Raw genomic sequence first — 56227 nt, forward strand, 5'->3', positions numbered from 1 at the left:
CTTGATAAGCGTGAGGTCGGAGGTTCAAATCCTCCCTGGCCCACCAAGTTGCCCAATCAAGCGAGGCACCCGGCTCGTTGCGAGGACAGCCGGCAAGAGCCGGCGACGAAGCGAGATCGCGATGACCGATTTTCTCAAACGGGGGCATAGCTCAGTTGGGAGAGCGCCTGCTTTGCAAGCAGGAGGTCGTCGGTTCGATCCCGTCTGCCTCCACCATCACACGCACAGAACGCAGCGCCAAGACGTGGCGCGGCATTGTTCTTTGACATCGTTTATCGGAATGTATTGAGGTCTTTAAAGTCTAGATTACTCCGCGCCCTGCATCTCTCAAAGGCAGGGTGGTAGGAGTGGGTACAAGGCCGTTTACGTAGTGGGGGTCGTCCCCTGCACGGAACGAGCCGATAGGGCGATCGCAAGATCGTTCCATCGCTGACAAAACGTGAAGTTAAGCACAATAAGGGCGTTTGGCGGATGCCTTGGCACTGAGAGGCGATGAAGGACGTGGCAGGCTGCGATAAGCTTCGGGGAGTTGCCAGCACACTTTGATCCGAAGATTTCCGAATGGGGAAACCCCATCCATCAGGATGATCGTTGACTGAATCCATAGGTCAACGAGGCAAACCCAGGGAACTGAAACATCTCAGTACCTGGAGGAAAGGACATCAACAGAGACTCCGCTAGTAGTGGCGAGCGAACGCGGACTAGGCCAGTGCTTCGATTGTAAGAACCGGAACACTCTGGAAAGAGTGGCCATAGCGGGTGATAGCCCCGTACGGGTAGAAAGCAGTCGGAGACTTGAGTAGGGCGGGACACGTGAAATCCTGTCTGAACACGGGGGGATCACCCTCCAAGCCTAAGTACTCCTCAGTGACCGATAGTGAACAAGTACCGTGAGGGAAAGGTGAAAAGCACCCCGACAAGGGGAGTGAAATAGACCTGAAACCGAACGCCTACAAACAGTCGGAGGCCGCAAGGCTAACGGCGTACCTTTTGTATAATGGGTCAGCGACTTACTCTGTGCAGCAAGCTTAAGCCGATAGGTGTAGGCGCAGCGAAAGCGAGTCTGAATAGGGCGCTTAGTTGCACGGAGTAGACCCGAAACCGGGTGATCTAGTCATGGGCAGGTTGAAGGTGCGGTAACACGCACTGGAGGACCGAACCGGTTACCGTTGCAAAGGTATCGGATGACCTGTGATTAGGGGTGAAAGGCCAACCAAACTCGGAAATAGCTGGTTCTCCGCGAAAACTATTTAGGTAGTGCGTCGTGTGATTACCGCCGGGGGTAGAGCACTGGATGGGCTAGGGGGATCCAAAGTCTTACCAAACCTAACCAAACTCCGAATACCGGCGAGTACAGCGCGGCAGACAGACGGCGGGTGCTAAGGTCCGTCGTCGAGAGGGAAACAGCCCAGACCGCCAGCTAAGGTCCCTAAGTCATGGCTAAGTGGGAAAGGATGTGGGAATTCCATAACAACCAGGAGGTTGGCTTAGAAGCAGCCATCCTTTAAAGAAAGCGTAATAGCTCACTGGTCTAATTAAGAAATCCTGCGCCGAAGATGTACCGGGGCTCAAGCCATGCACCGAAGCTGCGGACTCGAAAGAGTGGTAGCGGAGCGTTCCGTAAGCCTGCGAAGGGAGACCCGTGAGGGCTCCTGGAGGTATCGGAAGTGAGAATGCTGACATAAGTAGCGATAAAAAGCGTGAGAGACGCTTTCGCCGTAAGTCCAAGGGTTCCTGCGCAAGGTCAATCCGCGCAGGGTTAGCCGGCCCCTAAGTCGAGGGCGACAGCCGTAGACGATGGGAACCACGTCAATATTCGTGGGCCTGCTGGTGGTGACGGATCCGAAAAGTGGCCCGAGCTCGTTGGCGAATGCTCGGGCGGCCCAAGGGTTCCAGGAAATAGCCCCAGCGTATAGACCGTACCCTAAACCGACACAGGTGGACTGGTAGAGTATACCAAGGCGCTTGAGGGAACCATGTTGAAGGAACTAGGCAATTTACCCCCGTAACTTCGGGATAAGGGGGCCTCTGACGGTCTCGTCAGAGGGGCACAGACTAGGGGGTGGCGACTGTTTACCAAAAACACAGGGCTCTGCTAAGCCGTGAGGCGAAGTATAGGGTCTGACGCCTGCCCGGTGCCGGAAGGTTAAGAGGAGAGGTGCAAGCCTTGAATTGAAGCCCCGGTAAACGGCGGCCGTAACTATAACGGTCCTAAGGTAGCGAAATTCCTTGTCGGGTAAGTTCCGACCTGCACGAATGGCGTAACGACTTCCCCGCTGTCTCCAACATGGGCTCGGCGAAATTGAATTCCCCGTGAAGATGCGGGGTACCCGCAGTTAGACGGAAAGACCCCGTGCACCTTTACTACAACTTTGCAGTGGCATTAGAGAATGGATGTGTAGGATAGGCGGGAGCCTTTGAAACCGGGGCGCTAGCTCTGGTGGAGGCAACCTTGAAATACCGCCCTTTTGTTCTTTGATGTCTAACCGCGGTCTGTCATCCAGATCCGGGACCCTGCATGGTGGGTAGTTTGACTGGGGCGGTCGCCTCCCAAAGAGTAACGGAGGCGCGCGATGGTGGGCTCAGGCCGGTCGGAAATCGGCTGCTGAGTGCAATGGCACAAGCCCGCCTGACTGCGAGACTGACAAGTCGAGCAGGGACGAAAGTCGGCCATAGTGATCCGGTGGTTCCGCGTGAGTGGGCCATCGCTCAACGGATAAAAGGTACGCCGGGGATAACAGGCTGATACCACCCAAGCGTCCACAGCGACGGTGGTGTTTGGCACCTCGATGTCGACTCATCACATCCTGGGGCTGGAGCAGGTCCCAAGGGTTCGGCTGTTCGCCGATTAAAGTGGTACGTGAGTTGGGTTCAAAACGTCGTGAGACAGTTTGGTCCCTATCTGCTGTGGGTGTTCGAGACTTGAGAGGAGCCGTCCTTAGTACGAGAGGACCGGGATGGACTTACCTCTGGTGTACCGGTTATGGCGCCAGCCGTAGCGCCGGGTAGCTATGTAGTGAAGGGATAAACGCTGAAAGCATCTAAGCGTGAAACCCGCCTCAAAACTAGGTCTCGCTGAGAGTCGTGGTAGACCACCACGTTGATAGGCCGCATGTGCAAGTGCAGTGATGCATTCAGCTTAGCGGTACTAATAGCTCGATCGGCTTGACTTCATTCGTTCCGTGCAGCGGTCGACATCCGCTGCATGGCCTTGTGCACGACTTTAAGACCTCAATCCTTTGCGTTCGGACGATCCGGTGGCTCTAGCGAGAGGTGTACACCCGATCCCATTCCGAACTCGGACGTGAAAACTCTCAGCGCCAATGGTACTGTGTCTCAAGGCACGGGAGAGTAGGTCGCTGCCGGATCTTCCGAACGCTAAGGAAATACGTTCCGAGCAAACGATACATCACGCTCATATCAACGCCGTCCTCGAGAGAGGGCGGCGTTTTTGCGTCTGGGTCTCGAATATCCTGCAGCGCAGCTTTCCGTTTGGTCCGCGCGGACGCCCGTGCCAACTTCGTCCGATACGAGACCGGGGGAGGGGGCTTGTTTCGCGCGGTTTTTTTGGTCGTCCTGGCGGCCGTTGTCTTGACCGTGCCGACGATGGCCCGTGAGGCCGCCAAAAGTGGCGGAATACTGCGCGCAGCGTGGGTGCCGACGGCAACCGGACTGATCGACGGAGCCGGCGGGTCCAAGGACGGGGCTACCCCGCTCGATCTTCAGATTCTCGGGGAAGCGGCCCGTCGCGCTCACCTCGGTATCGTCATCCTTCCCATGGGACGCGCCGCCGCCGAAGCGGATCTCGCGCAGGGGCGGGTCGAGCTGCTTCTTCCCGCCGCGATCGCTCCCGGAACCGGCTCCGTCCCTTACCGGGTGGAACGCGAAGTCCTTTTGTGCGCGCGCCGCTTGCTGACGGTCGGCCACCAGGGAGCCGCCACGCTCGAGGAGGCCTACGGCCGCGGCTGGCGGATTGGCGTGGTCCGTGATGCCCCGTATCGTCAGGACATCGCAACACTGACGGCGAGCGACCGCGTTGCGGACCGCACCGTCTCCTTCAGCAATGCAAGCCTGGGGATGGCCGCCATCGTCGACGGTGCCGTGGAATGCCTGGTGGCGCGGCGTCTGTCCATGCTTGCGGCCGTCGCTGCGGCGCCGGAGAGCGAATCGTACTTTGCCCGACGGGCCGTCGACCTGGGAGGGACCGAGCTTCGCCTCCGCTTCGGTGGCAACGTGGCAGCCTCGACCGTCGACGCGCTGAACGGCGCGCTCACCTCGCTCTCCAAGGACGGGACCATCGCGCGGCTGGAAGAACGTGCCGCGCGGCCCGTGATGCTTCGGTTTGCGACGGCGACCTGGTGGTTCTCCCTGCTCGATGTCGTGGGCACCGTGGCCTTCGCATTGTCTGGCGTTCTGATTGCCCGTGCCGAGCGCTTTTCCCTCCTCGGCGCGTTCGTGCTCGCCGGCCTGCCGGCCGTTGGTGGCGGTGTCGTGCGGGATCTACTGCTCGGCCGCGAGCCGATCGGTATCGTGGGAAGCCCGCAGCCGCTCTTCCTCGTCATTGGTACCGTCGTCGTCGCATACGCGGTCATGACCTTGGGGGAGAAGATCGGAAGGGTGCCCACGGGACGTCTCCTCACGTTGACCGGCTTCCTTTCGCCGCGGATGGTTCTCGAAGTCACCGACGCGGCAGGCCTTGCGGCCTTTACGGTCATCGGTGTCGCCGTCGCGGTTGGCGCCGGCGCCGAGCCGCTGTGGTTGTGGGGACCGCTGGCCGCGGGCCTCGGCGGTGCCGGGGGAGGGATCCTTCGCGACCTCCTGCGAAGCGGGTACGAAAGTCCCGCCCTTCGCAGCTCGTTCTACGCCGAGGTCTGCGTTCTGTGGGGCGCGTTCCTCACGCTGGCGATCATTCACTTCCTGCGAGACGACCAGCCGGCGCTGGTCCGCATGACAATAGCCGTCGCCGTAATCGGCGGATTCGCGACACGGATGGCCGTTGTCATCTACGGGACCCGAAGTCCGCGCTTTTGAGGCAAGCCTGCTGAAAAATGACGCGGCAACCTGGGGGCGCCAGGGACGAGTTGCGCCGCCGGTGGCCGTTTGATCGGGGTCAAGTGATTCTGACACCTGAATGCGGTATCCTCCAGCGTGCTTGGCAAGTTCTCCAATTAGGAGAATCCGGGGAGAGGGGCTGTTGATGGTGAACGATCTCGTGGTGGACTTGTCGCGGGCGCAGTTCGCCGCGACCGCCCTCTATCACTTCCTGTTCGTGCCGCTGACCCTGGGCCTCACCGTTATGCTGGCGGTGATGGAGACCATCTATGTCACCACAGGCCGCGAGATCTACAAGCAGATGGCCCAGTTCTGGACCCGCCTGCTGCTGATCAACTTTGCGCTGGGCGTGGCCACCGGCCTCACCATGGAGTTCCAGTTCGGCACCAACTGGTCCTTCTATTCGAGCTTCGTCGGCGACACGTTCGGCGCCCCGCTGGCGATCGAAGGCCTGATGGCCTTCTTCCTGGAATCCACCTTCATCGGCCTGATGGTGTTCGGCTGGGACAGAATGTCCAAGGCCCAGCATCTCATCGTGACCTACGCCGTGGCGCTGGGATCGAATTTCTCGGCGCTGTGGATCCTGGTGGCCAACAGCTTCATGCAGCACCCGCAGGGCGCCGAGTTCAATCCCATCACCATGCGCATGGAGTTGCAGAACTTCGGGGCGCTGTTCTTCAACTCCGATGCCCAGTCCAAGTTCGTCCATACCGTGCTGGCGGGCTACGTGACGGCGGCCATCTTCGTGTGCGGGATCAGCGCCTGGTACATGCTGAAGGGGCGCCATCTCGATCTCGCGCGGCGCTCGTTCCGTGTCGCGGCGGTCTTCGGCATGCTGGGCGGCGGCGGCGTCATCACGCTGGGCGATGCGCTGGGCTATGTCGGCGCCAAGGTCCAGCCGACCAAGCTCGCCGCGATGGAGGCCTTGTGGACGGCCGAGAAGGCGCCGATGGCGTTCAACGCCATCGCCTTCCCGAACCAGGCCGAGCAGAAGAACTATTTCACGATCCAGATTCCGGCGATGCTGTCGATCCTGGTCACGCATTCTCTCGACGGTGTCGTGCCGGCGATCGACCAGCTCGAGGTCCAGGCGCAGGAGCGCATCCGCAACGGCATCCCGGCCGTGCAGGCGATGGAGAAGCTGAGCGCCAATCCGCGCGACGAGGCCGCGCTCGCCCAGTTCAAGGCGCATGCCAAGGATGTCGGATACGGCTTCCTGGCGCTGCGCTACGCGCCCCAGGGCGACCTGACGAAGATCACCGATGCCGAGATCGTCCGCGCGGCGCGCGACACCATTCCGGACGTGTCGATCGTCTTCTGGTCCTTCCGCATCATGGTGGCCTTCGGCCTCCTGATGCTGGCCTACCTCGTGCTGGCGACGCTGATGACCCTCGCCAACCAGGTCGAACGACAGCGCTGGTTCCAATGGGCCGCCCTGCTGATGGTGCCGGTGCCGTTCCTCGCCTGCGAGTTCGGCTGGCTGGTCGCCGAGGTGGGCCGCCAGCCCTGGACCGTCAACGAGATGCTGCCGACCTGGCTTTCGGCGTCGACCCACAGCGTCGGCTACATGGTCTTCTCGCTCTCGGGCTTCATCCTGCTCTACACCGCCTTCGCGATCGTCGAGATCTACCTGATGCTGCTGTTCATCCGGAAGGGACCGGATGAGCATGACACCAGCTCCCATGCTGCGGCCTTCGGCGTGCCCGCCGGCCACAAACTCGCGACGCGTTGAAGGAGACACATCATGGAAACCTACATGATTCTCCTGGTCGTCTGGTGGGTCCTGCTCGGCGTGCTGCTGACGGGCATCGGCGCCATGGTCGGCATGGACATGGGCGTGGGTACCCTCCTGCGCTATGTCGGGCGCACCGACTCCGAACGGCGGGTCGCGCTGAACGTCATCGGCCCGCACTGGGACGGCAACCAGGTGTGGTTCATCCTGGGTGGCGGCGCGATCTTCGCGGCCTGGCCGCTGGTCTACGCAACCGCCTTCTCCGGCTTCTACATCGTCATGCTGGTCTTGCTGTGGAGCATGATCCTGCGGCCGCTGGGCTTCGAGTATCGCAGCAAGCTGCCGTCGCCCGTCTGGCGCGGCGTATGGGATCTCGCGCTGTTCCTGAGCGGCCTGGTGCCGATGGTGGTGTTCGGCGCGGCGATCGGCAATGTCCTGCAGGGCGTGCCGTTCCACTTCGACTGGCGCCTGACGTCCTTCTACACCGGCAGCTTCCTGTGGCTGTTCAATCCCTTCGCCGTCCTGTGCGGGCTGATGTCGGTCGCGCTTGCGGTCTACATGGGCGGTTCCTGCCTCGCCAGCGGTGCCGAGGATCCAATCGGCGCGCGCGCCCGGCGGGCCGCGATCGTGGGCGGCCTGGCTGCGCTCGTGATCTTTACCGTCGCGGGCTTCTGGGTCTCCACGATGGAGGGCTTCAAGCTGGTGGCGGGCCCCGATCCCGGCGTGCCGCAGACGCCGCTGCACCAGCAGGTGACGCGGGTGCCGGGCGGGCTGTTGGCGAACTACGCCGCGCACCCCGCGCTTTGGCTGCTGCCGGCGCTGGTCTATGTCGGGCTGCTGCTCGGCGCGCTGGCGCATGCGATCCGGCGGCCGATCTTCGCCTGGTGGCTGGGGGCTCTGGCCTGGATCGGCGTGATCGGCACGGTCGGTGCCGCCATGTTCCCCTTCATCATGCCGTCGTCCAGCAATCCCTCGCACAGCCTCACGGTCTGGAACTCCGGTTCGAGCCTCGTGACGCTGACCTGGATGGTGGGTTTCGTCGTGATCTTCATGCCACTCATCATCTGGTACACGAGCTGGGCCTTCTGGGTGATGCGCGGCAAGGTTGGCGTGAAGCACGTCGAAACCTCGGATCACGCGTACTAAGGGGGATCGGACATGTTCGTGCGATACATCATCGCCATGACGCTCGCGGCACTGGCCATCCTGTTCGCCATCATCCTTGGCGACTACGGCCCCTGGTACCTCTCCTGGTTCCTCGGCACCGGCTTCATGGTGCTGGTCGCCGTCTCGGCCGGCGTGCTGTTCGAGGCACAGGAAGACGCGGCCAAGGCGGCCGGTGGTCCCGGCGAATCGCTGGACGTCTCCAGCGCCGTCGATGCGCCCGCGACTGCGCCTGCGCAACGGCCCTCGCGCTGACCTGACGATCGCTTTCTCATGACAGGGACCCCGGCGGACGCGCCTGGCCGTCGTCGCGCCGGCGTCGAGCGCTGGTTGCGCGCCGAGATCGCGCAAGCAGCGAGGAGCGGCGTGCGGCGCGCGATCGTGCTGGGTGCCCTGGCGGCAGCCCTCGCCGTGCCGCAGGCCTGGCTGCTGGCCCATGCCATCGCCCCGGTCGTCATGGAGAAAGCACCCATCTCGTCGGCGCTTCTCTGGCTGTTGCCGGTGCTGCCGCTGCTGGTGTTGCGCTTTGTCCTCGCCAACGCGTCCGGTCGCGCGGCGCTCGCGGCGGCCGGCAGGGTGAAGGCCCGCATTCGCTCGGCGCTGCTGCGCCATCTGGCGTCGCTGGGACCTGCAACCAACGCAGGCCGCAGCACGGGCGAGGCCGCGACCGTCGTGCTCGAAGGCGTCGACGCGCTCGACGCCTATGCGTCGCGCTTCCTCGCCCATCTCGGCGTGCTCGTCGTCCTGCCGCCGCTCGTGCTGGTCGTCGTCCTGCCGCGCGACTGGATCTCCGGGCTCGTGCTGCTGGTGACGGCGCCGGTCATTCCGGTATTCATGATTCTGCTGGGGCTCGGTGCCGAGCAGCTGAACCGCCGGCAGTGGCTGCGCCTGCTGCGTCTGTCCGGCCGGCTGCTCGACGGTCTGCAACGCCTGACGACCTTGCGCCTGCTGAACGCCGGGGACCGGGAGGCCGAGCGCCTCGCGGAAGCGGCCGAGGATTATCGCCGCAGCACCATGGCGGTCCTGCGCGTCGCCTTCCTGTCGGCGCTCGCGCTCGAATTCTTCGCGACCGTCGGCATCGCCCTGGTTGCCGTGCTGATCGGCTTCCGACTGCTCGACGGTGCGCTGGGCTTCGAGGCCGCTTTCTTCGTCCTGCTGCTCGCGCCCGAGTTCTATGCCCCGCTGCGCCAGCTCGGGCTCGACTATCACGCGCGTATGGAAGCCCTGGCGGCGGCCGAGCGCATCCTCGACCTGCAAGCCGAGACGCCGATGCCGGCCGGCGAGGCGCGGCCGCCCCTCGATGCGGACGTCACGATCGAATGCGAAGGCGTGAGCTTCGCCTGGGAGCCGGACCGGCCCGCCCTCCGGGACTTCTCGCTGCGCCTCGTGCCGGGCGAGATCGTGGCCCTGGTCGGGCCGAGCGGCGCCGGCAAGAGCACTCTGCTGTCGCTGCTGCTGGGCTTTCTGCGTCCGCAGACAGGCCGGGTGCTCGTCAACGGTCACGACCTCGCCAGCCTCGATCCCGCTCACTGGCTCGAGCATGTCGCCGTCGTGCCGCAGCGGCCTCACATGTTCGAGGGCAGCGTGCTCGACAACATCCGGCTGGGAGACCCCGACGCCAGTCTCGACCGCGTGCGCGTCGCGGCCCGGCTGGCTGCGGCCGACGCGTTCATCGCGGCCCTGCCGCAAGCCTATGACACGCCGCTCGGCGAGCATGGCGAGACGCTGTCGGGCGGCCAGGTTCAGCGCCTCGCGCTGGCGCGGGCCTTTCTCAAGGACAAGGCCCGCGTGCTGGTTCTCGACGAGGGCACGGCCGGCCTCGACCGCGGCACGGAAGCTTCGGTGGCCGACGCGATCCGTCGGCTCGCCGCGGGGCGCACCACGCTGATCGTCACCCATCGCCTCGCCACCGTACATCTCGCCGACCGCGTCGTGTTCCTCGAGGAGGGGCGTATCGTGGAGCAGGGGCTGCGCGCCGCGCTGCAGGCAGACGATGGTCGCTTCGCCCGCCTTCTGCGCGACGCAGGGCTCGCATCGTGAGCGGCCTGGCCCTTGTTCGCCGCCTGCTCGCGCTCGCTCGGCCGTGGCGCGGCTGGATGTTGCTCGCGGTCTTCGTCGCCTGTGCCACGGTGCTGGCGAGCGTGGCGCTGATGGGTGTTGCCGGCTGGTTCATCGCCGCCATGGGAATTGCCGGCGTCACCACCGGCATGATGAACTACTTCCTGCCGGCGGCGGGCATTCGTTTCTTTGCCATCGTGCGGACCGGCGGCCGCTATGGCGAGCGGCTGCTGAGCCACGAGGCTACCTTTCGACTCCTGGCGGGGCTGCGCCTCTGGTTGTTCCGGAGACTGATTCTCCTGTCGCCGGGGCAGCTCCAGTCTCGGCGCGGCGGCGACCTGGCGGGCAGCCTGCAGGCCGACGTCGAGACGTTGCAGCACGCTTACCTGCGCCTGGCCTCGCCAGTGGCCGTGGCACTGGTGTGCAGTGTCGCGATCGTGTTGGTCGTGGCCGCCCTGCATCCGCCGACGGCTCTGGCCCTCGCCGTGCTGCTGATCGTGGCCGGTGGCGTCGTGCCGCTGCTGGCTCGGCGTGCAGCCGCAGCGCCCGGTGCGGAAGCCGTCGCGTCACGGGCCGCCCTGCGCGTGGCGACGATTGACCTTCTTCAGGGCCTGACGGACCTCCGGGTCGCGGGCGCCGTCGAGCGACACCTGGGCATCTGCGATGGTCTGGGCGAGCGACTGGTCGACAGTCAGAGCCGTGCCTCCAAAGCCGGAGTCGTGGCGGAAGCGGCCATCGGTCTTTCTGCCGGTCTGGCCCTGTGGTGCGCCGCCCTGCTGGCCTCGGCGAGCGTCGCCGCCGCTGGGCTTCTCCCCGAGGTTGCGCCCGCGCTCGTTCCGGCGCTCGCGCTCGCGGCCCTGGCGGCCTTCGAGGCGGTGGCGCCGCTGCCGGCGGCCATGGAGCGCTGGGGCGAGGTGAGGGCGGCGGCCCACCGCCTCTTCGATCTCGCCGATCGCACGCCCTCCATCGTTGCCGGGCCCGACCCGTCGCCGGTACCGCGCGACTCGAGTGTCGTCTTCTCGTCGGTGCGATTGCGCTACGCGCCCGATTCGCCGCCCGCGCTGGACGGGCTCGATCTCGAGGTTCCCGATGGCCGGCATGTCGCCATCCTGGGACCGAGCGGCGCGGGCAAGAGTTCGCTCGGCCGGCTGCTGGTGCGCTTCTGGGACTACGAAGGCGAAATCCGGCTGGGCGGGCACGATCTGCGGAGCTATCGGCCGGACGACCTGCGCCGGATCGTCGGCATCGCAACGCAGGATGCTCAGCTCTTCAATGGCTCGGTCCGCGAGAATCTTCTCATGGCAACTCCGGAGGCGGACGCGAACGCGCTGGAGCAAGTGCTCGCGGTCGTGCAGCTCGCCGAATTCGTGCGCGGCCTGCCGGACGGCGTCGACACCTGGATCGGAGAGGCCGGCGCCCGCCTGTCCGCCGGCCAGGCCCGCCGGCTCGTGCTAGCCCGTGCGCTCCTTCGCGATCCCCGGATCCTGATCCTCGACGAACCGACCGAGAATCTCGACGCCGGCACCGCGCGCCGGCTCATCGCCTCCCTGCGCGCCGCAACGCAAGGCCGCACCGTCATCCTGATCACGCACGATCCGCGGGCGGCGGCGCAATTCACGAACGAGATCGTCCACATGGAAAGCGGGCGTATTTCCTAGCGGCAGATCAGGGGGATCATCGAGCGGGTGAAGGCTCGCAATTCCGACGCGGGGACGCCGAGCCGCGCGCGGATGCCGGTGGCATACAGGATAGCGCCCGCCATGCTGGCGCGCTCGGCGGGCGAGGGGATCGGTTTCAGGTCGCTGTTGACGAAGCCGCGTTCGAAGGCCTTCTCGAAGCTGGCCAGGATCTGGTTGGCGGCGGCGCCAATCTCGGGATGGCTGGGCGATTCGACGGTCGCGGTGCCGACGATGATGCAGCCCGGCGGTTTGGGCGGTTTGGTGTAGATGTCGATCGCCCCCTTGTAGAGGCGTCCGAGACGCTGCTCGATCGGGTCGGATGCCGACAGGATCGCGTCCATCGCCTCGACGCTCTTCTGCCCGATGTGCCGCAGCATGCCGATGTAGAGCTGCTCCTTGTCGCCGAAGGCCGCGTAGAGGCTGGGCCGGTTGAGGCCAGCGGCGGCGCAGAGCTCGTCGAGCGATGCGGCAGCGAATCCCTTGGCGAGGAACACGTCGCGCACCCGCTCCAATACCTCGCTGGTAATAAATCCGCGCGGCCGGCCACGTGGACGCGGTTCCTTCACTATTTTTGTACTGTTTCGCATAATTATCCTTGACGCCGACCGCTCCGCGTATTTTTGTACCATCCGGTACATAAATACGAAAGCCGCTCCACCATGAGCCATTTACGCCCCGACCTCTTTCCGGTCGATCCCTTCACGCCAGACCCGGCCGTCCAGTCCGTGCGGGCGCCGCGCCTGCCCCTGCACCGCCGGCTCCTCGCCGTTTTCCGGCTATGGCGTGACCGTGCGCGAACGCGGCACGCCCTCGGCGAGATCGATGCCCGCAGCCTGCGCGACGCAGGCATCGCACCCGCCCAAGCCGCCTTCGAAGCCAGCCAGCCGTTCTGGCGCCGGCCCGGATCGCTTCGCTGATCGTTCAACCAAAGGAGACTGAAGATGGAATTGTTCGCTTCGCCGATGGCCTGCTCGCTGGCCTCGCATATCGCCGTGATCGAGGCCGGCCTGCCGGTCAAAGTCCGCTTCGTCGAGAACAAGAAGACCGACGATGGCGGCGACTTCTTCGCCGTGTCGCCGTACGGCTACGTGCCGGCCCTGAAGCTCGACGACGGTAGAATCCTGAACGAGGGCGCCTCGGTGCTGCAGTATCTGGCCGACCGCAAACCCGAGGCAGGGCTCGCCCCGGCGTGGGGCAGTGACGAGCGCTACCAGCTCATCGACACGCTGCACTATCTCGGCACCGAAGTGCACAAGCGCATCTTCTACAACATCTTCTCGACCACGGTGCCCGCCGAGGCAAAGAAAGCCGCGATGGCCGAACTCGATCCGACGCTGGCGGCGATCGCAAGGCGCCTGGGCGACCGTGAGACTCTGGTGGGTGACGGCTTCACCGTGGCGGACGCCTATCTCGTGACCTTGCTCAACTGGGCGGTCTTCCTGAAGGCCGACCTGGCGAAGTGGCCGGCCCTGCAGGCCTATCATCGCAAACACCTGCAGCGCCCGTCCGTCGTCCGCGCGATGAGTGTCGAGATGGAAGAGCGCAAGCGGCGCGCGGCCTGATCGAGGAGGAGGCGGGCGGCCCCGGCCGCCCGTTTCACCCGTCGCGATTTGAATTGCGACTGGTAATTAATTGCGATCATGCTAGATGTTGGCCCTCGGAGGACATCGACCCATGCGTATCGTCATCGCCGCCCTTCTGTGGCTCTCGTTCACCGGCGCCGCCTCGGCCCATGCGCTCTGGCTCGAGCCGGACGCGGGCGGCTACCAGCTCTATTTCGGCGAGTTCGGCGACAATCTGCGTGAGGGTTCACCCGGCCTGCTCGATCGCTTCGAGCCGATGCCGGCCGCGAAGGCGTTCGGTGCTGCCGGAGACGTTGCCCTGAAGGTCGAGAAGAAGCCGACCGCGTTCCAGTTCACCGGCGCGCCCGAGGGCGCCGGCAGCGTCGTGGCGGAGCAGGCGCGGGTCACCGAGCGCAAGCAGAACGACAAGGTCACGCGCACGCTGGGCCGGCTCTCGGCGCGCTACGTCGCCGACCTGAGCGAGCGCAAGCCGCTGATCACACTCGACATCGTGCCGACCGGCAAGCCCGGCAGCTTCAAAGTGTTCTACGACGGCAAGCCGCTGCCCAAGGCAAAGGCCGAAGTCGCGACCGAGTTCGGCTGGACGAAGGAGTTCAAGACCGACGAGGCCGGCGCCTTCGAGGTGGGGCTCCCGTGGAAGGGGACCTACGCCGTCGAAGTGTCGTTGGTCGACAACACGCCGGGCACTCACGGTGACGCGCCCTATGACGGGATGCGCCTCGTCACGACGCTCACCTTCAAGGTGCCGGACGGACTCGCGGCGCCGGCGCGTCCGCCGGTCTTTACGCCGAAGCGCTGATCAGACCGCTTTCTTGTTGAGAACGCCGAAGCGATCCTTCGGCGCCTTCTCGCGGGCGGCAGCGCCGTAGGTTCCCATCTCGATGCGATGCGGGATGGTGAGCATGTAGTTCTTGAAGGCATTCTCCATCGCCTGCCGCCAGCCCTGCGCGTCCTGGGTCTCGTTGACCGAAGCCTTGGCCAGCTTCAGCGCATAGGGATCGCGCTCGGCGATCCGCTGGGCCAGCGCCATCGTCTCCGCCTCGAGCTTTTCGCGCGACACGACGCGGTTCACCAGGCCCGCCTTCTCGGCATCGGCGGCGCTGATGAAGTCGCCGGTGAAGAGATACTCCTTGGTCTTGCGAGGACCGAAGTCCCACGGCATCGAGAAATACTGCACGTGGCTGCCGCCCCACTTCACGGCGCGATCGGCGAACTGCGCATCTTCGCTGGCGATGATGATGTCGCAGGCCGAGGCGATCATCATGCCGCCCATGATGCAGTAGCCCTGGACCTGCGCGATGGTGGGCTTCGGCAGGTCGCGCCAGCGCATCGTGTTCTCGAAGAAGCGCTCCCACAGGCGGCGATACTCGCCCTTGAAGCCGGGCTCCAGCGGAGTCTTCTTCTGGTCCTCCATCTCCTGCGGGCTGCCGAGATCGTGCCCGGCCGAGAAGTGCTTGCCGGCGCCGGCCAGGATGATGACCCGCACGTCGTTGTCGTCGACCGCCGCCGCGAAGGCATGGTCGAGTTCCTCGAGCAGGATCCGGCTCTGCGCGTTCAACACCTCGGGCCGGTTGGTCGTGATCTTGAGCACCGGTCCGGTGCGTTCGGTGAGAAGCGTCGAATAGGTCATGCGGCTGCCTGTACAGGGTGACGGAGTTCGGACGCGAGACCCGCGCCCATCAGGTCGATGAAGTTGTCGCAATAGAAGCGCTGCTTCTGCGCCTCGTCGATGCCGGCCTTCTCCATCGACGCCTCGAAGCGCTTGAGAGGATGGCGACCGCCTTCGACATGCGGATAGTCGGAGGAGAAGAGGCAGACATCGTCGCCGGTGTTGGCGATGATCCAGCCCGTATCCTCGTGCGGATAGGGGGTGACCCTGACCTGGCGCTGCACGAACTCGCTGGGCTTCAGCGACATCTTCTGCAGTCGCTCCTCGTTGCGATAGAAGGCGTTGTGGGCGCTGTCCATGTTGCGCATCCAGCCCGGCACCCACGACGCGCCCTGCTCGATGACGCCGAACTTCAGTGCCGGGAAGCGGTCGAGCACGCGGTCGACCACCAACGCCGTCAGCGCCTTCATCGGTGGATAGGCGATCGCCATGTAGTCGATCGACTTGAAATTGTCGTCGCCGCCATGGAAGTCCGGCACCGGCGGCAGGCCGTTGTTGAACCAGGCCTCTTCCAGCAGTTTGCCGCCACCTCCGACATGGAAGACGATCGGCAGGCTGGCTTCCTGCGCGATGGCCCAGAGTGGATCGAAGCCGATATGGCTGGGCGAATGGCCATCGGGGCAGCGCGACGGGATCATCAGCGCCTTGGCGCCGAGCTCGATCGCCTCGCGCGCCGCCCGAGCGGTGCGCTCGAAATCAACCAGCGGCACATAGCCGGTCGGCAGCAGGCGCCGGTCGACTGAGCAGAATTCGACCATGTGGCGCGTATGGGCGCGCGCCACGGCATAGGTCAGCTCGACGTCGGATCCGCCTTCCAGCACCGACGAGTAGTTGAGCAGAGCCGTGGTGAACATGAGCTGGCTGGCGAAGCCCAGCAGGTCGATCGAGCGCGGACGGTCCTGGCGGTTCGAGGAACCCAGCGCCTCCCAGTTCTTGCGCAGCATGATCTGGGCCTCGTCGAAATCCTGCGCCGGCCCAGCCCTGTCAGTGTCTGCCTTGAAGCGCGTGCTGTGGAAGCCTTCGTGGCGCGGAAACAAAACCTGGTCGGTGACCGCGGCGCGATGCCGGGCCTCCAAATGTTCCTCGAGGAAGCCGGGCACTTCCATGATGTGCGCATCGGCGTCGTGAATGACGCGGCCGCTGGCGTAGGGCATCGTCTCCTCCAATTCCTTGTCGTTTTGCGAGAGCTTACCATGAGCCAGGACATTTCCCATGCGGTGCAGACCCTCCTCGACGCGCGCCGCACGGGCCGCCAGGCGACGCCGCCTTTCGCCTTGAAGGATCGCGCCGCGGTCTATGCGGTCCAGGACGGCGTCGCCGCAGCCACCGGCCCGGTGGCGGGCTGGAAGGTCGGCGCGCGCACGCCGACCGCCGAGCCCAATCCCGCGCCGCTGCTGGCCGGCGCGCTGGTACTGTCGCCGGCGCGCTTCGACGGCAAGGCGATGCACATGATCGGCGTCGAGGTGGAGATCTCCTTCCACATCGTGCGCGACATCGCGGCCCGCGCCGCGCCGGTCGAGCGCGAGGAGGCGCTTGCGGCAGTTGGCGACGCCTTCGTCGGCATGGAGATCGTCGACACGCGCCTCGCCGACTTCCAAAGCGCCGATCCGGACTGGCTGCTGGCCGACAACCAGATGAACCACGCGCTGGTCGTGGGCGATCCGATCGGCAACTGGAAGTCGCTCGACTGGCCGAAGCTGCAGGTGAAGCTGGTGGTCGACGGCAAGACGATCGTCGACCAGAAGGGCGGCCTCGGCGCCATCGATCCCGTGCGTCCGCTCGCCTGGATGATCGATCACGCGGTCCGCCATCGCGGCGGCCTTCGGGCGGGGCAGGCGATCACCACGGGATCGTGGACCGGGCTTCTCTACTTCCCGCCGGATTCGCACGCGCGCGGTGAATTCGTAGGCCTCGGTGCCGTCGAGGCGAGTTTTTAAAGACACGCGAACGTCGTCACGCCTCCATTGTCATCCTGAGCGCAGCGAAGGATCTCTCGCTCGCCAGGAAGTGCACTGGTCGATCCGCAAGGTCCTTCGCGCGCGCTCAGGACGACAGGTCATGATGCTTCGGCCGACGCCGTAACAACGGCGCGCCTACCGGCGGCAGTGTCCGCCGCATGACAAGTCTCGCTTCTCCCGCGCCCTTCTTCGGCCGCCGCGTCGTCGCGGCCGCTTTCGTGCTCGCCATGTTCGGCTGGGGGCTCGGCTTCTACGGCCCGCCCGTCTATCTCCAGTCGGTGCGCGAGGCGCGGGACTGGTCGGTCGTGCTGGTCTCGTCCGCCGTCACCCTGCACTTCCTGGTGGGCGCCGTCGTGGTCGCCAACCTGCCGGCGCTCTATCGCCGCTTCGGATTACCGGCGGTCACCAAGGCCGGCGCCGCCCTGCTGGCGCTGGGCATCGTCGGGTGGGCGGTGGCGCAAGAGCCGTGGCAGCTCCTGCTCGCGACCTTCCTGAGCGGGGCCGGCTGGGTGGCGATGGGCGCTGCTGCCGTCAACGCCATCGTGGCGCCGTGGTACGTCGTGCGGCGACCGGCGGCCCTGTCGATGGCCTATAACGGCGCCAGCATCGGCGGTGTCGTCTTTTCCCCGTTGTGGGTTGCGGCCATCGCCGCCTTCGGCTTTCCGCTCGCGGCGGCGGTCATCGGCGCGATCATGATGGTCACTGTCTGGTTCCTCGCCGATCGCGTCTTCGCCCATACGCCGCAGTCGCTGGGCCAGGTCCAGGACGGCGAGATCCTGACGCCCGTTGCCGGCACGACCGCAGCGGTGGAGCGCACTCTGTTGGGCGCGCTGCTGTGGCGTGACCGGCGCTTCCTCACCCTGGCCGCGGCGATGGCACTGGGCCTGTTCGCGCAGATCGGCCTGATCGCCCATCTCTTCTCGCTGCTCGTGCCGGTGTTCGGCGGACCGGCGGCCGGCATCCTCATGGGATTGGCGACGGCGGCGGCCATCGCCGGAAGGACGCTGGTCGGGTGGCTGATGCCGCAAGGCAGCGACCGGCGGCTGGTCGCCTGCTTGAGCCATGTCGTGCAGATCGCGGGATCGCTGGCGTTGCTCTGCGCGGGCGGAACGGATGTGGTGTTGCTGGTACTGGGCGTGCTGCTGTTCGGCGCGGGGATCGGCAACACGACGTCACTGCCGCCGCTGATCGCGCAGGTCGAATTCAGCAAGGCCGACGTTCAGCGCGTCGTGCCGTTGATCGTGGCGATCGGTCAGGGAACCTATGCATTCGCGCCGGCCGCGTTCGGCTGGCTGCGGACGCTGTCACCAGCGGAAGGGATGCTGGTGTTCGTCGCGGCCGCCCTGATCCAGGCGGCCGCGATCGCACTCTTCCTCTTGGGAAGAAAGACTTAGTAGTACCAGCCGGGATACGGGTAGCCGCCCCAGGGGCCCCAATCCCAGTCGTTCATCGCGTTCTCGTCGGCCGTCATCTGCTGCTCGTCCGCCAGGTTCTTCTGGAACATGTTATTACGATAGGTGCCGTAGGCCGACGCGTTGCCGACATAGATGCACACGCAGACCGTCGGGTCCGGATAGACGTAGAACACCTGGCCGTTCTTGATCTCGCGCGAGAACTTGTGCGGCGGGAGGTTCTTGAACGCGGCCTGACGCTGCGGTGTGTTCGCGGGCACGAACTTGAAGCCCGCCGCCACCATCATGTCTTCCTTGTTCGCGATCACCTGCTGCGGGTTCTGGCAGGCAGCGACGGCAGCGCCCATTCCAAGAACCAAAGAGAGAGTGGCAATCAGCTTCATTCACGTCCTCCGTATCATCGCTCTGTCAGGCGCCTGACCATTTGGGTGCCCGCTTTCCCAGGAAGGCCGCCATGCCCTCGCGGAAGTCGGCGCTACCGTAAGCCAGTCTGACGAGATCGTCGATGTTCTCGTCGCCCAGGCGCGCCTGCAGGCGGCGCAGCGCCTCCTTGGTGACCTGCATCGTAAGGGGGGCGTGGCCGGCAACGGTGTTCGCCAGCTCCTCGGCCCGGGCGAGCAGGGCCGCCTGGTCGGGCAGCAGCTCGCTGATCAGCCCGCAGGCCAGCGCCGACGGCGCGTCCATCAGCTTGGCCAGCAGGACCATTTCCTTGACCCTCTGGGGGCCGATGAGGGCCGCCAGGCGGGCATAGTTGGCCATCGACAGGCAGTTGCCGAGGGTGCGCGCGATGGGGAAGCCGAACTGGGCGCTGGCCGACCCGATCCGCAGGTCGCAGACCGCCGCGATCGCCGCGCCGCCACCCGTGCAGAAGCCGTGGATAGCCGCGATGGTCGGCACGGGGCAGCGCTCGATTTCACCCAGGATGCGATCCATCTTGCGCTCGTAGGCGATCCCGTCCTCGCCACTTTCGAAGCTCTGGAACTGGGCGATGTCGGTGCCGGCCGCAAAAGCCTTGTCGCCGCCGCCGGTGACCACCAGGGCGCGGACTTCGCCGGTCTTGCCCACGCGGGCGCAGATCTCGGCCAGACCCTCGTACATCGCGAAGGTGAGCGCGTTGCGCGCCTTGGGCCGGTTGAACGTCACCCAGCCGATTTCGCCGCGCTTCTCGAAAAGCAGTTCTTCGGTCATGTCATCCAATTTTGCTGGTTTGTGCGCCGCGACATCATCGTCTATGTCGCCTTGGGCCGCAAACGGGCATAGGCAGGTCATGGCATTCGAACGGCTTCTCAAGGGCTTCGCGGATTTCAGGGTTGGCTACTATCAGGAGCATCTCGACCTGTTCGAGAAGCTGGCGACGGAAGGACAGTCGCCCAAGATTCTGATCATCGGCTGTTCCGATGCGCGGATCGATCCGGGCATCCTGACCCAGACCAAGCCGGGCGACATCTTCACCGTGCGCAACGTCGCGGCAATGGTGCCGCCGGCCCAGATCCCTCCCGACGAGCGCCATCACGGGACCTCGGCCGCCATCGAGTTCGCCGTCCGCGGCCTCGGGGTCGAGCACATCGTGGTGCTGGGTCACGCGCTGTGCGGCGGCATCGGCGCGCTGGTCGACGGCAGCCGCGGCGCCTATGCGCACTATGACTATCTCTCGACCTGGACCAGCATCGCGCAGGACACGCGCGACCTCGTCGTCGAGGAGCTGAAGGACCGGCCGCGCGACGAGGTCGTGCGTGCGGTCGAGCAGGCCGCCGTCGTGAACAGCGTGAGCAACCTGATGGGCTATCGCTGGATCGAGGAGCGGGTGAAGGCCGGGACGCTGACCCTCCACGCCTGGTGGTTCAACCTGACGGTCGGCCAGCTCTATGCCTTCGATCCCGAAACGCTGAAGTTCGCGGCCGTGGTCGGCATCAAGCTCGATGCCGCCGTGACCGGAAGCACGCCGCTCTCGGCTCTGAAGCCCGAAGCCTTCGCCGCGGCCCTCGCCGGCAAGAAGCCGGCGTTCTGAGCTTCATGCTACCGCCCCGTCATACGGGGGAGGTGGCCCGAAGGGCCGGAGGGGGAAGGCCACGAGTCTGAACTCTTCCCGATTTCCAATCTTCGCGTTGCTTTCCCCCTCCCGGCCTCCCCCGTTCGACGGGGGAGGTGGAAGAGATACTTAAGCCGACAGCGACATGATCGCCGCGTCGACGCCGCCCGGGACGAACGGCACGCCCGAGGCCTTCATGGCGAGTTCGGTCGTGGCCAGGCAGCCCAGCAGCATCGGCTCGTTGAGGTCGCCCATGTGGCCGATGCGGAACATCTTGCCCATCATCTTGCCCAGCCCGCCGCCCAGCGACAGGTTGAAGCGATCGACGGCGGCCTTGCGCATCGGGTCGGAGCTGACGCCCTCGGGCATCACGACCGCGGTCACCGAGTTCGAAAGCCGGTCTTCGTTCTGGCAGAAGAGCTGCGGGCCCTTGCCGTCGGATCCCCACACGCGCACCGCGGCGCGCGTTGCATCGGCTAGGCGCGCATGACGCGCGAACACCGCATCCAGGCCTTCTTCCTCGAGCATCTTCAGCGATTCCTGCAGGCCGAAGAACATGTGAACGGGCGCGGTGCCGACGAACTTCTGCGGTGCGCGGCCGGTCATCATCTCCCAGCTCCAGTAGTGGCGCGGCGTCTTGGACTTGCGCGACACTTCCAGCGCCTTGTTGCTGACGCCGGTCATCGACATGCCGGTGGGTAGCATCAGGCCCTTCTGGCTGCCGCCGACCGTGAGGTCGATGCCCCAGGCGTCCATCTTGTATTCCATGCTGGCGAGCGACGAGATCGTGTCGCTGAGGAGCAGGGCCGGATGCTTGGCCTCGTCGATCGCCCGGCGCACCTCGGCCAGCGGCAGGACCATGCCGGTCGCGGTTTCGTTGTGGACGGTCAGGACAGCCTTGATCTTGTGTTCCTTGTCGGCGGCGAGTCGCTCGGCGATCCGCGAAATGTCGGCGCCCTGGCGTTGGTCGGCGGGGATCGTCTCAACCTTGATGTCGAGATGGTTCGCCATCTCGGTCCAGCTCTCGGAGAAATAGCCGGTCTCGACCATCAGCACGGTTTCCCCGGGCGAGAACAGGTTGGCGAGGGCGGCTTCCCACGCGCCATGACCGGTCGAGGTATACATAAACAGATTCTGGTCGGTCTTGAGCACGCGCTTCACGCCGTTGTGGCAGGCGTGATGGATGGCCAAGAACTCATCCGACATGAAATCGATTACGGGCCGGTCCATGGCGCGAAGCACACGGTCGGGAATGTTGGTCGGGCCGGGATTGTTGAAGAATTGACGGCCACGGGGCTTGGCGTTCACGGCGTTCCTCCACCTTTTAGACGGCGGACTGTGGCGCGAGGCCCTTGGCGAAACAAGCGAGACAAGCGATGCTCAGCCATTAGCTGGGTTGAGGGCAAGTATGACCGTACAAGAGAAAGATTCATCGCAGACGAACTCGGCCGTCGTCGCCGACTACAAGGCCAGGACGGGCAAATCGGCGGCTCTGTTCGAGCGCGCCCACAAGGTGCTGCCGAGCGGCATCACCCACGATGCGCGCTACCTCGACCCTTATTCGATCCACGTGTCGCGCGCCGCGGGCCCGCGCAAGTGGGACGTCGATGGCAACGAGTATGTCGATTATTTCGGCGGCCACGGCGCCATGCTGCTCGGCCATTCGCATCCCGCGGTCGTCGAGGCGGTGAAGCGACAGATCGAACTCGGCACGCATTATGGCTCCAGCCATGAACTCGAAGTGCGCTGGGCCGAGCTGGTGTGTGAGCTGACGCCCTGCGCCGAGCGTGTGCGCTTCACCGCGTCGGGCACCGAGGCCTCGCACATGGCGATCCGTCTCGCCCGCGCCCACACGGGCAAGGACAAGATCCTCCGTTTCCTCGGCCACTTCCACGGCTGGCACGATCATGTGACGGCCGGTGCCGGCGCGACCTACGACGGCGGCACGACTCCCGGCGTGCCGCAGGAGGTGAGTTCGCTGTCGATCGTCATGCCGAGCAGCGACGTCGCCGCCGTCGTGAAGGTGATCGAGGAGCGCGACGATATCGCCGCCGTCATGTTCGAACCGTCGGGCGCGTCGTGGGGGCAGGTGCCGCTGCCGCCGGGCTTCATCCAGGCGGTGCGCGATGCGACGACGAAGAAGGGCGTCGTCATGCTGATGGACGAGGTCATCACCGGCTACCGCTGGTCCTCGGGCGGCGCGCAGAAGGCGTTCGGTATCACGCCGGACCTCTGCATCCAGGCCAAGATCGTGGCCGGCGGCCTGCCGGGCGGCGCGGTTTCGGGCAAGCGCGAGATCATGGACCGCATCGATCATGTCGCGACCGCGGCCCGCAAGATCGAGCGCATTCTCCATCCCGGCACCTTCAACGCCAATCCCCTGTCGGCCGCCGCGGCGGTCACCGCGCTGTCGCTGGTGCGCGACGAGGACCTCGCCGAGAAGGCCAACAAGACGGCGGCCGAACTGCGCGCGGCGCTGACCGAGGTGCTGGTCCAGGAAGGCGTGCCGTGGGGCATCTACGGCCAGAGCTCGACCTTCCTGATCTATCCCAATCCGTTCGGCGATCCGATCGATCCGGCGACCTTCGATCCGCTGAAGGTGCCGATCGAAAAGCTCAAGGGCGCGCGCGCCGCGGGGCCGCTCACCGGCAAGATCCGCATGGGCCTGATGACCCATGGCGTCGACGTCATGGGCTCGCCCGGCGGCTTCGTCTCGGCCATGCACGGCGGCGCCGAGATCGAGAAGACGGTTCACGCGCTCCGCCAGACCGTTCGCGCCCTCAAGGCCGAACGCGAAGTGAAGGCGGCTTAGGCGGCTGGGGGCGCGCCACTCCAGTCGCGCGTCTTCGCTGCTGAAACAATGATCGCGCCACTTAAGAGCGGAGGTTACTCCGCTCGCAGTGGCGCGCCCCCTGCGGGAGATTTGACGATGTACGGAATGACCAAGCCCGTTCACGCGACCGAGTTCACGCGGCTGCCGGACAGGTTCCGCAAGCCTGGGCGCACGTCGTGGGGCGATGCCAATGCGGTCGGGCAGTTGCTCGATTCCTTCCTGGAAGGGCCGAGCTTCGACCGCGCGGGCAATCTCTACGTCACCGACATTCCGTTCGGGCGCATCTTCCGAATCTCCCCGGCGGGCGAGTGGACGCTGGTGACGCAGTATGACGGCTGGCCGAACGGGCTGAAGATCCACAAGGATGGCCGCATCTTCATCACCGATTACAAGCGCGGCATCGTCCTGCTCGATCCCGACACCGGCACGGTGACGCCGCTGCTCGAGACGCGCGGATCGGAGAGCTTCAAGGGCGTGAACGACCTGTTCTTTGCCCAGAACGGCGATCTCTATTTCACAGACCAGGGTCAGACCGGCCTGCACGATCCGACGGGGCGCGTCTATCGCTACGATACGGCAGGCAAGCTCACGATGCTGGTGAACACCGTGCCCAGCCCCAACGGGCTGGTGATGAACAAGGCCGAGACCGTCCTCTATGTCGGCGTCACGCGCGGCAATGCGGTGTGGCGGCTACCGCTGATGGGCGACGGCACGGCGAGCAAGGTCGGCCTGTTCATCCAGATGAGCGGCGGCCATGCCGGTCCCGACGGCATGGCGCTGGATGAGGAGGGCGGGCTGGTGATCGCCCATCCGAGCACCACGGCCTGGCGCTTCGATGCGCTCGGCCGGCCGACGCACCATGTCGAATGCGGCGACGACATCTACTGCACGAACGTCGCCTTCTCCGGCCAAGATCTCTATGTCGTGGTGTCGCGCCGCAGCGAGAAGGTGGAGGCCGGCACCATCCTCAAGGCGACCATGCCCGTGCCCGGCAAGGCGATGTTCTCGCACGCCTAGAATATATCTACTATTTGGCGATCGGGTCGTAGCCGTAGTCGAAGGTCAGCTCTTCGCCCTTGGAAACGCGGCGTATGGACCACGCCTCGACCATCCAGCGATCGTGGATCTGGAGCATCCGCCATTCACAGTTTGGCTCCGGATCGTGGTTGATCAGGGAGATATGACCGATCGCGACAAGGCCGCGTCGGGAGTTGAGAGGATGGTCGAAGTAGTTCCCGTTCAGGACAGTCTCGGTGACATGCCTGATGTCCCGCCCGGGCAGCTCCCAGGTGAAGCAGTCATCGATTTTTGTGCGCGGAGCGATGTCTGAGCACGCGGTGAGCCCAAGGCCACGACCGGGGATCGCCGTGACCCGATACGGTCGGACGGTGAGAGGGGTTTTAAGGCGCTTCACGTGCTGGCGGCTTCCGGAACTCTAGGGACTCGCAAAGGGCTCACTTCTTCCCGAACAGCCGCGTGCGGATAATGAGGTGGCAATACTCGATCACCCTGTGGCCGATCAAGTGTTCGAAGCACCCCAGACGCTGAATCCCCGCAGACACAGCCATCGGTGGCTCCGGAGTAGCAATGGCCGTGCCGGTCGCCGGCAAGAGCCTGTATAGTCGGGCGCGATGATCACCATCGGAAAGCTTGAACCGTCCGATCGCGCACAGTGGGAAGTGCTGTTCCGCGGCTACATGGATTTCTACGAGCGCACGCTGCCGCAGGCGATGTACGACCGCGCCTGGAGCGAATTCGCGAAAGACACGCGCATGCACGCGCTGGGCGCCCGGCTCGACGGACGCCTGGTCGGCATCACGCACTTCCTGATCCACGCCAACACCTCGTCCGACGATGTCTGCTACTTGCAGGACCTGTTCACCTCGGCCGAGGTGCGCGGCAAGGGCGTGGCGCGGGCGCTCATCCAGGCGGTCGCCGATTGGGCCAAAGCGCAAGGCTGCCCGCGGCTCTATTGGCAGACGCAGGCCAGCAACACGACCGCACGGCTGCTCTACGACAAGATGGCCGTAAACCGCGGGTTCATTCGTTACGACATCGAACTGACTTAGCGCTTCACCAATCAGCCTCATCCTGAGGAGGCGCGAAGCGCCGTCTCGAAGGATGGACAACGAATGTTGTGTGCGTGCCCACCCTTCGAGACGCGGCCACTGGGCCGCTCTCAGGGTGAGGTCTGTTTGGAATCTAGCGCCGGCCCTTGCCGATGTAGGCGATGGCCTCGATTTCGACGAGGATTTCGGGCGCGGCGAGGGCGCTCACCTCGACCAGGGTGGAAGCCGGGAAATCGCCGGTGAAGAATTCGCGCCTTGCTTCCCAGACCTTGGTGTTGTTGGCGATCCGGGTGAGAAAGACCGTGATCTTCACCACGTCGGACATGGCGCCGCCGGCGGCTTCGACCAGCGACTTGATCTTGCCGAAGATAACCTTGGTCTGGGCGTATTCGTCCATCTTGCCCAGCGCCTCGGGATCGGCGCCGCGCGCGGTCATGCCGGAAACATAGGCGACGCCGTCGACCACGAGGCAGTTCGACCAGCGCTCGGGCGGAGGCTCGGCGACGTCGGGTGAGATCACGCGGCGGATGGTCATGGCGTCTCCTTGCGGTTACCCGGGTTTCGCCCCCGAAGACTTCACGACCGGCGTCCATTTGTCGATCTCGGCCTGGATGAAGCGCGTCACCTCGGCCGGCGTCATGGTGCTGCCCTCGGCGCCGATCTCTTCCCAGCGTTTGATAACGGCAGGCTCCTTCAGCACGGCCTGCATCTCGGTCGCCAGGCGATCGACGATCGGCTGCGGTGTCTTCGCCGGCACGGAGATGCCGAACCAGGAATAGGAAATCAGGTCGGGATAGCCCAGTTCCTTCATCGTCGGGACGTCGGGAAAGGCGGGGCTGCGTGTCTCGCTGCTCACCGCCAGGGCGTTCACCTTGCCGGCCTTGATGTGCGGCGCGGCCGAGGGCAGCGAATCGAACATCACGGGCACGGTGCCGGCGATCGTGTCGATCATGGCAGGCCCGGCGCCGCGATAGGGCACGTGGACCATCTCCGCGCCGATCACCTGGGCAAGCCGCGCGCCCAGCAGATGGTTGCTCGAACCGGCACCCGAGGTCGCGTAGGAGAGCTTGCCCGGATTGGCCTTGGCGTAGTCGACGAACTCCTTGAAGGTCTTGGCTTGGAAATTCGGATTGGCGACCAGCACGCTGGGATTGGTCGAGGCGATGGAGACATGGATGAAGTCGCCCATCGGATCGAAGTCGCCGCCGCCGTAGAGCGTGGGCGAGATCGACAGGCCCGAGATCACCGACATCAGCAGCGTGTAGCCGTCGGGGGCTGCCTTGGCGACGAGGGCCGTGCCGACCATCGCGCCCTTGCCGGGCTTGTTGTCGACGATGATGTTCTGGCCGAGTTTCTGGCCGAGATACTCGGCCACCATGCGGGCCACCACGTCGGTGGTGCCGCCGGGCGCGTAGGGCACGACGAGCTTGATGGGCTTGCTGGGCCACGGCGCGGTCTGCGCGGCGGCAGGAGTGGCGGCAACGGCGAGCGTCGCGACGACGAAGGAGCGGCGGTTGAGCATGCACGGAGTATACTCGGGCGATGAGTGATCCCAAGGTTCTGTTCTCCGCCCTTTTCGAACCGCGACGTGTCGCGCTGATCGGTGCCTCGTCGGATGTCACCAAAACGACATCTCGGCCCCAGCGCTTCCTGCGCAAGCACGGCTTCACCGGCGAGATTTTGCCCGTCAATCCGTCGCGCAGCGAAATACTGGGCGAGCCGGCCTACAAGGATCTCGACGCGATCCCGGGCGACATCGACCACGCCTACATCCTGCTGAACGGCGCGGCCGCGGTACGCGCGCTGGCCGATTGCGGCCGGCGCGGCGTCAAGGTCGCGTCGATCCTGGCCGGCGGCTTTGCCGATGCGGGTGCGGCCGGTGCCTCGCTGCAGGACGAGCTGGCGAAGGTCGTGCGCGAGACCGGCATCCGCCTCGTCGGTCCCAACAGCATCGGCACGGTCAGCACCGATCCCGCCATGGCGCTGACCGCCAATGCCGCCTTTGCCGTGGAGAACTTGCGCAGCGGCGACTGGGCCGTCGTCAGCCAGAGCGGCAGCCTGATCGGCGCGCTGCTGTCCCGCGCCGATGCGCGCGGCATCGGCTTCTCGCGGCTGATCTCCGTGGGCAACGAGGTCGACCTCGCCGTCGGCGAGATCGCGGATCTGCTGGTCGACGATCCGAAGACCAAAGCCATCCTGCTGTTCATGGAAACCTTGCGCGACGGCGAGCGTCTGGCGCGCGCGGCGCGCCGGGCGCACGAAGCGGGCAAGCCGGTGATCGCCTACAAGCTCGGCCGTTCCGACATCGGCCAGGAGCTCGCGAAGTCGCATACCGGCGCCATTGCCGGTTCCGATGCGACCTTCGATGCCTTCTGCCGCCGACACGGCATCGCCCGCGTCTCGATGTTCGAATCGCTGATCGACGTGCCGTCGCTCCTGGTCGGCCACGCAAAGTCGAGGAGCGGCGGCCGACGCGTGGCGGTGGCGACCACCACCGGCGGCGGCGCGGCCATGGTGGTCGACAGCATGGCGATGGCCGGTCTCGACATTGTGGGCCCGCCGAAGAACCTCGTGGAATGGTTGCAGCCGCTTGGCATCGCCGCCGGCGACGGCAAGCTGGTCGATCTCACCTTGGCCGGTGCCAAGCCCGAGATCGTGGCGGGCACGATCGAGCGGCTGCTGGCCGACGAGGGCAACGACGCGGCGATCTTCGTGGTCGGCTCCTCCGCGCAGTTCAATCCCGAGCTCGCCGTCGAGCCGTTGCTGCGCTTTGCCGGATCGGCGAAACCGTTCGCCGTGGCGCTGACGCCGTCGGCCGAGACGTCGCTGGCCCTGCTGACGGCGGCCGGCGTGCCGGCCTTTCGCCATCCCGAATCCTGCGCCGAGGCGATGGCGCTCTGTCTTCTGCGTACGCCGCCGCAGCCCGTCCCGCGTGTTGCCGAACCGTCGATCGACGCGCTTGCCGCGCTGGAAGCCGGTCGTGCGTCCGGCTTCGACGAGCGCCGTGCCGCCGACTTCTTCGCGGCCCTCGGCGTGCCGATGGCCAGGTCGACGACCGTCCCCGATGCAAGGCGCGTCGCGGCGGCGGTGAACGAAGTCGGCACGCCGGTCGTGCTGAAAATCCTCTCCGTCGACATCCCGCACAAGACCGAAGCGGGCGGCGTGGCACTCGGCATTCCGGACGGCCAGACAGCCGCCGTCGCGGCGCGCGAGATCGAGAAGCGCGTGAAGGCCCACGCGCCCGGCGCGCGGCTGCAGGGCTTCCTGGTGCAGAAGATGGAGCGCGGGCTCATCGAAGTGATCCTCGGCTACCGCCGCGATCCGCTCGTGGGTCCGACCATCACTGTCGGCCTCGGCGGCGTGCTGGCCGAGATCTACAAGGATGCCACGACGCGTCTCGCGCCCGTCGACGAAGCCGAGGCGATGCAGATGATTGCTGAAGTGAAGGGGCTGGCGACCATCCGCGGCTATCGCAACCTGCCGAGGGGTGACGTCGCCGCCCTCGCGAAGACCATCGCCGCGTTCTCTGCATTGGCCCACAGGCTGTTCGCCGATGTGGCGGAGGCGGAGATCAACCCGCTGCTGGTGAAGCGCGAAGGTGAGGGTGTCGTCGCCGTCGATGGGCTGGTCGTGTTGGGCTCACCCTAGAAATCCCGTCGTCTCGACCGCAGCACCTAAGGTGCGGAGCGGAGAGATGACGGATTGTTCAGTTAACAGAGGGCCGGTCCATGAGCTGGCGGAAATCGTCGAGCACGAAATAGGTGCTCTGCAGCCGGTCGATCTCGTAGGGGCGGTTCATCGCCACGGTCGCATCGAAGGGGACCCGTTCGACGCCGTCGCCCTCGATCGCGTGCTTCACTTCGGCGGCCGAAGACAGGATGCCGGCGCCATAGGCCTTCATCCCCTGAGGCGTGCGGATCAGGCCGAACTCGACGGTGAACCAGTAGAGGCGTGCCAGCAGATGGACGTTGGGCCCGGCCTCGACACCGCGACGGCCGTACTCCTGCATGTAGTCGGCGAACACCGGGTTGGTGAGCAGCGGCACGTGGCCGAAGAAGTCGTGGAACAGGTCGGGCTCAACCAGATAGTCGATCTCCTCGCGCTTGCGAATCCACACCGTCACCGGGAAGCGGCGATGGGCGAGATGGTCGTAGAACGCCGCATCGGGGATCAGTCCGGGCACGCCAACGATGCGCCAGCCCGTGAGCGGCTCCAGCCGCGCATTGACCGCCGCGAAATCAGGAATGGTGTCGCCCAGGCCGATCGCCTCGAGCCCCTCCAGGAACTCCGTGGAGGCATATCGTTCGGCCAGGGCGCGCTGGCGTTTGACCAGCAGGCGCCACACCGCCTGGTCCTCGTCGGAATGCAGGTCGGGATGCTGCGGCACCGTCCAGTCCGGCGCCATGCCGGCATAGTCGCCACGCAGGTTTTCAAGGGGTGAGGTGTTCATGCCTTGAATATGGGGCCGCCCGGCTGGTGAATCCCTGCGAAGTTGGGCTTCGAAGCAGTCGAATTCAGGGATATCATCTCAGATGCGCGACGATATGAGAGATTATCACCATGATAGAGCTGGATGACATCGATAGACGCATCGTCGCCACCCTGCAGGCCGAAGGCCGGATGCCGATGGTGGATCTCGCGGATCGGGTGGGCCTGTCCCCGACCCCCTGCCAGCGCCGCGTGAAGCGGCTGGAGGAAGAGGGGGTGATCGAACGCTATGCCGCTCTGGTCTCGCCGCCGGCCCTAGGGCTCGCCCTGCAGGCGATGGTGCAGGTGACGCTCGACGATCATTCGGAGAAGACCGTCGAGGCCTTCGAGGCGGCGATCCGTGCGCGCCCCGAGGTGGTCGCCTGCTATGCCGTGACCGGCGACATGGACTTCCTGCTCCATATCTTGGCGCCAGACCTCGCGAGCTTCAGCGAGTTCGCCATGAAGGCGCTGCTGCGCATGCCCGGCGTCCGGGGCACGCGCTCCTCCTTCATCATGCAGGCGGTGAAGAGCGACCTCGTGTGGGCGCCTCAGCCGCCGGCGAGGGTGCGCAAATAGACCGGCCGGTCGATGTTGCCGCCGCTCAGGATCAGGCCGACGCGCTTGCCCGCCATGCGTTCGCGCTCCTGAAGGAGCGCCGCGAGTGCGGCGGCGCCGGCGCCTTCGGCGAGCTGGTGCGTGTCCTCGTAGTAGGCCCGCATCGCCGCGCCGATCTCGGCGTCGCTGACCTGCACGATGCGGTCCGCCCCTTTCAGGATGACCTCGAGCGCTTCCGCGTCAGGGCCGCGCACCGCCATGCCGTCGGCCATCGTGTCGGCGCTGTTGGTCGGCACGACCCTGCCGGCGGCGAAGGACAGGGCGTAGGCCGGCGCCTCGGTCGAGACGACCCCGACCACCTTGGTCCCGAGCCCGAGCGCGTCGCGCACCGCGATGGTGCCGCAGATGCCGGAGCCCAGCCCGATCGGCACGTAGACCGTGTCGAGCGGCGGAGCCGTGCGGAAAAGTTCAAGTGCATAGGAGGCGACGCCCGCCACCAGGTCCCGATGGAAGGACGGCACCATCGTTAGGCCGCGCTCGCCGGCCAGCTTGATCGCCACTTCCCTTGCGGCGTCGAAATCGCTCCCGGCCTCGACGAGTTCCGCCCCGAAGGCACGCATGGCGGCGTTCTTCTCGACCGAATTGCCGTGAGGCACGACGATCGTGGCGGCGATGCCGTTGCGCGCCGCCGCCAGCGCGATGCTCTGGCCATGGTTGCCGCGGGTCGCGCTGACGACGCCGCTGGTGTGGGGCGACCTGCGCTTCAGGCGGTCCATGTAGACCAGCCCGCCGCGCACCTTGAAGGCGCCGGTCGGCGTGTGGTTCTCGTGCTTGATCCAGGTCTCGCAGCCCGTCCGCCGGGCGAGCAGGGGCCACGCATATTGCGCGGTGGGCGGCATGGCGTCCTGCACGATGGCGGCAGCCCGCTCGATCTCGTCGAGAGACAACATGGTCCTACTCTGGTCTAAGATGGTTGAGGTTCCAACCGGAGTACCCCATGCCTGTCCTGCCGCGTACACTTGAAATCCAGGGCGAGATCTCGGCGATCCGTCGCGACATCCATGCCCATCCCGAACTCGCCTTCGAGGAAAACCGCACCTCCGACGTGGTGGCGGCCAAGCTGGAGGAATGGGGCCTTGAAGTGACGCGCGGCCTGGGCAAGACCGGCCTGGTCGGTACCCTCCGCAAGGGCAATTCGCTGAAGTCGATCGGGTTGCGCGCCGACATGGACTGCCTGCCGATGGACGAAGTCAACGATTTCGCGCACCGGTCGACCAATCCCGGCCGCATGCATGCCTGCGGCCATGACGGCCACACCGCCATGCTGCTGGGCGCCGCCAAGGTGCTCAGCGAGACGCGGAACTTCGAGGGCGCCGTCCACTTCATCTTCCAGCCGGCCGAAGAGGGCGGCGGCGGCGCCAAGGTGATGATCGAGGATGGGCTGTTCGAGAAGTTCCCCTGCGACGCCGTATTCGCGATCCACAACAAGCCCGGTGTCCCGGTCGGCCATATCGTCACCAAGGGCGGTCCGCTGCTGGCGGCCGCCGATCGCTGGGACATCCGCATCACCGGCAAGGGCGGTCATGCCGCCCATCCGCATTCGACGCTCGATCCCATGGTCGTCGGCGCGAACATCGTGATGGCGCTCCAGACCATCGTCTCGCGCAACATCGATCCGATCGATTCGGGCGTCGTGACCGTCGGCTTTTTCCATGCCGGCTCGGCCTACAACGTCATTCCGGGCGATGCGCATATCGGCGGCACCACCCGCACGACGACGCCCGAGAACCGCGCGCTGGTGAAGCGGCGCATCGACGAGATCTGCGAGGGTGCCGCCCGGATGCACGGCGTCAAGATCGAGGTCGAGCACAAGCCGGGCTATCCGCCGACGGTGAACGACGTCGAGCAGGCCCGCTTTGCCGCCGATGTGGCCGCCGGGGTCTGCGGCGAACATGCAGTCCAGGACAATACACGCCCGAGCATGGGCGCCGAGGACTTCTCCTACATGCTGGAGAAGGTGCCGGGCGCCATGGTGTGGCTGGGCAACGGCGGCGGTCCCGGGACGGTCAGCCTGCATAATTCCCGCTATGACTTCAATGACATGGCCATCCCGTTCGGCGTGAGCTTCTTCGTGCGCACCGTCGAGCGCTTCCTCGATCCCAAGGCGGCCTAGAGAGACGGGCGCGGACGAATCAAATGGAATTCTTCCGCGTCTATGGCCGTGTGATCGGCCTGCTCCGTGCCGAGAAGGGCCTCGCGATCACGCTGGCCATCGCGAACATCGCGGTGGCCGGCCTGCAATTTTATGAGCCGGTGCTGTTCGGCAAGGTGATCGACCTGCTGAGCACCGCGCGAGACCGGCCGGTCGACCTCCTGTGGCGCGATGCGCGCGAGATCCTGGGCCTGTGGGCGCTGGTCGGCATCGGCGGCATCGTGGCCAACATGGTGGTCTCGCTGCAGGCCGACCGGATGGCCCATCGCCGCCGGCTGGGCGCGATGGCGACCTATTTCCAGCATCTGCTGATGCTGCCGTTCTCGTTCCACAATGCCCAGCATTCCGGCCGGCTGATCAAGATCATGCTGACGGGCGTCGACAACCTGTTCGGCATCTGGCTGTCGTTCTTCCGCGAGAACCTGGCGACCCTCGTGGCGCTGTTCGTCATGCTGCCGCTCAGCCTTTTCATGAACTGGCGGCTGGGCCTGCTACTGCTGGTCCTGATCCTGTTCTTCGCCGTGACCAATGTCTGGGTCGTGAGTCGCACCGACCGGCTGCAGAAGGAGGTCGAGGACCTGCACAGCGAACTGGCGGGCCGTGCGGGCGACGCGCTGGGCAACATCAGCCTCATCCAGAGCTTCGTACGGCTGGGCGCCGAGACCAGCGAAATGCACCGCATCATCGGCCAGACGCTGCAGGCGCAGTTCCCGGTGCTGAACTGGTGGGCGCTGCTGTCGGTGATGACGCGCGCGGCTTCGACGGTCACCGTGATCGCGATCTTCGTGCTGGGCACCTGGCTCTATACACGGAATGAAGCGACGGTCGGCGAGATCGTGAGCTTCATGGGCTTCGCTACCATGCTGATCGGGCGCATGGACCAGGCCTCGGGCTTCGTCAGCCGCATCTTCTTCCAGATGCCGTCGCTGGGCGATTTCTTCCGCGTGCTGGATTCGCAGTCGAGCGTGCCGGACAAGCCCAACGGCATCGACATCGGGCGCGCCAGGGGCGATGTCGAGTTCGACGACATCAACTTCTCCTACGACGGCAAGCGGCCGGCCCTGGTGCATTTTTCCCTCAAGGTGCCGGCCGGCGCGACGGTGGCGTTCGTCGGCCCGACGGGTGCCGGCAAGAGCACCGCGCTGTCGCTGCTGCACCGCATGTGGGACGCCCAGTCGGGCATAATCCGCATCGATGGCGTCGACCATCGCGACATCAAGCTGGAATCGCTGCGCCGGAACATCGGCGTGGTGTTCCAGGACAGCACCATGTTCTACCGCTCGATCGCCGACAATCTGCGCATCGGCAAGCCCGACGCCACCCAGGCCGAGCTGGAGGAGGCCGCCAAGCTGGCCGAGGCGCACGACTTCATCATGCGCCAGCCGCAAGGCTACGAGACGCTGGTCGGCGAGCGCGGCACCACCCTGTCGGGCGGCGAACGCCAGCGCCTCGCGATCGCCCGTGCCCTGCTCAAGAATCCGCCGATCCTGATCCTCGACGAGGCGACCAGTGCACTCGACTCGGTCACCGAGGCCCGCATCCAGAAGGCGCTGAAGATCCTGATGCAGGGTCGCACGACTTTCGTGATCGCCCATCGCCTGTCGACCATCCGCGATGCCGATCAGGTCGTCGTGTTCGAACACGGGCGGGTCGTCGAGCAGGGCGGCTATCAGGCGTTGCTCGCGCAGGGCGGTGCCTTCGCCCGGCTGGTGGCGACGCAGCAGGCTGGCATAGAATCTGCCTGATATCCCCTTGGCGGGCGTGAAATGTCCGCCTAAGAGTCGCCGACAGGGAATTCAGGGGGATCAAGAAGATGAGCAAACTCGCCAAGATTCTGGGCGGTGCAGCGGCCGTCGCGCTCGCCCTGGGCAGCCTGCCGGCCAATGCCCAGACGGCGATCAAGTTCACCCTGGACTGGGTCTTCCAGGGCCCGACCTCGCCGTTTCTGGTGGCGCTGGAGAAGGGCTACTACAAAGCCGAGGGGCTCGACGTCACGATGGACCCCGGCCAGGGCTCGGCCGGCGCGGTGCAGCGCGTGGCCACGGGTGCCTACCAGATCGGCTTCGCCGACGTGAATTCGACCATCGAATACAATGCCAAGAACCCGGGCAAGGAAGTGCTCTGCGTGTTCATGGTCTACGACTTCGCGCCGTTCGGCGTCTATGCGCTGAAGAAGAGCGGCATCAAGACGCCGAAGGACCTCGAGGGCAAGAAGCTGGGCGCCCCGGTGTTCGACGCCAGCTTCCGCCTGTTCCCGGCCTTCGCCAAGAAGAACGGCATCACAAAGTGGGAGCACGTCAACCTGACGCCCCAGCTGCGCGAGCAGAGCCTGGTCCAGGGCACGGTCGACTTCATCTCCGGCCACTATTTCTCGTCGATGCTCGACCTCAAGGCGCGCGGCGTGGCCTTCGAGGACATCGTGGCGATGCGCTTCGTCGACTTCGGCATGGACGTCTACGGCAACGGCATCGTCATCTCGGCCGACATGATCAAGAACGAGAAGGCCGTGAAGGGCTTCCTGGCCGCCACGGTGAAAGGCTGGAAGGACGTCATTGCCAACCCGCAGCTCGGCATTGCCGCCGCCAAGAAGCGCGATCCGCTGATCGACGAGAAGCTTGAAATGGAACGTCTCCAGATCTCGCTGGAGACCAACATCCTGACGCCCTACGTGAAGGCCAACGGGATGGGCGACGTCGACCCCGCCCGCTTCGCCCGTGCGGTGAAGGACGTGTCCGAGGCCTTCGGCCTGCCGAACGCGCCGGCGCCCGACAAGGTGTTCAGCAACGCCTACCTGCCGCCCAAGGCCGACCGGATGGTCGCCAAGTAGAATCAAACACCTCCCCCGTCACACGGGGGAGGTGCCCGAAGGGCGGAGGGGGAAAGCCAAACCATGAATGTCGCTGTCGAGACGATCATGGCGTTGCTCTCCCCCTCCCTGGCCCTCCCCCGTAAGACAGGGGAGGGGAGGATTTAAATGGCCTTCGTCGATCTCCAGGGCGTCAGCCTCACCTACCGGCTGGGCAAGGACACCACACTGGCGCTGGCCGATGCGACATTCGGCATCGAGAAGGGCGAGTTCATCGCCGTCGTCGGTCCGTCGGGCTGCGGCAAGTCCACCATCATGAAGCTGGTCACGGGCCTGCTGCCGCCGTCGGGCGGCGAGGTGCGGGTGAACGGCGCGAAGGTGACGGGACCGATCAAGGGCGTCGGCATGGCGTTCCAGAATCCGACCCTGATGCCGTGGCGCACGACCATGAACAACATCCTCCTGCCCATGGAGGTGGTCGAGCCGCACAAGCGCCGCTTCCGCAGCCATCGCGCAGAGTATGTCGAGCGCGCGATGAAGCTCCTCAAGACCGTCGGCCTCACGGATTTCGCCGACAAATATCCCTGGCAACTCTCGGGCGGCATGCAGCAGCGCTCGAACCTGTGCCGCGCGCTGATCCACGAGCCCGAGCTCCTGATGCTCGACGAGCCGTTCGGCGCGCTCGACGCCTTCACGCGCGAGGAGCTGTGGGGCGTCATGCAGGCGCTGTGGCTCGAAAAGCGCTTCACCGGCGTGCTGGTGACGCACGACCTGCGTGAGGCGGTCTATCTCGCCGACACGGTCTATGTGATGAGCCGCCGGCCCGGCCGGATCGTGCTGGCCAAGAAGATCGACATCCCGCGGCCGCGTACCCTGGAGACGACCTTCGAGCCGCACTTCGTCGACCTCGTCCACGAGCTGCGCGACCGCATCCACCAGGAGCATGCGCCATGAGCGACCTGCGGCGCGAGGCGCTGAGGCATGCCATGCCGTGGCTGGTCCTGGCGGGGCTGCTGATCGTCTGGGAGGTCTGCTGCATCGTCTTCCAGGTGCCCGAGATCATCCTGCCGAAGCCGACCAAGATCTTCGCTGTCTTCGTCCAGCGCTTCGACATCCTGATGGCCTATTGCTGGGACACGCTGTGGACCACGACGATCGGCTTCCTGCTGGCGATTGCGTTCGGCCTGCTGCTCGGCCTCGCGGTCGGCGCCTCGCCCTTCATCTATTCCGGCCTCTATCCGCTGCTGATCGCCTTCAATGCGATCCCGAAGGTGGCGATCGTGCCGATCCTGATGATCTGGGTCGGCGTCGGCTCGCTGCCGGCGGTCATTACCGCCTTCGTGATCAGCTTCTTCCCGATCGTGGTGAACGTCGCGACCGGGCTTGCCACCATAGAGCCCGAGATGCGCGACGTGCTGCGCAGCCTCGGCGCCACGCGCTTCGAGATCCTGACCAAGGTCGGCATTCCGCGCGCCATGCCCTACCTGTTCGCCAGCCTCAAGGTGGCGATCACGCTCGCCTTCATCGGCTCGGTGATCTCCGAGACGGTGGGCGGCAATAACGGCATCGGCTTCCTCATGCTGTCGGCCAGCGCCCGCAACGACGCGCCCACGACCTTCGCCGGCCTGTTCGCCATCGCCATCATGGGCGTGGCCATGTACGCGGTCTGCGCCATGGTCGAGAAGCGCATGACCCGCTGGGCCTTCCGGGGCGAGATCGTCGCCTAGCGCTCCATCGCGCAGGGGCTAGGCGAGAAGAAACAGTCTGGCACCGCGTGGCGCATCGTAATAGATGACATCCCCTTCGCGCCTCCAGGGGATCAACATGCTCGCGTGCGGACTGGATTTCGGAACGTCGAACTCGGCGATCGGCGTGATGCGCAACGGCGTGGCCGAGCTGGCGCCCATCGAGGCGGACAACACGCTGATGCCCAGCGCGGTGTTCTTCGATTACGAAACCAAGGGCCGGGTCGTGCTCGGCAATGCCGCCATCGCGGCCTATGTCGATCAGACCGAGGGCCGGCTGATGCGGGCGCTCAAGTCGATCCTGGGCTCGCCCCTGATCGACGAGGAGACGAGCCTTGGCGGCCGCAAGGTGCCGCTCACCCATGTCGTCGAGATCTTCGTCCGGAACCTGAAAGCCAAGGCGGAAGAATTCGCCGGCCAGGAGATCGCCTCCGTCGTGCTGGGCCGGCCGGTGCGTTTTGTCGACGACGACGACCAGGCCGATGCGCGCGCGCAAGCCGTGCTGGAACGTGTGGCGCGGCAGGCCGGCTTCCGCGAGATCGCCTTCGCCTACGAACCCATCGCCGCCGCCCATCACTACGAGCAGACCGTAGCGCGCGAGGAGCTGGTGCTGATCGCCGACATCGGCGGCGGCACGAGCGACTTCTCGACCGTGCGTGTCGGCCCCGAGCGACGAGGGCGGGCGGATCGCAGCAGCGATGTGCTGGCCAGCACCGGCGTGCGTATCGGTGGCACGGATCTCGACACCGCGCTCAGCCTCGCTTCGGTGATGCCGCTGCTGGGGCTCGGCACGCAGCTCGTGAAGAAGAACTTGCCGATGCCGAACGCGCTCTTTCACCAGCTCGCCACCTGGGCGACGATCAACTTCGCCTACACCTACAGGAACGAGCGCGAGGTGGCCGAGCTGGCGTCGCTGGCCTGCGAGCCCGAGAAGGTCTCGCGGCTCCTCAAGCTGCTGCAGCAGGGGCTGGGTCATCGCCTGGCCTTCACCGTCGAGGATGCCAAGATCGCGTTGAGCGAAGAGGATCGCGTTGCCATTCCGCTCGCGTTCCTCGAAGCGGGCCTGTCGGCCATCGCGACTCGCCGCGCGTTCGACCAGGCCATCGGCACCGCGACGGACCGGCTTTGCGAGGCGGCGGGCGCCTGTATCACCGCCGCCGGCCTGACGCCGGATGCGATCGAGACGATCTTCCTCACCGGCGGATCCAGCCGCGTGCCGGCCGTGCGCCAGTCCGTCGCGCGGGCAGCCCCGGCCGCCCGCATCGCCGGCGGCTCGGACCTCCTCTCGGTCGCGCTTGGTCTCGCGCAGATGTCGGGTCGCAAGTGATGTAATCCACCTCCCCATTCAAATGGGGAGGTGCCCCGGTCTTCGGGGCCGAGGGGTCATCGGTCGCATGAAGGGCATGACCCCTCCGTCGCGTAAGACGCGACACCTCCCCATCTGAATGGGGAGGCTAAGACTTAAGCCTGCGAATCGAAGAAGGCGTCGGCGTCGTCGGTTTCGACCAGGCGGCCCTTGCGGATTTCGAGGAATCGCGTGGCCACGGTGCGCGTGAAGAAGCGGTCGTGGCTCACGAAAATGCACGACACGTCGCTCTTCTCGAGCTGCTCCTCGAGATCTTCCTGGCCCTCGATGTCGAGATGGTTGGTCGGCTCATCGAGCACGTAGAAGTTCGGCCGCAGCAGCTTCATCTTCAGGAACACCAGCCGCGCACGCTCGCCGTGGCTCAGCACGCCGATCGGTTCCTTCAGGCGCACGAAGGCGAAGCCCGCGCCGGCAAGGTGGCGGATCGCTTCCTTCTCGGTCACGCCCTCGGCCGAGGCCACATAGTCGAGGATCTTCATTCGGACCGGCAGCCCGCGCATCGTCTGGTCGAAATAGACCAGGCGACAGGCCGGATTGAAGCGCACGGCGGCCTGTCCGTCATAATGCTCGCGGCCGGGCTCGTAGGCAGCCGCCAGCGCGGCCAGCAAGGTCGATTTGCCGGTGCCGTTGGTGCCGAGCAGGGCGACGCGCTCACCGGCGGCAAGGGCCAGCCGGTCGATACCGATCAGCTTGCGCCCCGACCCCGGCACGGTGATGTCGAGGTTCGACAGGCGCAGCGCCACCTTGGCGTCGATTTCGCCGTCGGCCAGTTCGAGCCGGCGTTCGCGCGCGACATAGGTCTGGGTGCGCTCCTTCTCGATACGCGCGATGCGGCTCTCGACGGCGTTCTTTCGCTTGTTGAGGTCGGGGTTCTTGACCGCCCAGACCTTGTAGCGCGCCGCCGCCTGTTCCAGGCGCTTGATCTCGCGATCCTCCTGCCGCGCCCGCGCCGCCGCTGTGGCGTCGCGGCGCAGCAGCTCCTCGCGCGCGATCGAGAAACGCGTCTTGAAGGCATGGACGCCGTCGGCGCGCAGGAACAGCGTGCGTTCGGTCACGCGATCCAGGAACTCTCGGTCGTGACTGACGATCAGCATCGGCACGGAGAACTCGTCCGTCAGCCAGCGTTCCAGGGTGTTGATGTTGGCGAGGTCGAGATGGTTGGTCGGCTCGTCGAGGATCAGGATGTCGGGTTCCTCGAGCCGTGCCGCCGCCGCGATCAGCATCAGCCGCTGCCAGCCGCCCGAGAGCGTGCCGAACGGCTTGTCGAGAATCTCCGGATCGACGCCGATCTCGTCGACCAGCACGTCGATGCGCCAGTCCTCGCCGTCCTGGCCGACTTTGGTGAGCGACCGGCCAAGAACCTCACGAACAGAATGTGCGGCGAGGCCTTCGGGCACATCCTGCGGCACCTGACCGATGCGCAGGCCACGTGAGCGGGTCACCTGGCCGGCATTGAGCTCGAGCGCGCCCGTGAGGCATTTCAGCAGGGTCGACTTGCCGGCGCCGTTCTCGCCGACCAGCGCCGTGCGCGCATCGTCCAGCAGGAACGACACGTTCTCGAAGACGCGGCCCGAGCCGTAGAAGAAAGAGGCCTGCTCCATGCCGAGCACGGCCTGACGCGACGCCATCGTCCATCCTGACGCGAAAGGGACCGCGCGTTTACCACCGCGGGGCGTCAGGAGCCAGCGGTCGCCTTGCTACACCAGCGCGCCGTCGCGGGCGACGATCCGCCCGGCCTTGACCACCAGGCTGCGGCGCTTGCGGGTCGCGACGGCTTCGGCGAGCGTGGTCGCCTCGACCGTCACGAAGTCCGCAGGCCCGCCGACCTTCAGCCCGTAATCGGTGAGGCCCAGAACGCGCGCCCCCGCTGCGGTCACCATGTCGAAGGCGAGTGCCAGTTCCTCGTCGTGGCGGAAGTTGGCGCGATAGCCGATCAGCATGGCCCGCTCCAGCATGTCGCCGTTGCCGAACGGCGACCAGGCATCGCGGATATTGTCGGAGCCGCCGAACACCTCGACGCCATGCTCGCGTAGCAGCTTGAGCGGCGGAATGGTCGCGCCGCCCGGCCCATGGCTCATGATGGCGACGGCGGCTCGGGCGAGCGTATCGGCGGCGCGGGTGACGCGATCGGTGGAGACCGAGCCCAGGGCGAAGGCGTGGCTGACCGCGACCTTGCCCTGCAGGCCCGTCGCTTCGGTGCGTCTGGCGATTTCGAGAATCTGCGACAGCCCGGCTTCGCCGCCATCGTGAAGATGGATGTCGACTCCGACACCGCGGCGGCTGGCGATGGCGAAGATGGCATCGAGATGGGCATCGAGGTCGCCGTCGATGCCGACCGGATCGAGGCCACCCACGAGATCCGCACCCTGCGCGATCGCCTCGTCGAGCAGCTCCTGCGTGCCGGGGGAGCGCAGGATGCCGCTTTGCGGGAAGGCCACGATCTCGATGGTGACGAGATCGCGAAAATGCTCGCGGATCTTCAGGACTTCGTGGAGGTTGCGGAGCCCGAGCTGGTTGTCGATGTCGACATGCGTCCGCATGTGCAGCGTGCCGCTGGCCACGACCTGGCGCACCAGGTTCGAGCCGGTGTCGAATTCCGGCACCGTACGTGCCGCGCGCACGCGGCGCTCGGCCTCGATGCGGTCCGAAACCTTGTTGCCCGCGGATTGATTGGGCACCCACGGCAGCCCGAGCAGGGTCTTGTCGAGATGGATATGGCCGTCGACCAGCGGCGGCAGGACGATCGTTCCCGTCAGATCGACGGTGTCGCCGTCGGGAGCCTTCGCCGAAGCCGGGAGGAGGGCGGCGATCCGCCCTCCCTCGACCTCGATATCGTGCCGGCTGCCGTCTGGCAGCGTGGCGTTGGTGAAGCGCACGCCTCTGCTCGCCTTACTTGGCGGCCGTCGGGCCGCCTTCCTTGCGGGTGAGGTCCACCGCTTCGCGCGCGGCCTTGGCCATCAGGGCGGCGTCGTTGGCGATGGTGACGAGCTGGAAGCCCTTCTGGACCATCTTCGCGGCGTAGCTGCCGGTGCCGTTGTGCAGGCCGGCGAACTGGCCACGCTTCTTGGTGGCGGCAAGCAGCTTGTCGTAGATCTCCAGGATCTGCGGCTCCTCGCGGTCGAGCATCGGCTTCAGGCCAAGCGACAGGCCAAGGTCTGACGGGCCGATATAGATGCCGCTGATGCCCGGCACGTCGAGGATGGCGTCGATATTGTCGATCGCTTCCTGCGTCTCGATCATCGGGATGACCAGCACTTCGTCGTTGGCCATCGCCTGGTAGGGCGTCGCCTCGCCATAGGCGCCGGCGCGGATCGGGCCGTTGGAGCGCTTGCCCTTGGGCGGATAGAGCGCATAGGAAACCAGCGCCTTGGCTTCGGCGGCCGTGTTGACCATCGGGCAGATCACGCCCCAGGCACCGCCGTCCAGGACCTTGCCGACGATGCCGGGCTCGTTCCACGGCACGCGCACCAGCGGCGTGATGGGATACTTGTCCATCGCCTGGAAGCAGCGGACCATCGAGAGGTAGTCCTGCACGCCGTGCTGCATGTCGACGGTGACGCTGTCCCAGCCGCATTGCGCCATGGTCTCGGCGGCGAAGCCATCGGGGATCGCCAGCCATCCATTGACGCAGGCCTTGCCGGCCTGCAGCCGACTCTTCAGCATGTTCGACATCGATGCGTTTCCTCGTCATTTGAGAACGGGGGAGTTTACACAGCGCCGGAGGAATGCGTGACGCTTTTGTCGCTGCGGGCGGGCCGGCTGGCCGTGGATCTGGCGCCGGACGCCGGGGGCTCGATCGCACGCTTTGCCGTCGAGGGCCCCGGCAAGGATGAAGGCGACCTGCTGCGGCCCGCCACTGATGCTGCGCTGGCTTCGGGAACCGGTATGGACACGGCCTGCTATCCGTTGGTGCCGTATTCCAACCGCATCGCGAACGGCCGTCTCGGATTCGACGGCGACCTGTTCCAGCTGGCGCGCAATTGGCCGGGGATTCGCCATCCCATGCATGGCGATGGATGGCGGCATGCCTGGCAGGTGCTCCACCACGAGCGTACCCGCGCGGAACTCGTCTATGTGCACGAGCGCGGGGTCGCGGGCGTGGACTGGCCGTTCCGCTATCGCGCGCGGCAGGTCCATGTGCTCGATGAGACGGGTCTGACCGTCGAGCTCTCGATCGAGAACCTCGAGGACCGCGATGTGCCGGCAGGCCTGGGCCTCCATCCTTTCTTCGTGTGCGATGCCGATACCGAGCTCGCTTGCCGTCTCGCAGGCGTATGGCGCACCGATGCCGAGGTCCTGCCGCTGCAACGCGTGCCGGTGCCGCCCGAATGGGAGTTCTCGCGCTCGCGCCGCGTCGAGGGGATGGGGCTCGATCACTGCTTCGACGGCTGGGACGGCGAGGCCACCGTCACCTGGCCGCAGCGCGGCCTTCGGCTCGTTCTCACGGCGACGGAGGCATTTCGTCATCTGGTGATCTATGTTCCCGACGGCCAACATCATTTCTGTGTCGAGCCGGTCAGTCACGCCAACGGCGCGATCGGGCAGACGCGGCTCGCTGCCGGCGCCACGCTCGGCGGCGAAATCACTTTCCGGCTGGTCCAGATCTAGAGGAGTGTCATGCCGCCCTTCGCTTCCTATCCCAGCCTCTCGGGCCGTACCGTCTTCGTCTCCGGCGGTGGGTCCGGCATCGGCGCTTCGATCGTCGAGCATTTCGCGGCGCAGGGCGCGCGCGTCGGCTTCGTCGACATCGACGAGGCCTCGTCGACGGCGCTGGTCGAGAGCATCCGGGCGGCCGGCCATCCTGCACCGCTGTTCGTGCCCTGCGACATCCGCGATGTCGCCGCCTATCAGAGCGCCATCGAAGGCGTCGCGGCCAAGCTCGGCACCATTACGGTCCTGGTGAACAACGCTGCGCGCGACGATCGCCACACGCTCGACCAGGTGACGCCGGACTTCTGGGACGAGCGCATGGCGGTCAATCTGCGCCATGCGTATTTCGCCATCCAGACGGTGGCGCCGGGGATGAAGAAGGCGGGCGGCGGCTCGGTCGTGAACTTCAGCTCGGTGAGCTACCACACGATGACGCCCGACCTATCCGTCTACCAGGCGGCCAAGGCCGCGGTGATCGGCATGACACGTGGCCTCGCGCGCGATCTCGGCGGAGACGGGATCCGCCTCAATGCCGTGACGCCCGGCTGGATCATGACCCAGCGCCAGCTCGATCTCTGGGTGACGCCGGAAGCCAAGGCGGCCCAACTCAGCGCGCAGTGCCTCAAGGAGCTGCTCTATCCACCGGATATCGCGCGCATGGTGCTGTGGCTGGCGTCCGACGACAGTCGCATGGTCACGGCGCAGGATTTCGTCGTCGACGGGGGCCGCGTGTGAACACCGCCACGATTGCTACGCTGCCGAGACGCTTCTTCGAGTGGTGGGTCGGCCTGTTCCGGCACCTGCTTCCCCCGACCTGCTATTTCTTCGTTGCCTTCAACCTGATCGTCTTCATGACCAATCTGCTGGCCCGTGACTACTGGTTCAACCTCAGTAGCTTCCTGTTGGCCAGCACGATGGCGCTGATCGTCGGGAAGGTGGTGCTGGTCGTCGACAAGGTCCGCATCATCGACAAGTTCCGCGGCGCGCCTCTGATCCAGCCGATCCTGTACAAGACCGTCTTCTATTCCCTCGTCGTCCTGGTCGTGCGCTTCTTGGAGGAGGTCCTGGACGTTGCCTTCGAGGCGCATAGCCTTGGCCAGATCGTCCAGATGGTGCTGGTCGACTTCACCTGGCATCGCTTCATTGCGGTGCAGGTCTGGATCTTCGTGTGCTTCCTGCTCTACGTGACCGCCAGCGAACTCAATGCGCTGGTCGGCGACGGCCAGCTCAGGCGTCTCTTCTTCCATCATCGGTCGTCGGAATATCGCCTCACCCGCCGCCAGCATATCCGTGCGCTGATGGAGATCAGCCGGCTGGCGCGCGACACGCCGCGCGACCGGTTGCTCGATCCCACGACGCCGCAAGGCAGCCGCCTGGCCGAGCTGATCGACCGCCTGCGCCGCCGCAACGCCTGACGGCGGCCATTCCGCAACATGGTGTCCGTTGCGCATTGCCGGTGGATTGAACTGGAGGCTTTGCGCAAAGTCGGCCGATGCAAACGTCCTATCTCGCGCGCGCCCTGCGTTGCCTTTCGTTAGGCCTCGCCGTCCTGGCTCTCCAGATCATCGGCGCGCCGGCCGAGGCGCAGGATTGGCCGGCCAAGCCGGTAAAGATCGTCGCGCCCTTCGCGGCTGGCGGAAATGTCGACGTCACGGCCCGCATCGTTGCGGCGCGCCTGCAGGCCGAACTCGGCCAGCCGGTCGTCGTCGAGAACAAGACAGGTGCCGGCGCCATGATCGGCTCGGAGTTCGTGGCGCGCTCGGCGCCCGATGGTTACACGCTGCTGATGACCTCGGCCTCGCTGACCAACAGCCCGGCCCTGTTCGGTCGCTCGCCGTACGACTGGCAGAAGGATTTCACCTTCATTACTGCCGTCTCGTTCCAGCCGCTGGTCCTGCTGGTGAATACATCGATGCCGGCGAAGACGATGACGGAGTTTCTGGACCTGGCGCGCAAGGAGGCCGGCAAGATGACAATGGGCACGGCCGGCGCCGGCTCGTTCACGCATCTCGCCGGTCTGCTCGTGGAGCAACGCGCCGATGTGCGCTTCGAACCGGTGCACTACCGCGGTACGGCTCCCGGCTTGGTTGACCTGATGGCGGGCCAGATCCAGTTCCAATTCGAGCCGATCGCGACGGCGCTGCCGTTACTCAAGGATGGCAAGCTGCGGGCGCTCGCCGTCACCTCGCTGCAGCGGGCGCCGGCGCTGCCCGATGTACCGACGGTCGCCGAGACGATTCCGGGCTATGAGGCGATCAACCTGCTCGGCCTCATCGCACCCGCGGGGCTTCCCGAGCCGGTGCTGGCGAAACTGAGCGTTTCGATGAAGATCGTGCTGCAGGATCCCGCCGTCATCCGCCGGTTCGATGATCTCGGCACAGAGGCGCGCTTCACCACGCCGGAGGCTTTCTCCGAGATCATGCGGACACAGGCCGACACCTGGATCCCCGTCATCCGCAAGGCCAACCTCAAGCTCGAATAGGCCATGGCGTTTGGGAGGAGGGGCGAGGTCGAATCTCAGGGTGGGCCGGGCGTCGTCTTCGACGCCGTGGTCCGCCTCGCGCATAGGCTGGCGTTGCGCTACAGGCCCGAGCCATCGATCCACGCGGTGAGCCGTGTCGAGAGCTCGTGCGGCTTTTCCAGCGGGGCCATGTGCCCGCAATCCTCGATGATGCTGAAGCGGGAGTTCGGCAGCGCCTGCGCCATGCGCTCGGTTTCGGCCAAGGTCCGCAGCCGGTCCTGGCGGCAGGCCACGACCAGGGACGGGCAGGCGATGCGTCCGAGATCGGCATAGCCGTCGCGGCGCACCAGGGCGGCCTGACGCTTGCGCACGTCCCGCCCGAGCCGCCGCTGCATGCCGCGCAGGCGCTCGAGCAGCACCGGGTCTGTCTCCCGGTCGGGATGCAGGCCCATCGCGGTGGTGACCGTTCCTGCGTCGCGCGGCGGCCGGTCGCCCGGCCGGAAGCCCGAGATCCGTCGCGCCCGCTCCTCGTCGGAATAGCCGCGCGCCGAGGAGGCGACGAAGGCCACGCCGGTCACACGTTCGGGCGCCATCAGCGTTAGGATGCGGGCGACGAACCCGCCCATCGAGAAGCCGACCAGCACGAAGCGATCCGGCGCTTCCGCCAGTACGCGTGCGGCCATGCTTTCGAGCGAATCGTCCTCGTAGACGTTGCCGAAATGCAGGGCCCCCAACGGCTCGAGTTGCGGGAGCATGTCAGTCCAGAGGTCGGCGTCGCACATGAAGCCGGGGAGGAGGACGAGGGATCTCACGTGGCTGCTTCCTGAGGTCATTCGGCTCAAGCGACGAGCAGCGCGGCCCATGCCGCCGCCAGCATGAGGAGCTGGCCCGGAACGACATAGAACGCGAAGCGCCGACCGCCGGCGGTGAGGGCGAACAGCGTCTTGGTCAGGGTGTTGGTCGAGAAGGCGGTAAGCACCGGGATCACGGAGGCGGCCGGCGTCAGCCGCCCGTCGGCAACGAGCGAGGCGACAGAGATGGCGGGGGCGTGCGTATCGGCAAACCCCGCCGCGCCTGCGGCGAAGATCACGCCGGCTTCGCCGAACCAGTCCTGAAGGGCGGCCGCCAGCAGCAGCACGCCTGCCAGAAGGCCGGCAAAGAGCAGCGCCGTGCGCAGGCTGAAGGCGCTGCCTTGCGTTTCCTCGACCTTGCCGCTGTCCGTCTGCAGCGCCCACAGGGTGAAGGCGCCGCCATAGAGGATCGCCGCCGCCCCCGCGAACAGCAGCGGCATAAGGATGGCGCGGAAAGCGGCGAGGTCGGTGACCGCGATCAGGATGCCGAGCTGCACGACCGTGGCGATGGAGGACATCGTCGCACCGGCGGCCGCGGGCTTCATCAGATGCGGATCGCGCGCCGAGCGTGCGCCCATGGCGCCGATCGTGGCCGAACTCGAGATGAAGCCCGAGGCCAGTCCCGCCAACGGCAAGCCGAAGCGGGGGCCCACGATCCTGACGGCAATGTAGCCCAGAGCGCCGACGCCCATCACCAGGATCACCACCAGCCAGATCGTGCGCAGGTTCAGCGCGCCATAGGGGCCGATCGGATGGTCGGGCAGCAGCGGCAGCACGACCAGGGTGGCGCCGGCGAAGATCAGCAGGTCGTGGATCTCCTCGTCGGTCAGCATCGAGCGGACAAAGCGATGCAGGGCGACACGGGCGTTGAGCAGCAGGGCGACGACCACGCCGACGCCTGCGGCGAAGGCGGGTTCGCGAATGGCGAGCCCGCCCAGCAGCGTCGTCGCCACCAGAGCGGTCTCCGTCGTGAGGCCGGGATCGTTGTCGCGCGCACGCCAGTAGGACAGGCCGGCGAAAGCCACCATGCCCAGCACGACGGCGGCCAGCAGGACATCGCCTCCGGCCGCGGCACCCGTCGCGCCGGCCAGCGAGGCGAGGGTGAAGGTTCGCAGGCCCGCGGCGCCGCGGCCGGGTCCTTCGCCCTTCTTGCGCTCGCGGTCGATGCCGACCAGCAGGCCGACGCCGAGAGCGACGACGAAGCCTAGAAAGAGGGAGTGGAGTTCCAGCATGAGCAGGCGAGTGTAGCATCAGATGGCGCGCGCCACGCAGCGCCTCAGGGCAGACCGCGCCGCGTCGCTGCGCGCTGGTTGGACAGGCCGGCCGCCACGGCGAAAAAGGCCTTGATGCTGCGGCGCATGCTCTCGCTCTTCAGGCAGGCGACATAGTCGCTGCTCGTGATCTTCGTGTCGCGGAAGTGAAGGGTGCGGAAACGTGTCGAAGCGCTCGCTTCCAGCTCCCAGATGACGCTGAAGCCAAGGCCTGCGCCGACCGCTTCGCAGACCGCCTCGCGGCTGCCCAGCTCCAGCACGGTGCGGGGTCGGACGCCGGCCTTCGCCATCGCAGCGTGCGTGATGCGCCGGGTGTTCGAGCCTTCCTCGCGCGCGATCATGGGCTGGTCGTTGAGCTCGGCCAGCCGCACGCTCTCGCGGCCCGCCCAGGGATGGTCGTTGGCCACGATCAGCACTGCGGTATGCCGCCACAGCGGCATGGCATGAATCTGCGGGTGGCGTTCCACGCCAGGCAGGATGGCGAGGTCGGTTCGCCGCTCCAGCAGCTGCTCGCGCACGAAGCGCGTATTGCCCATCGCGACCGACAGTTCGATGTTGGGATGGCGCGCCAGAAAGCGGGCGAACACGCCCATGGCGATGTGCGGTCCGTCAGCGGTCAGGCTGAGCTGGCCGCTTTCGAGCTCGGACGATTCGGTCAGGATCTCGCGCATCTGTTCTTCGAGACTCGAATAGCGGCGCGACATCCGGAACAGGCGTTCGCCCATTTCCGTGAGGCGCACCGACCGGCGCGACCGTTCGAGCAGCTTCACGCCGTAGCGTTCCTCGAGCGCCTTCACCTGGATGGTGACGGCAGGCTGGGTCAGTCCCAGCGCCTCGGCTGCGCGGGAAAAGCTGCCCTGGTGGGCGACGGCATCGAAGGCGCGGATCTGTGTGTGCAGCATGGTCTATTATTAATATTTTTTAAGTTACAGAAGTAATATTGAATTGTCCTATCAGTTCGCGCACCCGATGATCCCCCGAGGGGAAAGGGGGCATTGATGGTCGCGCGGAGGAATATCCTCTTCATCGTCATCGACCAGTGGCGGGCCGATGCACTTGGCTGTGCGGGCAATCCCGTCCTGAAGACCCCGAATCTCGACCGCCTGGCCGCCGATGGAGTGCTCTGCCGCCGCCATTTCGTGCAGGCGGCTCCCTGCGGGCCGTCGCGCGCGGCGCTGCTGACCGGTACCTACCAGCACAACAACGGTGTCATGCGGAACGGCACGCCGCTCGCGCGTCGCTTCACCAACATCGCCCTGGAATGCCGCAAGGCCGGCTACGATCCGGCGCTGTTCGGCTACACCGACACGACGGCCGACCCGACCGGGTTGCCGCCCGACGACCCGGCGCTGCGGACCTACGAATCCGTCATGCCCGGCTTCGCGCCGGAGCTGCATCTGCCCGAACTGCCGTATCCGTGGATGGCCGATCTCAAGGCCAAGGGCTATCCCTTCGCCGACGACGTCACGGAGATCTACCGGCCGGCCGGCCCGGCGGGCGACCGTGGTCCGACCTTTCCGCCGGCACGCTTCAAGGCGCAGGACAGCATCACCGCCTTCCTGACCGATCGCCTGCTCGACTACATCTCGGTGCGCCGCAACGGCTCCTGGTTCGCGCACGCGGCCTACATCCGCCCGCATCCGCCCTTCATCGCCCCGGAGCCTTACAACACGCTCTACGATCCGGCCGACATGCCGCCGCCCCGTCGCGCCGAGACGGTCGAAGCGGAGGCCGCGCAGCATCCCCTTCTGGCGAGCTATCTCAAGTCGCAGAACCAGGCGAGTTACTTCGTCACCGGCCAGGGGCTGGTCGCCGACCTCAGCCCCAGCGACGTCGCGCAGCTCCGGGCGACCTATTACGGCATGGTGCAGGAGGTCGACGACCAGGTCGGCCGCTTGATCGACAAGCTGAAGGAGTGGGGGCTCTACGACGACACGTTGATCGTCGTGACGGCGGACCATGGCGAGCTGCTGGGCGATCACTGGATGCTCGGCAAGCAGGGCTATTTCGACGAGGCCTACAACGTGCCGCTGATCGTGCGCGATCCACGGCCCGCGGCGAATGCAAGCCGGGGCACGGCGATCGAGCGTTTCACCGAGGCGGTCGACGTGATGCCGACGGTGCTCGACTGGCTCGGCCTCGACATTCCGCGCCAGTGCGACGGCCGCTCGCTGCTGCCGCTGCTGCACGGACGTGCGGTCGGGGACTGGCGCCGCGAAGTGCATTGGGAGTTCGATTTCCGCGGCCTCGGCGCCGCCGATTCCGAGACGGCGCTCGAGGTGCCGATGGATGCCTGCTCGCTCGCCGTCATTCGCGACGAGCGCTTCAAGTACGTCCATTTCGCCGCGCTGCCGCCGCTGTTCTTCGACCTTGCCGCCGATCCGCACTGCTTCAACGACCTGTCGCGCGATCCCGCGTCGGCGCCGGCCATGCTGGCCTATGCGCAGAATATGCTGTCGTGGCGCATCATTTCGAACGCGCGCGACCTCACCGGCATGCACGTTTCGTCCAAAGGCCTCCACGTCCGTCCCTGATGCAGAAGGAAACCGTCATGAGAAGAAGACTGCTCGGCGCCTTCGCAGGCATGATCGCCGCTTTCACGGCCTCGGTTGCGGCCGCCGCACCGATCGAGATCCAGTTCTGGCATCCGACGCTCGGTCCCATCGACGATGCGTTGAAGCAGCAGATCGACAGCTTCAACAACTCCCAGACCACCTACAAGGTCGTGGCTTCGGGGCGCGGTACCTACGACGAGACTTTCAATGCCGCGATCGCCGGCTTCCGCGCGAACAAGAGCCCGCACCTGCTGGTCGTGATCGGGCAGGGCACGCAGAGCATGCTGCTGTCGGGCGCGGTCTACCCGGTGCAGGACCTGCTCGCGGCCGAGGGCTACAAGATCGACTGGGACAACTACATCCAGCCGGTACTGAACTATTACCGCACCAAGGACATGAAGCTCCTGTCGCTGCCGTTCAGCGTCTCGACGCCGATCCTCTGGTACAACAAGGAGGGTTTCGCCAAGGCGGGTCTCACGCGGCCGCCCGCGACCTGGGACGAAATGGGCGAGTACCTCACGAAGCTTCGCGCCGCGGGCTTCGAGTGCGGCTACACATCGGGCTGGCAGCAGTGGGTGCACGTCGACAACTACTCGACGATCCACGATCTGCCGATCGCCACCCTGCATAACGGGCTCGACGGGCTCGCCGCGACCTTCACCTACAACAAGACGGACGTGGTGAAGAACATCGCGCGTCTTCAGTCATGGGTCGCCGACGGCCGCTACGTTTATTCGGGCCGCCAGGGCAGCAGCGCCACGCCCGCCTTCGCGTCGGGCCGCTGTGCAATGATGACCCATTCGTCGGCGGTCTTCTCCTCGCTGCAGGCCAGCGCCAAATTCGCCTTCGAGGCCGCGCCCTTGCCCTACGAGGCCGGCACGACCCCGCACAACAGCCTGATCGGCGGCGGTGCGCTCTGGGTGCTGAAGGGTCACAAGCCCGAGGAGTACAAGGGCGTGGCAGCCTTCCTCGCTCACCTCGCGAGCCCGGACCAGCAGGCCAAGTGGCACAAGGACACGGGCTATATGCCGATCACCAAGGCCGCCTACGAGAAGGTCAAGGCCGAGGGCTATTACGACAAGTACCCGCAGCAGGAAGTGGCCATCACCCAGGTCCAGCGCGGCACGCCGACGCTCAACACGATGACGGTGCGGCTGGGCAACGCCAACCAGTATGTCGCCGCGCTCGAGGAGGAGATGGAGGCAGTCTGGGCGAACAAGAAGACGGCGCAGCAGGCGATGGACGATGCGGTGCGGCGCGGCAACGAGATCCTGCGGCGCTTCGAACGGCAGCGCGGCAACTGAGCGGCGGCGGCTGGACGGGCTGATGCAATGATCAAGCGGGTGAATTTCCAGCGGCACAAGCCGCTGGCCTTCCTGCTGCTCGCGCCGCAGATGCTCGTGCTGGCCATCTTCGTCTTCTGGCCGGCGGCGCAGGCGCTCTACCAGGCCTTCACCATCACCGATCCATTCGGCCAGCATTCGACGTTCGTGTGGTTCGACAATTTCCGCGACGTGCTGACCAGCCCGGAATATTTCAACTCGATCTACCGAACCGCCATCTTCAGCACCGGCACGACCGCCTCGGCCGTGCTGGCGGGTCTCGGCTTCGCAGTGCTGGTCGATCGGGTCGCGAGGGGCAAGTCGGTCTATCGGCTGATGATCATCTGGCCCTATGCCGTGGCGCCGGTGCTGGCGGGCGTCCTCTGGCTGTTCCTGTTCCACCCGATCTACGGCGCCATCGCGTTGATGCTGAAGCAGGGCTTCGGCATCCCGTGGAACCCTCTGCTCGACGGCGGTGACGCCATGCTGCTGGTCATCGTGGCCGCCGCCTGGAAGCAGGTGAGCTACAACTTCGTGTTCTTCCTCGCCGCCCTGCAGGCGATCCCGCGCTCGCTGATCGAGGCGGCGGCGATCGACGGGGCCGGCCCGATCCGGCGCTTCGTCAGCATCGTCTTTCCGCTGATCTCGCCCACCACCTTCTTCCTGCTGGTGATCAACGTCGTCTATGCCTTCTTCGACACGTTCGGCATCATTCATGCCCTGACCCAGGGCGGGCCCGGCGGCGCGACCGACATCCTGGTCTACAAGGTCTATGCCGACGGCTTCCTCGGACTCGATCTCGGCCTGTCCTCGGCCCAGTCGGTCATCCTGATGATCCTGGTGATCGGGCTGACGGCCATCCAGTTCCGCTATCTCGAGCGGCGCGTGAAGTACGCCCAATGATCGAGCGGACCCCGAAACTCGATTTCCTGTGCCACGTCCTGCTGATCCTGGGCGTCGTGGCGGTCTGCCTGCCGCTTTACTACGCGCTGATCGCGGCCACGCACACGCTGCCGGACGTGCTGCAGGTGCCGATGCCTCTCACGCCGGGGAATGAACTGCTCGCCAACCTGAAGGTGGCAATCGAGCGCGGCGATCTCGGGCGACAGCTCCTCAACTCGTTGATCGTTTCGGTCGGCGTCACGGTCGGCAAGATCTCGGTGTCCATCCTGTCGGCATTCGCCATCACCTATTTCCGGTTCCCTTTCCGGATGACGGCCTTCTGGATGATCTTCGCCACGCTGATGCTGCCGATCGAGGTCCGCATCGTGCCGACATACGCCGTGGCCGCCCATCCGCTGCAGGGGCTGGGCTGGCTGCTCGACGAGACGGGCCTGCGCGGGCCGCTGGAGAGCCTGACCGGCTGGAACATCGAGGCGGTCGTGAAATGGAGCCTGCTCGACTCCTATGCCGGCCTGATCCTGCCCCTGATGGCCTCGGCGACAGCGACTTTCCTGTTTCGCCAGCTCTTCCTCACCATCCCCGAGGAACTGCTGGAGGCTGCCAAGATCGACGGTGCATCGCCCATCCGCTTCCTGATCGACGTGCTGTGGCCGATGTCGCGCACCAACGTCGTGGCGCTCACCGTCATCCTCTTCGTGTTCGGGTGGAACCAGTATCTGTGGCCGCTGCTGATCACCACCGAGGCCAGCATGACGACGGCGGTGATCGGCCTGTCCAAGCAGATCTCCGCGGCGCCCGAGGCTGTGCCGAAATGGAACACGCTGATGGCCTCGGCGCTGCTAATCACGCTGCCGCCGGTGATGGTGGTGATCGTGCTTCAGCGCTGGTTCGTCAAAGGCCTCGTCGACTCGGAAAAATAGCGGAGTAATCCTTGGCCACCGTCGACATTCGCAAAGTGGAGAAGTCCTACGGGACGTCCCAGGTCCTGCACGGCATCGACCTCGAGATCCGGCACGGCGAGTTTGCCGTCATCCTGGGGCCGAGCGGCTGCGGGAAATCCACGCTGTTGCGCATGATCGCCGGCCTGGAGGAAATCACCGGCGGGGAGATCGCGATCGACGGCCGTGTGGTCAACCGGCTCGAGCCGCGCGAGCGCGACATCGCCATGGTGTTCCAGAATTACGCGCTCTATCCGCACATGAGCGTGGCCGAGAACATGTCCTATTCGCTCCGGATCGCCCATGCCCCCAAGGCGACCATCCGCGACAAGGTGGCGGGCGTCGCCGGCATCCTGGGCATCGGCGACTTTCTCGGCCGCAAGCCCACGCAATTGAGCGGCGGCCAGCGCCAGAGGGTCGCCATGGGCCGCGCCATCATCCGCGAACCCAAGGTCTTCCTGTTCGACGAGCCGCTGTCCAACCTCGACGCCAAGCTGCGCCACCAGATGCGCACCGAGCTGAAGCGCCTGCATCTGCGGCTCGACGCCACCTCGATCCTGGTCACGCACGACCAGGTCGAGGCCATGTCGCTCGCCAACCGCCTGATCGTGATGAATGCCGGCCGGGTCGAGCAGGTGGGCTCGCCGGGCGAAGTCTATGCGCGACCCGCGACCCTGTTCGTGGCGGGCTTCATCGGCTCGCTGCCGATGAACTTCTTCGAGGGCACGGTGGCCCGCGACGGGCGCGCGATCGTTCTCGCGGGCGGCACGTCGATTGCGGGCGAGGCCGAACGCATCGGCGCGCCGGGTCGGGAGGTCGTGGTCGGCGTCAGGCCTGACGCCCTCACCCTGGCGCCGCCGCAGGTCGCCGGCCTCGGGGGCCGGGTCGAGCTGGTCGAGGACCTGGGCAGCGTGAAACTCGTCCATCTCGACGACGGGCGGGGGGGATTCGTGGTGGCGGTGTCGCCCGACATGGAACTGGGCGAGACGACGCAACACGGCGTGATCGTGCGCGGCAAGGACGTGCACGTGTTCGACGCCACGTCGGGCCAGCGCCTCTAGGAAAGCAGGATCGGGAGGAAGACGATGGAACTGCGTCAGTACGCAGCCCTGAGCGCGGTCGAGATGGCGCGACTGGTGCGACAGGGCGAGGTCTCGCCGGTAGAGCTGGTCCAGTCGTCGCTGAATGCGATCGAGGAGACCGAGGCCCGTGTGAACGCCTACAGCGCCGTCTTTGCCGAGGATGCGAAGGCGCGGGCGGTGACGCTGGAGCAGGAGGCGCGCGCCAAGTCATTCCGCGGTTCCCTCCACGGCGTGCCGGTCGGCATCAAGGATCTCTTCCTGGTCGATGGTTACAAGACGCAGCGCGGCTCGAAGCTCTACATCGATTCGGTGGCGACCGAAACGGCGCCATCAGTCGAGCGCCTTCTCGCCGCCGGCGCGGTCATGATCGGCAAGACGACGACGCCCGAGCTGGGCTGGAAGGCGGCGTCCAACTCGCCGCTCTACGGCGTAACGCGCAATCCCTGGGATGTTTCGAAAACTGCCGGCGGATCGAGCTCGGGGTCGGCCGTCGCCGTGGCCGACGGCACGGTCCCTTTGACCCTGGGCTCCGACGGCGGCGGCTCGATGCGGGTGCCCGCCTCGTTCTGCGGCATCTTCTCGCTAAAGCCGACGCTGGCGCGCGTGCCGACTTATCCGCTCAGTCCGACCGAGCATCTGTCGCACGCAGGTCCCATGACCAACGGCGTCGAGGACTATGCGCTGGCACTGGACGTCGTGCAGGGACCCGACGCGCGCGATCCGCAGTCGCTGCCGCCGGCCGGGCTCTCCTATCACGAGACCTTGGGCGAGTTGCCGAAGCTGCGGTGTGTGTTGGCGCCGACCCTGTTCGGCGCCGCCGTGGATTCGGGCATCGCGGCGGTCATAACCAAGGCTTTCGGCGAGATCTCGGCGCATCTGCCGGTCGAGATTGTCGACACGAAGCTCGACTGGCCCGATCCCATCGACATCTTCGATGCCCTTTGGGTGGCGCGCGGCGCACTCTATGCCGGCCTGAAGCCCGAGGATGTGGCGCGGATCGATCAGGGATTTGCCCGCATGGTGGCGCGGTCGGCGTCGATCCGGCTGGAGGATCACTTCCGGACCCTGCAGGCGCGGGCCGCCTTCAACCGCTCGGTGGCGGAGGCGTTCGAGACCTTCGACCTGCTCGTGATGCCGATGGTTCCGATCGAGCCGTTCGCGGCCGAGGCCGATGGGCCGCCGGACATGGATATGGACAAGCCGGTGCCTTGGGCACGTTGGACGCCCTTCTCTTATCCGTTCAACATCACCGGCCAGCCGGCCGCTTCGGTCCCCTGTGGCTGGTCGCCCTCCGGGCTGCCGGTCGGCCTGCAGGTGATCGGGCGGCGGTTTGCCGACGAGAAGGTGCTGCAGTTCTGCGCGGCCTGGGAGAAGCACTTCGCCTGGCGGCAGCGCACCCCGTCGGTCTACGCCGGATCCTGAGGCAGAATTTCGCCGGCTCCGTGAGAATACGCACCCGACGGGCATGATAGGGCAAAAATAAATTACGCCCGGCGGTCCGGCCGGGGAGAAAACGGACCCTCTCGTTCGTCTTATGAATGAGAGGTAGTTGCAGCGTGATTCCGTCCATGACCGGTCTGTCCGTCCTCGTCCGCCTCGTCGCGGCGGTCGGGGGCGGCTACGCCGTGGCGGCGGGACTCGCCGCGCTGGCGGCGGTCGCGCTGCCGGCTGGCGGGCTGATGGCGCGGAGCGAGGCCGTCGTCCTGGCCTCGATGCTGGCCTTCCTCGTCTATCTGGGGCTGCTGATCTGGGCCTTTGCCAACCGGCGGCTGCTGCGCCTTTGTCTCGTCATGGCCGTTGCA

At 66.0% G+C, this 56227-nt stretch carries 51 protein-coding genes, 2 tRNA genes and 2 rRNA genes (2 of these 55 only partly in view); 38 read left to right on the forward strand and 17 right to left on the reverse strand.

Annotation, left to right across the window (positions count from 1 at the left end):
* The 10 genes from ACQY78_RS22425 to cydC all read left to right on the forward strand — a co-directional run.
* Window positions 1-46: transfer RNA gene (locus ACQY78_RS22425), tRNA-Ile, on the forward strand; it begins 31 nt to the left of the window's first position.
* Between the two features lie 94 nt (window positions 47-140).
* Window positions 141-216, forward strand: a tRNA-Ala gene (locus ACQY78_RS22430).
* A 227-nt stretch (window positions 217-443) separates the two neighbouring features.
* Window positions 444-3173, forward strand: a 23S ribosomal RNA gene (locus ACQY78_RS22435).
* An 80-nt stretch (window positions 3174-3253) separates the two neighbouring features.
* A 5S ribosomal RNA gene (rrf, locus tag ACQY78_RS22440) occupies window positions 3254-3368 on the forward strand.
* Between the two features lie 181 nt (window positions 3369-3549).
* Window positions 3550-5031, forward strand: a complete 1482-nt coding sequence (locus ACQY78_RS22445; RefSeq protein WP_428678918.1) for a TRIC cation channel family protein — start codon at window positions 3550-3552, stop codon at window positions 5029-5031.
* A gap of 166 nt (window positions 5032-5197) precedes the next feature.
* Window positions 5198-6784 carry a cytochrome ubiquinol oxidase subunit I gene (locus ACQY78_RS22450; protein WP_428678921.1) on the forward strand — a complete coding sequence of 529 codons (1587 nt, stop codon included), beginning with the start codon at window positions 5198-5200 and terminating at the stop codon, window positions 6782-6784.
* Window positions 6785-6796: 12 nt separating this feature from the next.
* Window positions 6797-7930 carry a cytochrome d ubiquinol oxidase subunit II gene (gene cydB / locus ACQY78_RS22455; protein ID WP_428678924.1) on the forward strand — a complete coding sequence of 378 codons (1134 nt, stop codon included), beginning with the start codon at window positions 6797-6799 and terminating at the stop codon, window positions 7928-7930.
* Window positions 7931-7942: 12 nt separating this feature from the next.
* A complete protein-coding gene (locus tag ACQY78_RS22460) occupies window positions 7943-8203 on the forward strand; it encodes a hypothetical protein (protein WP_428678927.1) in 261 nt (86 codons plus the stop codon).
* 18 nt (window positions 8204-8221) lie between these two features.
* Complete coding sequence (gene cydD / locus ACQY78_RS22465; protein WP_428678929.1) at window positions 8222-9988, forward strand: thiol reductant ABC exporter subunit CydD; 1767 nt, start codon at window positions 8222-8224, stop codon at window positions 9986-9988.
* Entirely contained in the window at window positions 9985-11664 is a 1680-nt protein-coding gene (gene cydC / locus ACQY78_RS22470) for a thiol reductant ABC exporter subunit CydC (protein ID WP_428678932.1), read from the forward strand. Before cydD ends, cydC begins: the two co-directional genes overlap by 4 nt.
* Here cydC and ACQY78_RS22475 read toward each other — a convergent pair.
* Window positions 11661-12188: a TetR/AcrR family transcriptional regulator gene (locus tag ACQY78_RS22475; protein WP_428678935.1), complete on the reverse strand. Its 528-nt coding sequence runs from the start codon at window positions 12186-12188 to the stop codon at window positions 11661-11663. The genes cydC and ACQY78_RS22475 overlap by 4 nt on opposite strands.
* Before the next feature lie 156 nt (window positions 12189-12344).
* Between ACQY78_RS22475 and ACQY78_RS22480 the strand changes: the two genes are divergently transcribed.
* From ACQY78_RS22480 to ACQY78_RS22490, 3 genes are all read left to right on the forward strand, one after another.
* Window positions 12345-12602, forward strand: a complete 258-nt coding sequence (locus ACQY78_RS22480) for a DUF1127 domain-containing protein (protein ID WP_428678937.1) — start codon at window positions 12345-12347, stop codon at window positions 12600-12602.
* Window positions 12603-12626: 24 nt separating this feature from the next.
* Complete coding sequence (locus tag ACQY78_RS22485) at window positions 12627-13247, forward strand: glutathione binding-like protein (RefSeq protein ID WP_428678939.1); 621 nt, start codon at window positions 12627-12629, stop codon at window positions 13245-13247.
* Between the two features lie 112 nt (window positions 13248-13359).
* Entirely contained in the window at window positions 13360-14067 is a 708-nt protein-coding gene (locus tag ACQY78_RS22490; protein ID WP_428678942.1) for a DUF4198 domain-containing protein, read from the forward strand.
* On the opposite strand, the gene ACQY78_RS22495 is transcribed toward ACQY78_RS22490, so the two are convergent.
* On the reverse strand, window positions 14068-14898 hold the full coding sequence (locus ACQY78_RS22495) for an enoyl-CoA hydratase (protein ID WP_428678945.1): 831 nt from the start codon (window positions 14896-14898) through the stop codon (window positions 14068-14070).
* The gene (locus ACQY78_RS22500; RefSeq protein ID WP_428678947.1) at window positions 14895-16091 is read right to left on the reverse strand and encodes an amidohydrolase family protein; all 1197 of its coding nucleotides are present in this window, start codon (window positions 16089-16091) and stop codon (window positions 14895-14897) included. Before ACQY78_RS22500 ends, ACQY78_RS22495 begins: the two co-directional genes overlap by 4 nt.
* A 39-nt stretch (window positions 16092-16130) precedes the next feature.
* Here ACQY78_RS22500 and ACQY78_RS22505 point away from each other — a divergent pair, with 39 nt between their 5' ends.
* On the forward strand, window positions 16131-16874 hold the full coding sequence (locus ACQY78_RS22505) for a 2-keto-4-pentenoate hydratase (RefSeq protein WP_428678950.1): 744 nt from the start codon (window positions 16131-16133) through the stop codon (window positions 16872-16874).
* A gap of 179 nt (window positions 16875-17053) precedes the next feature.
* Entirely contained in the window at window positions 17054-18289 is a 1236-nt protein-coding gene (locus ACQY78_RS22510) for an MFS transporter (protein WP_428678953.1), read from the forward strand.
* On the opposite strand, the gene ACQY78_RS22515 is transcribed toward ACQY78_RS22510, so the two are convergent.
* The gene (locus tag ACQY78_RS22515) at window positions 18286-18690 is read right to left on the reverse strand and encodes a hypothetical protein (RefSeq protein ID WP_422034263.1); all 405 of its coding nucleotides are present in this window, start codon (window positions 18688-18690) and stop codon (window positions 18286-18288) included. The genes ACQY78_RS22510 and ACQY78_RS22515 overlap by 4 nt on opposite strands.
* Before the next feature lie 25 nt (window positions 18691-18715).
* The gene (locus ACQY78_RS22520; protein ID WP_425064248.1) at window positions 18716-19495 is read right to left on the reverse strand and encodes an enoyl-CoA hydratase/isomerase family protein; all 780 of its coding nucleotides are present in this window, start codon (window positions 19493-19495) and stop codon (window positions 18716-18718) included.
* Between the two features lie 79 nt (window positions 19496-19574).
* Between ACQY78_RS22520 and ACQY78_RS22525 the strand changes: the two genes are divergently transcribed.
* Window positions 19575-20315 carry a carbonic anhydrase gene (locus ACQY78_RS22525; RefSeq protein WP_428678956.1) on the forward strand — a complete coding sequence of 247 codons (741 nt, stop codon included), beginning with the start codon at window positions 19575-19577 and terminating at the stop codon, window positions 20313-20315.
* Window positions 20316-20465: 150 nt separating this feature from the next.
* Here the strand turns inward: ACQY78_RS22525 and ACQY78_RS22530 are convergent, their stop codons facing one another.
* Window positions 20466-21644, reverse strand: coding sequence for a pyridoxal-phosphate-dependent aminotransferase family protein (locus ACQY78_RS22530; protein ID WP_428678959.1), 1179 nt, complete (start codon window positions 21642-21644; stop codon window positions 20466-20468).
* 100 nt (window positions 21645-21744) lie between these two features.
* Here ACQY78_RS22530 and ACQY78_RS22535 point away from each other — a divergent pair, with 100 nt between their 5' ends.
* Entirely contained in the window at window positions 21745-23148 is a 1404-nt protein-coding gene (locus ACQY78_RS22535; RefSeq protein ID WP_428678962.1) for an aspartate aminotransferase family protein, read from the forward strand.
* Between the two features lie 111 nt (window positions 23149-23259).
* Entirely contained in the window at window positions 23260-24186 is a 927-nt protein-coding gene (locus tag ACQY78_RS22540) for an SMP-30/gluconolactonase/LRE family protein (RefSeq protein WP_428678964.1), read from the forward strand.
* A 10-nt stretch (window positions 24187-24196) separates the two neighbouring features.
* Here ACQY78_RS22540 and ACQY78_RS22545 read toward each other — a convergent pair whose 3' ends face one another.
* Window positions 24197-24583 carry an SET domain-containing protein-lysine N-methyltransferase gene (locus ACQY78_RS22545; RefSeq protein WP_428678967.1) on the reverse strand — a complete coding sequence of 129 codons (387 nt, stop codon included), beginning with the start codon at window positions 24581-24583 and terminating at the stop codon, window positions 24197-24199.
* A 217-nt stretch (window positions 24584-24800) separates the two neighbouring features.
* Between ACQY78_RS22545 and ACQY78_RS22550 the strand changes: the two genes are divergently transcribed.
* Window positions 24801-25238: a GNAT family N-acetyltransferase gene (locus tag ACQY78_RS22550; protein WP_428678970.1), complete on the forward strand. Its 438-nt coding sequence runs from the start codon at window positions 24801-24803 to the stop codon at window positions 25236-25238.
* Between the two features lie 133 nt (window positions 25239-25371).
* Here the strand turns inward: ACQY78_RS22550 and ACQY78_RS22555 are convergent, their stop codons facing one another.
* The gene (locus tag ACQY78_RS22555; RefSeq protein ID WP_428678973.1) at window positions 25372-25773 is read right to left on the reverse strand and encodes a RidA family protein; all 402 of its coding nucleotides are present in this window, start codon (window positions 25771-25773) and stop codon (window positions 25372-25374) included.
* A 15-nt stretch (window positions 25774-25788) separates the two neighbouring features.
* The gene (locus ACQY78_RS22560) at window positions 25789-26760 is read right to left on the reverse strand and encodes a Bug family tripartite tricarboxylate transporter substrate binding protein (RefSeq protein ID WP_428678976.1); all 972 of its coding nucleotides are present in this window, start codon (window positions 26758-26760) and stop codon (window positions 25789-25791) included.
* Between the two features lie 20 nt (window positions 26761-26780).
* Between ACQY78_RS22560 and ACQY78_RS22565 the strand changes: the two genes are divergently transcribed.
* Window positions 26781-28886, forward strand: coding sequence for an acetate--CoA ligase family protein (locus ACQY78_RS22565; RefSeq protein WP_428678979.1), 2106 nt, complete (start codon window positions 26781-26783; stop codon window positions 28884-28886).
* Between the two features lie 58 nt (window positions 28887-28944).
* On the opposite strand, the gene phhA is transcribed toward ACQY78_RS22565, so the two are convergent.
* Window positions 28945-29688, reverse strand: a complete 744-nt coding sequence (phhA, locus tag ACQY78_RS22570) for a phenylalanine 4-monooxygenase (RefSeq protein ID WP_428678981.1) — start codon at window positions 29686-29688, stop codon at window positions 28945-28947.
* Between the two features lie 110 nt (window positions 29689-29798).
* Between phhA and ACQY78_RS22575 the strand changes: the two genes are divergently transcribed.
* Entirely contained in the window at window positions 29799-30284 is a 486-nt protein-coding gene (locus ACQY78_RS22575) for an Lrp/AsnC family transcriptional regulator (protein WP_428678983.1), read from the forward strand.
* On the opposite strand, the gene ACQY78_RS22580 is transcribed toward ACQY78_RS22575, so the two are convergent.
* Window positions 30257-31213, reverse strand: a complete 957-nt coding sequence (locus tag ACQY78_RS22580; RefSeq protein WP_428678985.1) for a threonine dehydratase — start codon at window positions 31211-31213, stop codon at window positions 30257-30259. The genes ACQY78_RS22575 and ACQY78_RS22580 overlap by 28 nt on opposite strands.
* Window positions 31214-31260: 47 nt before the next feature.
* Here ACQY78_RS22580 and ACQY78_RS22585 point away from each other — a divergent pair, with 47 nt between their 5' ends.
* The 6 genes from ACQY78_RS22585 to ACQY78_RS22610 all read left to right on the forward strand — a co-directional run bounded on the left by ACQY78_RS22585 (window position 31261) and on the right by ACQY78_RS22610 (window position 38353).
* Window positions 31261-32436, forward strand: a complete 1176-nt coding sequence (locus tag ACQY78_RS22585) for a M20 aminoacylase family protein (RefSeq protein ID WP_428678988.1) — start codon at window positions 31261-31263, stop codon at window positions 32434-32436.
* A gap of 23 nt (window positions 32437-32459) precedes the next feature.
* Complete coding sequence (locus ACQY78_RS22590; RefSeq protein WP_428678990.1) at window positions 32460-34220, forward strand: glucan ABC transporter ATP-binding protein/ permease; 1761 nt, start codon at window positions 32460-32462, stop codon at window positions 34218-34220.
* 68 nt (window positions 34221-34288) lie between these two features.
* Window positions 34289-35302, forward strand: a complete 1014-nt coding sequence (locus ACQY78_RS22595; protein WP_428678993.1) for an ABC transporter substrate-binding protein — start codon at window positions 34289-34291, stop codon at window positions 35300-35302.
* Window positions 35303-35449: 147 nt separating this feature from the next.
* A complete protein-coding gene (locus tag ACQY78_RS22600) occupies window positions 35450-36235 on the forward strand; it encodes an ABC transporter ATP-binding protein (protein ID WP_428678996.1) in 786 nt (261 codons plus the stop codon).
* The gene (locus ACQY78_RS22605; protein ID WP_428678998.1) at window positions 36232-37008 is read left to right on the forward strand and encodes an ABC transporter permease; all 777 of its coding nucleotides are present in this window, start codon (window positions 36232-36234) and stop codon (window positions 37006-37008) included. The genes ACQY78_RS22600 and ACQY78_RS22605 overlap by 4 nt, the downstream gene beginning before the upstream one ends.
* A 97-nt stretch (window positions 37009-37105) precedes the next feature.
* Window positions 37106-38353, forward strand: a complete 1248-nt coding sequence (locus ACQY78_RS22610; protein ID WP_428679000.1) for an Hsp70 family protein — start codon at window positions 37106-37108, stop codon at window positions 38351-38353.
* Between the two features lie 134 nt (window positions 38354-38487).
* On the opposite strand, the gene ACQY78_RS22615 is transcribed toward ACQY78_RS22610, so the two are convergent.
* From ACQY78_RS22615 to ACQY78_RS22625, 3 genes are all read right to left on the reverse strand, one after another.
* Window positions 38488-40020, reverse strand: coding sequence for an ABC-F family ATP-binding cassette domain-containing protein (locus ACQY78_RS22615; RefSeq protein ID WP_428679003.1), 1533 nt, complete (start codon window positions 40018-40020; stop codon window positions 38488-38490).
* A 69-nt stretch (window positions 40021-40089) separates the two neighbouring features.
* A complete protein-coding gene (locus tag ACQY78_RS22620) occupies window positions 40090-41268 on the reverse strand; it encodes an amidohydrolase family protein (protein ID WP_428679006.1) in 1179 nt (392 codons plus the stop codon).
* 13 nt (window positions 41269-41281) lie between these two features.
* Window positions 41282-42064 (reverse strand): HpcH/HpaI aldolase family protein, encoded by a 783-nt coding sequence (locus ACQY78_RS22625; RefSeq protein ID WP_428679008.1) that lies wholly within the window; start codon window positions 42062-42064, stop codon window positions 41282-41284.
* Between the two features lie 57 nt (window positions 42065-42121).
* On the opposite strand from ACQY78_RS22625, the gene ACQY78_RS22630 reads away from it, so the two are divergent.
* The 4 genes from ACQY78_RS22630 (at window position 42122) to ACQY78_RS22645 (ending at window position 45524) form a co-directional block, all read left to right on the forward strand.
* Window positions 42122-43000, forward strand: coding sequence for an aldose 1-epimerase (locus ACQY78_RS22630; protein ID WP_428679009.1), 879 nt, complete (start codon window positions 42122-42124; stop codon window positions 42998-43000).
* A 9-nt stretch (window positions 43001-43009) separates the two neighbouring features.
* Window positions 43010-43777: an SDR family NAD(P)-dependent oxidoreductase gene (locus tag ACQY78_RS22635; RefSeq protein WP_428679012.1), complete on the forward strand. Its 768-nt coding sequence runs from the start codon at window positions 43010-43012 to the stop codon at window positions 43775-43777.
* The gene (locus ACQY78_RS22640; RefSeq protein WP_428679015.1) at window positions 43774-44457 is read left to right on the forward strand and encodes a hypothetical protein; all 684 of its coding nucleotides are present in this window, start codon (window positions 43774-43776) and stop codon (window positions 44455-44457) included. Before ACQY78_RS22635 ends, ACQY78_RS22640 begins: the two co-directional genes overlap by 4 nt.
* 77 nt (window positions 44458-44534) lie before the next feature.
* Entirely contained in the window at window positions 44535-45524 is a 990-nt protein-coding gene (locus ACQY78_RS22645) for a Bug family tripartite tricarboxylate transporter substrate binding protein (protein WP_428679017.1), read from the forward strand.
* A 98-nt stretch (window positions 45525-45622) separates the two neighbouring features.
* On the opposite strand, the gene ACQY78_RS22650 is transcribed toward ACQY78_RS22645, so the two are convergent.
* From ACQY78_RS22650 to ACQY78_RS22660, 3 genes are read right to left on the reverse strand one after another with little or no spacing between them, the layout of a single operon-like run.
* Window positions 45623-46315, reverse strand: coding sequence for an alpha/beta fold hydrolase (locus ACQY78_RS22650; protein ID WP_428679020.1), 693 nt, complete (start codon window positions 46313-46315; stop codon window positions 45623-45625).
* A 26-nt stretch (window positions 46316-46341) separates the two neighbouring features.
* A complete protein-coding gene (locus tag ACQY78_RS22655) occupies window positions 46342-47586 on the reverse strand; it encodes an MgtC/SapB family protein (RefSeq protein ID WP_428679023.1) in 1245 nt (414 codons plus the stop codon).
* Window positions 47587-47630: 44 nt separating this feature from the next.
* On the reverse strand, window positions 47631-48527 hold the full coding sequence (locus ACQY78_RS22660; protein WP_428679026.1) for a LysR substrate-binding domain-containing protein: 897 nt from the start codon (window positions 48525-48527) through the stop codon (window positions 47631-47633).
* A 96-nt stretch (window positions 48528-48623) separates the two neighbouring features.
* Between ACQY78_RS22660 and ACQY78_RS22665 the strand changes: the two genes are divergently transcribed.
* The 7 genes from ACQY78_RS22665 to ACQY78_RS22695 form a co-directional block, all read left to right on the forward strand.
* Entirely contained in the window at window positions 48624-50159 is a 1536-nt protein-coding gene (locus tag ACQY78_RS22665; RefSeq protein ID WP_428679029.1) for an alkaline phosphatase family protein, read from the forward strand.
* Between the two features lie 17 nt (window positions 50160-50176).
* Complete coding sequence (gene ugpB / locus ACQY78_RS22670; protein WP_428679032.1) at window positions 50177-51484, forward strand: sn-glycerol-3-phosphate ABC transporter substrate-binding protein UgpB; 1308 nt, start codon at window positions 50177-50179, stop codon at window positions 51482-51484.
* Between the two features lie 27 nt (window positions 51485-51511).
* Window positions 51512-52405: a sn-glycerol-3-phosphate ABC transporter permease UgpA gene (ugpA, locus tag ACQY78_RS22675; protein ID WP_428679035.1), complete on the forward strand. Its 894-nt coding sequence runs from the start codon at window positions 51512-51514 to the stop codon at window positions 52403-52405.
* Window positions 52402-53325, forward strand: a complete 924-nt coding sequence (locus ACQY78_RS22680) for an ABC transporter permease subunit (protein ID WP_428679037.1) — start codon at window positions 52402-52404, stop codon at window positions 53323-53325. Before ugpA ends, ACQY78_RS22680 begins: the two co-directional genes overlap by 4 nt.
* Before the next feature lie 11 nt (window positions 53326-53336).
* A complete protein-coding gene (locus ACQY78_RS22685) occupies window positions 53337-54404 on the forward strand; it encodes an ABC transporter ATP-binding protein (protein ID WP_428679040.1) in 1068 nt (355 codons plus the stop codon).
* 24 nt (window positions 54405-54428) lie between these two features.
* Window positions 54429-55847, forward strand: coding sequence for an amidase family protein (locus ACQY78_RS22690; RefSeq protein ID WP_428679043.1), 1419 nt, complete (start codon window positions 54429-54431; stop codon window positions 55845-55847).
* Between the two features lie 146 nt (window positions 55848-55993).
* Window positions 55994-56227, forward strand: partial view of a hypothetical protein gene (locus tag ACQY78_RS22695; protein WP_428679047.1) — the 5' portion only. 57 nt of this gene lie beyond the right edge of the window; the window shows 234 of its 291 coding nt (coding positions 1-234); it begins with the start codon at window positions 55994-55996; its stop codon lies off the right edge, out of view.

The organism is Reyranella sp., assembly GCF_965279625.1.
Classification (GTDB): Bacteria; Pseudomonadota; Alphaproteobacteria; order Reyranellales; family Reyranellaceae; genus Reyranella.

Coding starts and splice junctions, on each gene's coding strand:
- ACQY78_RS22450 (WP_428678921.1), top strand. CDS start 5,198: ATGGTGAACGATCTCGTGGTGGACTTGTCGCGGGCGCAGTTCGCCGCG.
- cydB (WP_428678924.1), top strand. CDS start 6,797: ATGGAAACCTACATGATTCTCCTGGTCGTCTGGTGGGTCCTGCTCGGC.
- ACQY78_RS22460 (WP_428678927.1), top strand. CDS start 7,943: ATGTTCGTGCGATACATCATCGCCATGACGCTCGCGGCACTGGCCATC.
- cydD (WP_428678929.1), top strand. CDS start 8,222: ATGACAGGGACCCCGGCGGACGCGCCTGGCCGTCGTCGCGCCGGCGTC.
- ACQY78_RS22480 (WP_428678937.1), top strand. CDS start 12,345: ATGAGCCATTTACGCCCCGACCTCTTTCCGGTCGATCCCTTCACGCCA.
- ACQY78_RS22485 (WP_428678939.1), top strand. CDS start 12,627: ATGGAATTGTTCGCTTCGCCGATGGCCTGCTCGCTGGCCTCGCATATC.
- ACQY78_RS22490 (WP_428678942.1), top strand. CDS start 13,360: ATGCGTATCGTCATCGCCGCCCTTCTGTGGCTCTCGTTCACCGGCGCC.
- ACQY78_RS22495 (WP_428678945.1), bottom strand. CDS start 14,898: ATGACCTATTCGACGCTTCTCACCGAACGCACCGGACCGGTGCTCAAG.
- ACQY78_RS22500 (WP_428678947.1), bottom strand. CDS start 16,091: ATGCCCTACGCCAGCGGCCGCGTCATTCACGACGCCGATGCGCACATC.
- ACQY78_RS22505 (WP_428678950.1), top strand. CDS start 16,131: ATGAGCCAGGACATTTCCCATGCGGTGCAGACCCTCCTCGACGCGCGC.
- ACQY78_RS22510 (WP_428678953.1), top strand. CDS start 17,054: ATGACAAGTCTCGCTTCTCCCGCGCCCTTCTTCGGCCGCCGCGTCGTC.
- ACQY78_RS22515 (WP_422034263.1), bottom strand. CDS start 18,690: ATGAAGCTGATTGCCACTCTCTCTTTGGTTCTTGGAATGGGCGCTGCC.
- ACQY78_RS22520 (WP_425064248.1), bottom strand. CDS start 19,495: ATGACCGAAGAACTGCTTTTCGAGAAGCGCGGCGAAATCGGCTGGGTG.
- ACQY78_RS22525 (WP_428678956.1), top strand. CDS start 19,575: ATGGCATTCGAACGGCTTCTCAAGGGCTTCGCGGATTTCAGGGTTGGC.
- ACQY78_RS22535 (WP_428678962.1), top strand. CDS start 21,745: ATGACCGTACAAGAGAAAGATTCATCGCAGACGAACTCGGCCGTCGTC.
- ACQY78_RS22550 (WP_428678970.1), top strand. CDS start 24,801: ATGATCACCATCGGAAAGCTTGAACCGTCCGATCGCGCACAGTGGGAA.
- ACQY78_RS22555 (WP_428678973.1), bottom strand. CDS start 25,773: ATGACCATCCGCCGCGTGATCTCACCCGACGTCGCCGAGCCTCCGCCC.
- ACQY78_RS22560 (WP_428678976.1), bottom strand. CDS start 26,760: ATGCTCAACCGCCGCTCCTTCGTCGTCGCGACGCTCGCCGTTGCCGCC.
- ACQY78_RS22565 (WP_428678979.1), top strand. CDS start 26,781: ATGAGTGATCCCAAGGTTCTGTTCTCCGCCCTTTTCGAACCGCGACGT.
- phhA (WP_428678981.1), bottom strand. CDS start 29,688: ATGAACACCTCACCCCTTGAAAACCTGCGTGGCGACTATGCCGGCATG.
- ACQY78_RS22575 (WP_428678983.1), top strand. CDS start 29,799: ATGATAGAGCTGGATGACATCGATAGACGCATCGTCGCCACCCTGCAG.
- ACQY78_RS22580 (WP_428678985.1), bottom strand. CDS start 31,213: ATGTTGTCTCTCGACGAGATCGAGCGGGCTGCCGCCATCGTGCAGGAC.
- ACQY78_RS22585 (WP_428678988.1), top strand. CDS start 31,261: ATGCCTGTCCTGCCGCGTACACTTGAAATCCAGGGCGAGATCTCGGCG.
- ACQY78_RS22590 (WP_428678990.1), top strand. CDS start 32,460: ATGGAATTCTTCCGCGTCTATGGCCGTGTGATCGGCCTGCTCCGTGCC.
- ACQY78_RS22595 (WP_428678993.1), top strand. CDS start 34,289: ATGAGCAAACTCGCCAAGATTCTGGGCGGTGCAGCGGCCGTCGCGCTC.
- ACQY78_RS22600 (WP_428678996.1), top strand. CDS start 35,450: ATGGCCTTCGTCGATCTCCAGGGCGTCAGCCTCACCTACCGGCTGGGC.
- ACQY78_RS22605 (WP_428678998.1), top strand. CDS start 36,232: ATGAGCGACCTGCGGCGCGAGGCGCTGAGGCATGCCATGCCGTGGCTG.
- ACQY78_RS22610 (WP_428679000.1), top strand. CDS start 37,106: ATGCTCGCGTGCGGACTGGATTTCGGAACGTCGAACTCGGCGATCGGC.
- ACQY78_RS22615 (WP_428679003.1), bottom strand. CDS start 40,020: ATGGCGTCGCGTCAGGCCGTGCTCGGCATGGAGCAGGCCTCTTTCTTC.
- ACQY78_RS22625 (WP_428679008.1), bottom strand. CDS start 42,064: ATGTCGAACATGCTGAAGAGTCGGCTGCAGGCCGGCAAGGCCTGCGTC.
- ACQY78_RS22635 (WP_428679012.1), top strand. CDS start 43,010: ATGCCGCCCTTCGCTTCCTATCCCAGCCTCTCGGGCCGTACCGTCTTC.
- ACQY78_RS22645 (WP_428679017.1), top strand. CDS start 44,535: ATGCAAACGTCCTATCTCGCGCGCGCCCTGCGTTGCCTTTCGTTAGGC.
- ACQY78_RS22655 (WP_428679023.1), bottom strand. CDS start 47,586: ATGCTGGAACTCCACTCCCTCTTTCTAGGCTTCGTCGTCGCTCTCGGC.
- ACQY78_RS22660 (WP_428679026.1), bottom strand. CDS start 48,527: ATGCTGCACACACAGATCCGCGCCTTCGATGCCGTCGCCCACCAGGGC.
- ACQY78_RS22665 (WP_428679029.1), top strand. CDS start 48,624: ATGGTCGCGCGGAGGAATATCCTCTTCATCGTCATCGACCAGTGGCGG.
- ugpB (WP_428679032.1), top strand. CDS start 50,177: ATGAGAAGAAGACTGCTCGGCGCCTTCGCAGGCATGATCGCCGCTTTC.
- ugpA (WP_428679035.1), top strand. CDS start 51,512: ATGATCAAGCGGGTGAATTTCCAGCGGCACAAGCCGCTGGCCTTCCTG.
- ACQY78_RS22680 (WP_428679037.1), top strand. CDS start 52,402: ATGATCGAGCGGACCCCGAAACTCGATTTCCTGTGCCACGTCCTGCTG.
- ACQY78_RS22690 (WP_428679043.1), top strand. CDS start 54,429: ATGGAACTGCGTCAGTACGCAGCCCTGAGCGCGGTCGAGATGGCGCGA.